This window comes from Cupriavidus sp. SK-4, from assembly GCF_000611125.1.
Lineage (GTDB): Bacteria > Pseudomonadota > Gammaproteobacteria > Burkholderiales > Burkholderiaceae > Cupriavidus > Cupriavidus necator.
In genome coordinates, this window is the sequence record NZ_JFJW01000004.1 from 61,382 (window position 1) to 117,351 (window position 55,970).

Annotated in this window: 53 protein-coding genes and 1 pseudogene (1 of these 54 cut by a window edge); 41 read left to right on the plus strand and 13 right to left on the minus strand. The window is 64.2% G+C overall.

The features are described from left to right. The 3 genes and pseudogenes from CF68_RS01270 to map all read right to left on the minus strand — a co-directional run. A pseudogene (locus CF68_RS01270) lies at positions 1-516 on the minus strand (16S rRNA pseudouridylate synthase); the annotation flags it as partial. Positions 517-538: 22 nt separating this feature from the next. Beyond that, complete coding sequence (locus CF68_RS01275) at positions 539-3,121, minus strand: [protein-PII] uridylyltransferase (RefSeq protein WP_035815507.1); 2,583 nt, start codon at positions 3,119-3,121, stop codon at positions 539-541. 87 nt (positions 3,122-3,208) lie between these two features. Then, complete coding sequence (gene map / locus CF68_RS01280) at positions 3,209-4,027, minus strand: type I methionyl aminopeptidase (protein ID WP_013956962.1); 819 nt, start codon at positions 4,025-4,027, stop codon at positions 3,209-3,211. Positions 4,028-4,362: 335 nt separating this feature from the next. On the opposite strand from map, the gene rpsB reads away from it, so the two are divergent. From rpsB to CF68_RS01360, 16 genes are all read left to right on the plus strand, one after another. Further along, on the plus strand, positions 4,363-5,109 hold the full coding sequence (gene rpsB / locus CF68_RS01285; RefSeq protein ID WP_013956961.1) for a 30S ribosomal protein S2: 747 nt from the start codon (positions 4,363-4,365) through the stop codon (positions 5,107-5,109). Positions 5,110-5,405: 296 nt separating this feature from the next. Next, positions 5,406-6,284, plus strand: a complete 879-nt coding sequence (gene tsf / locus CF68_RS01290; protein WP_035815508.1) for a translation elongation factor Ts — start codon at positions 5,406-5,408, stop codon at positions 6,282-6,284. A gap of 271 nt (positions 6,285-6,555) precedes the next feature. Further along, positions 6,556-7,266 (plus strand): UMP kinase, encoded by a 711-nt coding sequence (pyrH, locus tag CF68_RS01295; RefSeq protein ID WP_013956959.1) that lies wholly within the window; start codon positions 6,556-6,558, stop codon positions 7,264-7,266. Between the two features lie 114 nt (positions 7,267-7,380). Beyond that, positions 7,381-7,941, plus strand: a complete 561-nt coding sequence (gene frr, locus CF68_RS01300; protein ID WP_035815509.1) for a ribosome recycling factor — start codon at positions 7,381-7,383, stop codon at positions 7,939-7,941. A gap of 44 nt (positions 7,942-7,985) precedes the next feature. Further along, positions 7,986-8,756: a polyprenyl diphosphate synthase gene (uppS, locus tag CF68_RS01305; RefSeq protein ID WP_035815510.1), complete on the plus strand. Its 771-nt coding sequence runs from the start codon at positions 7,986-7,988 to the stop codon at positions 8,754-8,756. 36 nt (positions 8,757-8,792) lie between these two features. Then, positions 8,793-9,614 (plus strand): phosphatidate cytidylyltransferase, encoded by an 822-nt coding sequence (locus CF68_RS01310; RefSeq protein WP_035815511.1) that lies wholly within the window; start codon positions 8,793-8,795, stop codon positions 9,612-9,614. A gap of 11 nt (positions 9,615-9,625) precedes the next feature. Then, positions 9,626-10,807 carry a 1-deoxy-D-xylulose-5-phosphate reductoisomerase gene (gene ispC / locus CF68_RS01315; protein ID WP_035815513.1) on the plus strand — a complete coding sequence of 394 codons (1,182 nt, stop codon included), beginning with the start codon at positions 9,626-9,628 and terminating at the stop codon, positions 10,805-10,807. Positions 10,808-10,914: 107 nt separating this feature from the next. Then, positions 10,915-12,318, plus strand: a complete 1,404-nt coding sequence (rseP, locus tag CF68_RS01320; protein ID WP_035815515.1) for an RIP metalloprotease RseP — start codon at positions 10,915-10,917, stop codon at positions 12,316-12,318. A gap of 100 nt (positions 12,319-12,418) precedes the next feature. Beyond that, on the plus strand, positions 12,419-14,752 hold the full coding sequence (gene bamA / locus CF68_RS01325; RefSeq protein ID WP_235205634.1) for an outer membrane protein assembly factor BamA: 2,334 nt from the start codon (positions 12,419-12,421) through the stop codon (positions 14,750-14,752). A gap of 23 nt (positions 14,753-14,775) precedes the next feature. Then, positions 14,776-15,303 carry an OmpH family outer membrane protein gene (locus CF68_RS01330; RefSeq protein WP_035815519.1) on the plus strand — a complete coding sequence of 176 codons (528 nt, stop codon included), beginning with the start codon at positions 14,776-14,778 and terminating at the stop codon, positions 15,301-15,303. 53 nt (positions 15,304-15,356) lie between these two features. Further along, a complete protein-coding gene (lpxD, locus tag CF68_RS01335) occupies positions 15,357-16,448 on the plus strand; it encodes a UDP-3-O-(3-hydroxymyristoyl)glucosamine N-acyltransferase (protein WP_035815521.1) in 1,092 nt (363 codons plus the stop codon). 11 nt (positions 16,449-16,459) lie between these two features. Continuing rightward, entirely contained in the window at positions 16,460-16,909 is a 450-nt protein-coding gene (gene fabZ / locus CF68_RS01340) for a 3-hydroxyacyl-ACP dehydratase FabZ (protein WP_013956950.1), read from the plus strand. Between the two features lie 132 nt (positions 16,910-17,041). Beyond that, complete coding sequence (gene lpxA / locus CF68_RS01345; protein WP_013956949.1) at positions 17,042-17,845, plus strand: acyl-ACP--UDP-N-acetylglucosamine O-acyltransferase; 804 nt, start codon at positions 17,042-17,044, stop codon at positions 17,843-17,845. Between the two features lie 12 nt (positions 17,846-17,857). Beyond that, complete coding sequence (lpxB, locus tag CF68_RS01350; protein ID WP_035815522.1) at positions 17,858-19,066, plus strand: lipid-A-disaccharide synthase; 1,209 nt, start codon at positions 17,858-17,860, stop codon at positions 19,064-19,066. Then, positions 19,066-19,782, plus strand: coding sequence for a ribonuclease HII (rnhB, locus tag CF68_RS01355; protein WP_035815523.1), 717 nt, complete (start codon positions 19,066-19,068; stop codon positions 19,780-19,782). Before lpxB ends, rnhB begins: the two co-directional genes overlap by 1 nt. A gap of 25 nt (positions 19,783-19,807) precedes the next feature. After that, entirely contained in the window at positions 19,808-20,590 is a 783-nt protein-coding gene (locus CF68_RS01360) for an RNA methyltransferase (protein WP_035815524.1), read from the plus strand. A gap of 50 nt (positions 20,591-20,640) precedes the next feature. Here the strand turns inward: CF68_RS01360 and CF68_RS01365 are convergent, their stop codons facing one another. Continuing rightward, positions 20,641-21,444: a pyruvate, water dikinase regulatory protein gene (locus CF68_RS01365; RefSeq protein ID WP_010809585.1), complete on the minus strand. Its 804-nt coding sequence runs from the start codon at positions 21,442-21,444 to the stop codon at positions 20,641-20,643. Positions 21,445-21,841: 397 nt separating this feature from the next. Between CF68_RS01365 and ppsA the strand changes: the two genes are divergently transcribed. From ppsA to CF68_RS01380, 3 genes are all read left to right on the plus strand, one after another. Next, positions 21,842-24,226: a phosphoenolpyruvate synthase gene (gene ppsA / locus CF68_RS01370; RefSeq protein WP_035815527.1), complete on the plus strand. Its 2,385-nt coding sequence runs from the start codon at positions 21,842-21,844 to the stop codon at positions 24,224-24,226. A 152-nt stretch (positions 24,227-24,378) separates the two neighbouring features. Then, positions 24,379-24,801, plus strand: a complete 423-nt coding sequence (locus tag CF68_RS01375; protein ID WP_035815529.1) for an NfeD family protein — start codon at positions 24,379-24,381, stop codon at positions 24,799-24,801. Positions 24,802-24,901: 100 nt separating this feature from the next. Beyond that, positions 24,902-25,834: an SPFH domain-containing protein gene (locus CF68_RS01380; RefSeq protein ID WP_035815531.1), complete on the plus strand. Its 933-nt coding sequence runs from the start codon at positions 24,902-24,904 to the stop codon at positions 25,832-25,834. Between the two features lie 40 nt (positions 25,835-25,874). Here the strand turns inward: CF68_RS01380 and smpB are convergent, their stop codons facing one another. Beyond that, complete coding sequence (gene smpB, locus CF68_RS01385) at positions 25,875-26,327, minus strand: SsrA-binding protein SmpB (protein WP_013956942.1); 453 nt, start codon at positions 26,325-26,327, stop codon at positions 25,875-25,877. Between the two features lie 177 nt (positions 26,328-26,504). Between smpB and CF68_RS01390 the strand changes: the two genes are divergently transcribed. Continuing rightward, positions 26,505-26,942: a type II toxin-antitoxin system RatA family toxin gene (locus CF68_RS01390; protein ID WP_035815566.1), complete on the plus strand. Its 438-nt coding sequence runs from the start codon at positions 26,505-26,507 to the stop codon at positions 26,940-26,942. After that, positions 26,929-27,276 carry an RnfH family protein gene (locus CF68_RS01395; RefSeq protein WP_035815533.1) on the plus strand — a complete coding sequence of 116 codons (348 nt, stop codon included), beginning with the start codon at positions 26,929-26,931 and terminating at the stop codon, positions 27,274-27,276. The genes CF68_RS01390 and CF68_RS01395 overlap by 14 nt, the downstream gene beginning before the upstream one ends. A 54-nt stretch (positions 27,277-27,330) precedes the next feature. Here CF68_RS01395 and CF68_RS01400 read toward each other — a convergent pair whose 3' ends face one another. After that, a complete protein-coding gene (locus tag CF68_RS01400) occupies positions 27,331-27,852 on the minus strand; it encodes a DUF4124 domain-containing protein (RefSeq protein WP_035815534.1) in 522 nt (173 codons plus the stop codon). Between the two features lie 203 nt (positions 27,853-28,055). Beyond that, on the minus strand, positions 28,056-29,015 hold the full coding sequence (locus CF68_RS01405; RefSeq protein WP_035815535.1) for a DMT family transporter: 960 nt from the start codon (positions 29,013-29,015) through the stop codon (positions 28,056-28,058). Between the two features lie 135 nt (positions 29,016-29,150). Between CF68_RS01405 and guaB the strand changes: the two genes are divergently transcribed. From guaB to CF68_RS01435, 6 genes are all read left to right on the plus strand, one after another. Continuing rightward, positions 29,151-30,614 (plus strand): IMP dehydrogenase, encoded by a 1,464-nt coding sequence (guaB, locus tag CF68_RS01410; protein ID WP_035815536.1) that lies wholly within the window; start codon positions 29,151-29,153, stop codon positions 30,612-30,614. Between the two features lie 196 nt (positions 30,615-30,810). After that, positions 30,811-31,434 (plus strand): membrane protein, encoded by a 624-nt coding sequence (locus tag CF68_RS01415; protein WP_035815537.1) that lies wholly within the window; start codon positions 30,811-30,813, stop codon positions 31,432-31,434. Beyond that, positions 31,409-33,028: a glutamine-hydrolyzing GMP synthase gene (gene guaA / locus CF68_RS01420; RefSeq protein WP_035815538.1), complete on the plus strand. Its 1,620-nt coding sequence runs from the start codon at positions 31,409-31,411 to the stop codon at positions 33,026-33,028. The genes CF68_RS01415 and guaA overlap by 26 nt, the downstream gene beginning before the upstream one ends. Positions 33,029-33,329: 301 nt before the next feature. Beyond that, a complete protein-coding gene (locus tag CF68_RS01425) occupies positions 33,330-34,586 on the plus strand; it encodes a site-specific integrase (RefSeq protein WP_035815539.1) in 1,257 nt (418 codons plus the stop codon). 154 nt (positions 34,587-34,740) lie between these two features. Beyond that, positions 34,741-35,562, plus strand: coding sequence for a type IV toxin-antitoxin system AbiEi family antitoxin domain-containing protein (locus tag CF68_RS01430; protein WP_035815540.1), 822 nt, complete (start codon positions 34,741-34,743; stop codon positions 35,560-35,562). Then, on the plus strand, positions 35,546-36,499 hold the full coding sequence (locus CF68_RS01435; RefSeq protein WP_035815541.1) for a nucleotidyl transferase AbiEii/AbiGii toxin family protein: 954 nt from the start codon (positions 35,546-35,548) through the stop codon (positions 36,497-36,499). The genes CF68_RS01430 and CF68_RS01435 overlap by 17 nt, the downstream gene beginning before the upstream one ends. A gap of 14 nt (positions 36,500-36,513) precedes the next feature. Here the strand turns inward: CF68_RS01435 and CF68_RS01440 are convergent, their stop codons facing one another. The 4 genes from CF68_RS01440 to CF68_RS36905 form a co-directional block, all read right to left on the minus strand. Continuing rightward, the gene (locus tag CF68_RS01440) at positions 36,514-36,885 is read right to left on the minus strand and encodes an AlpA family transcriptional regulator (protein ID WP_035815542.1); all 372 of its coding nucleotides are present in this window, start codon (positions 36,883-36,885) and stop codon (positions 36,514-36,516) included. Positions 36,886-37,246: 361 nt separating this feature from the next. Continuing rightward, positions 37,247-38,377: a beta family protein gene (locus CF68_RS01445; RefSeq protein WP_035815543.1), complete on the minus strand. Its 1,131-nt coding sequence runs from the start codon at positions 38,375-38,377 to the stop codon at positions 37,247-37,249. Positions 38,378-38,379: 2 nt separating this feature from the next. Then, positions 38,380-39,597, minus strand: coding sequence for an ImmA/IrrE family metallo-endopeptidase (locus tag CF68_RS01450; protein ID WP_035815544.1), 1,218 nt, complete (start codon positions 39,595-39,597; stop codon positions 38,380-38,382). Then, positions 39,594-40,097, minus strand: a complete 504-nt coding sequence (locus CF68_RS36905) for a hypothetical protein (protein ID WP_152548431.1) — start codon at positions 40,095-40,097, stop codon at positions 39,594-39,596. The genes CF68_RS01450 and CF68_RS36905 overlap by 4 nt, the downstream gene beginning before the upstream one ends. 283 nt (positions 40,098-40,380) lie before the next feature. Between CF68_RS36905 and CF68_RS01460 the strand changes: the two genes are divergently transcribed. The 4 genes from CF68_RS01460 to CF68_RS01475 are packed head-to-tail and all read left to right on the plus strand — an operon-like array spanning position 40,381 to position 43,486. After that, complete coding sequence (locus tag CF68_RS01460) at positions 40,381-41,427, plus strand: adenosine deaminase (RefSeq protein ID WP_084186971.1); 1,047 nt, start codon at positions 40,381-40,383, stop codon at positions 41,425-41,427. After that, positions 41,424-41,984, plus strand: a complete 561-nt coding sequence (locus CF68_RS01465; protein ID WP_035815546.1) for a non-canonical purine NTP pyrophosphatase — start codon at positions 41,424-41,426, stop codon at positions 41,982-41,984. The genes CF68_RS01460 and CF68_RS01465 overlap by 4 nt, the downstream gene beginning before the upstream one ends. Beyond that, complete coding sequence (locus CF68_RS01470) at positions 41,981-42,775, plus strand: SIR2 family protein (protein WP_035815547.1); 795 nt, start codon at positions 41,981-41,983, stop codon at positions 42,773-42,775. Before CF68_RS01465 ends, CF68_RS01470 begins: the two co-directional genes overlap by 4 nt. A gap of 60 nt (positions 42,776-42,835) precedes the next feature. Continuing rightward, entirely contained in the window at positions 42,836-43,486 is a 651-nt protein-coding gene (locus CF68_RS01475; protein WP_235205635.1) for a restriction endonuclease, read from the plus strand. Positions 43,487-43,865: 379 nt separating this feature from the next. Here the strand turns inward: CF68_RS01475 and CF68_RS01480 are convergent, their stop codons facing one another. Then, the gene (locus CF68_RS01480; protein WP_235205636.1) at positions 43,866-44,534 is read right to left on the minus strand and encodes a hypothetical protein; all 669 of its coding nucleotides are present in this window, start codon (positions 44,532-44,534) and stop codon (positions 43,866-43,868) included. A gap of 505 nt (positions 44,535-45,039) precedes the next feature. Between CF68_RS01480 and CF68_RS01485 the strand changes: the two genes are divergently transcribed. The 3 genes from CF68_RS01485 (at position 45,040) to CF68_RS01495 (ending at position 49,027) form a co-directional block, all read left to right on the plus strand. Further along, entirely contained in the window at positions 45,040-45,867 is an 828-nt protein-coding gene (locus CF68_RS01485) for a DUF932 domain-containing protein (RefSeq protein ID WP_035815548.1), read from the plus strand. 81 nt (positions 45,868-45,948) lie between these two features. Then, complete coding sequence (locus CF68_RS01490) at positions 45,949-47,994, plus strand: ParB/RepB/Spo0J family partition protein (RefSeq protein WP_035815549.1); 2,046 nt, start codon at positions 45,949-45,951, stop codon at positions 47,992-47,994. Between the two features lie 721 nt (positions 47,995-48,715). Further along, positions 48,716-49,027, plus strand: a complete 312-nt coding sequence (locus CF68_RS01495) for a DUF736 domain-containing protein (RefSeq protein WP_035815550.1) — start codon at positions 48,716-48,718, stop codon at positions 49,025-49,027. 563 nt (positions 49,028-49,590) lie between these two features. Here CF68_RS01495 and CF68_RS01500 read toward each other — a convergent pair. Then, entirely contained in the window at positions 49,591-49,833 is a 243-nt protein-coding gene (locus CF68_RS01500) for a helix-turn-helix domain-containing protein (RefSeq protein WP_035815551.1), read from the minus strand. Positions 49,834-50,092: 259 nt separating this feature from the next. Here CF68_RS01500 and CF68_RS01505 point away from each other — a divergent pair, with 259 nt between their 5' ends. The 7 genes from CF68_RS01505 to parA all read left to right on the plus strand — a co-directional run. Then, positions 50,093-50,443 carry a DUF2958 domain-containing protein gene (locus CF68_RS01505; RefSeq protein WP_035815570.1) on the plus strand — a complete coding sequence of 117 codons (351 nt, stop codon included), beginning with the start codon at positions 50,093-50,095 and terminating at the stop codon, positions 50,441-50,443. A 329-nt stretch (positions 50,444-50,772) separates the two neighbouring features. Then, on the plus strand, positions 50,773-52,122 hold the full coding sequence (locus CF68_RS01510) for an MFS transporter (RefSeq protein ID WP_084186972.1): 1,350 nt from the start codon (positions 50,773-50,775) through the stop codon (positions 52,120-52,122). Beyond that, positions 52,119-52,814: a helix-turn-helix domain-containing protein gene (locus CF68_RS01515; protein WP_035815552.1), complete on the plus strand. Its 696-nt coding sequence runs from the start codon at positions 52,119-52,121 to the stop codon at positions 52,812-52,814. Before CF68_RS01510 ends, CF68_RS01515 begins: the two co-directional genes overlap by 4 nt. Positions 52,815-53,269: 455 nt before the next feature. Further along, positions 53,270-54,025, plus strand: a complete 756-nt coding sequence (locus CF68_RS01520) for a DNA -binding domain-containing protein (RefSeq protein WP_035815553.1) — start codon at positions 53,270-53,272, stop codon at positions 54,023-54,025. Between the two features lie 125 nt (positions 54,026-54,150). Continuing rightward, positions 54,151-54,432 carry an AlpA family transcriptional regulator gene (locus tag CF68_RS01525; protein ID WP_035815554.1) on the plus strand — a complete coding sequence of 94 codons (282 nt, stop codon included), beginning with the start codon at positions 54,151-54,153 and terminating at the stop codon, positions 54,430-54,432. 26 nt (positions 54,433-54,458) lie between these two features. Beyond that, entirely contained in the window at positions 54,459-55,292 is an 834-nt protein-coding gene (locus tag CF68_RS01530; RefSeq protein ID WP_035815572.1) for a replication initiator protein A, read from the plus strand. A gap of 265 nt (positions 55,293-55,557) precedes the next feature. After that, on the plus strand, positions 55,558-55,970 hold the 5' portion of the coding sequence (parA, locus tag CF68_RS01535; RefSeq protein WP_035815573.1) for a ParA family partition ATPase. It continues 226 nt past the right edge of the window; 413 of the gene's 639 nt are visible here — the first part of the coding sequence; the start codon lies at positions 55,558-55,560; its stop codon lies beyond the right edge, outside the window.

Consider the following 55,970-nt stretch of genomic DNA (forward strand, 5'->3'; position numbering starts at 1 on the left):
AAAGCGGCGCGGCGGACGCGAATCGCCGCCCTCGAAACGGCGCGGACGTGCCTCGCCCCGGTCATCGCCCGTGCGGCGCGGGCGGTTGTCGTCGTCGCCGAAGCGGCGCGGCGGGCGCGCCTCGCTGCCTTCGAAACGGCGCGGACGCGCCTCGCCCCGGTCGTCGCCATAACGGCGGGGACGGCTTTCGTCATCGCCGAAGCGGCGCGGACGCGCCTCGCCACCTTCCGGACGGCGCGGGCGTGCCTGGCGTTCGCCGTCAGCGGGACGTGGCGCTCGAGGCTTGCGCGGCTGGGCTGCGCCGGCCTGCGCTTCGCCCTGGGCCGGACGGTCGCCGGTCTTGCCGCCGGCGCGCTCCTGGGCGCGCTTGATGCCTTCGGAGACGGCTTGCACGCGCTTGCGGTTCAGGTCGGACACGCGCACGGGGCGGGTGCCGGTCTTGCGCGCGGCCGTGCCGGTGTCGCTGGCGGCCTTGATACCTAGCGTCTTGCGCTTCGGCGAATTGCTGTCGGTCATATGTTGATGCTGCCCGCCCGCCTCAGATGGCGAGGGCGGCGAGCAAGTCCTGTTCAAGCTGAATCTGCAATCGGTTGTCGGCAGCCAGGCGGCTGCCGTCGACCAGGAACACGTCTTCGACGCGTTCGCCCAGGGTGTTGATGCGTGCCGTGTGGACGGATACGCGATGCCGTGCCAGTACGCGGGCGATGGCGTACAGCAGGCCGGTGCGGTCGTTGGCGGACAGCGACAGCAGGTAATACTGGCCGCGCTCGTCCGGGCGCAGGTCCACGCGCGGCTTGATCGGGAAGCTGCGCGACTGGCGCGACAGCCGCCCCTGCGTGGGTTCGGGCAGTGCGCCCTGCTGATGCAGCCGGTCGCACAGTTCGTGCTCGACCAGCGCGATGATGTCGCGGTAGTTGCCACCGTCGCCGGCCATGCCGGGGTCGGTGACCTGGAACGTGTCCAGCGCGTAGCCATGGCGCGTGGTGTGGATCTTGGCGTCCTGGATCGAGAACGCCTTGCGCTCGAAGTAGCCGCAGATGCGCGCGAACAGGTCGGGCTGGTCCTTGACGTAGACCGCCACCTGCAGGCCTTCGCCGGCGGGGGAGACGCGTGCCTTGACCACCGGCGTGGGGCTGTCCACCTTGTTATACAGGTGGCGCGTGAGCCAGGCGATATCGTGCGAATCGTGGCGCAGGAAGAAGGCGACGTCGAGCTGCGCCCACAGGGACTTGCCCAGCGCCGGGTCGAAGGCCTTCAGGCGCAGCTCGGAGATAGTGTCCTCCTTGCGCTGCGACCACAGCGAATGCGAATCCACGCGCGCGCCGCCCAGCACGCGCAGCGTGATGTGGTACAGGTCTTCCAGCAGCTTGCCCTTCCACGCATTCCATACCTTGGGGCTGGTGCCGCGGATGTCGGCCACGGTCAGCAGGTAGAGCGCGGTCAGGTAGCGTTCGCTGCCGACCACGCGGGCAAAGGCGTGGATCACGTCGGGATCGGTCAGGTCCTGCTTCTGCGCCACGTGGCTCATGGTCAGGTGGTGCTCGACCAGCCAGCAGACCAGGTCGGCGTCTTCGCGCGCAATGCCATGCTGCTTGCAGAAGCGGCGCGCATCCACGGTGCCAAGCCTTGAGTGGTCGCCGCCGCGGCCCTTGGCGATGTCGTGGAACAGCGCTGCCACGCACAGCACCCACGGCTTGTCGAAGCTGGCCATCAGCTGGCTGCAGAACGGAAACTCGTGGGTGTGCTCGACGATGGCGAAGCGGCGCATGTTGCGCACCACCATCAGGATGTGCTGGTCCACGGTGTAGACGTGGAACAGGTCGTGCTGCATCTGGCCGACGATGCGCCGGAAGTTGATCAGGTAGCGGCCCAGCACGCTGGTCTGGTTCATCAGGCGCAGCGCATGGGTGATGCCCTGCGGCTCCTGCATGATGGCCAGGAACAGGCGGCGGTTTTCCGGATCGTTGCGCCAGCCCGCGTTCATCACGGTGCGCGCGTTGTACAGCCCGCGCAGCGTGCGCGGCGACAGGCCCTTCACGCCGGGCGTGCGCTGGTACAGCAGGAAAGTCTCCAGGATCGCGTGCGGGTCCCGTTCATAGACGTCGTCGCTGGTGATCTCCAGCATGCCCTGGCGCTCGACAAAGCGCTCGTTGAGCACGCGCGTCACCTGAGACTCGCTCGGGAACAGCATCGCCTCGATGTTCAGCAGCAGCACGCTGTTGAGCTGCGTGACCGCCTTGGCCGCCCAGTAGTAGCGGCGCATCAGCTGTTCGCTGGCGCGCTTGTTGGTGGTCTGGCGATAGCCGAAGGACTCCGCCAGCGCGGTCTGCAGGTCGAATACCAGCACGTCCTGGCGCCGGCCGGCCACCAGGTGCAGGCGCGCGCGGATGGTCTTGAGCAGGCGCTCGTTGCGCGCCAGCTCTTGCGCTTCGCGCTGCGTCAGCAGGCCGCGCTCGAACAGTTCTTTCCAGCTGTCGCCCAGGCCCGCCGCCTTGGTCATCCACAGGATCACCTGCAGGTCGCGCAGGCCGCCCGGGCTTTCCTTGCAGTTGGGCTCGAGCGAGTAGGGCGTGTCCTGGTACTTGGCGTGGCGCTGGCGCATTTCCAGCAGCTTGGCCTGGAAGAACGCGGCCGGGTCCAGGTCGGCGAGGTAGCGCGTGCGCATCGACTCGAACAGCTTGCGGCTGCCGGTCAGCAGCCGCGCTTCCAGTAGCGAGGTCTGGATGGTGACGTCCTGGCGCGATTCGCGGATGCAATCGTCCACGGTGCGCACCGAAGAGCCGATCTCCAGCCCAAGGTCCCAGCACAGGCCGATAAAACGCTCCAGGCGCCCGGTGGTGTCGTGGTCGGGCTCGGCGGGCAGCAACAGCAGCACGTCGACGTCGGAGTACGGCAGCAGCTCGCCGCGGCCATAGCCGCCCACCGCCACCAGCGCTGCGCCCGCGGGCATCTCCAGGCCGCGCCAGGCTTCCACCAGCGCGGCGTCGACAGCGCGGCGCAGCCGCGTGATCAGCGTGCCGACGTTGGCGCTGAGGTTGAAGTCGGCAAACAGCGCCTGCTTGTCGGCTTTGAGCTGGTCGCGCACGCGCGCGGCAAGCAGCAGTTCCGGCGTGGTGTCCATGGAGATGGCGGGCTCGGGGAGCGGGTTGGTGGGCACGGCTGGAAAAAGAAAGGCGCCTGGTCAGGCGCCCCTGGCTTCGGTGCGGCCTCAGGCCGCGACGGAATCGGTGATAAAGGCCGGCGGTGCCGGGCTCCCGGCCGATACCGTGAGGACCTCGTAGCCGGTTTCCGTGACCAGCACGGTGTGCTCCCACTGCGCCGACAGGCTGCGGTCGCGGGTCTTGACCGTCCACTGGTCGGGCATGGTGCGGATGTCGCGCTTGCCCGCGTTGATCATCGGCTCAATGGTGAAGATCATGCCGGCCTTGATCTCGGCGCCGGTGCCCGGGCGGCCGTAGTGCAGGATCTGCGGGTCTTCGTGGAAGTTCTTGCCGATGCCGTGGCCGCAGTACTCGCGCACCACGCTGTAGCCGGCGGCTTCGGCGTGTACCTGGATGGCGTGGCCGATGTCGCCCAGGCGGGCGCCGTGGCGAACCTGCGCGATACCCTTCCACATGCATTCATAGGTCACCTGCGACAGGCGCTTGGCCAGGATCGAGCCCTCGCCGACGATGAACATGCGGCTGTTGTCGCCGTAGTAGCCTTCCTTGGTGATGACCGTGATGTCCAGGTTGATCGCGTCACCGTTCTTCAGCACCCGGTCGCCCGGAATGCCATGGCAGATCACGTCGTTGACCGAGGTGCAGATCGCGCCGGGGAAGGGCGGATAGCCGGGGGGCGCATAGTTCAGGCACGCCGACACGGTGCCTTGCACTTCACGCATGTAGGCGTGGCACAGGCGGTCGATTTCGCCGGTGGTGATACCTGGCTGGACGAAGGGCGTGATGTAGTCGAGGACCTCGGAGCCAAGGCGGCAAGCCACGCGCATCTGGGCGATGTCTTCGGCGGTGTTCAGGTGAATGCTCATGCTGCGTCGCCAAAAAGTGATGGCGAGGCCACTGGCCACGCCGAAATCGAAAGATCAATGTAGGATTATCGCACCATCGGGACCGGATCGCAGCCTGTGTGCGGCTGCCCTCGGCTGAGTCCGCAGGGCGCCAGGGTGCCGGGCGGCTTGAGCGGGCCGCACTTTTGTTGCTACAATAGCGGGCTGACTTGGTTGCGCCGCAGCATTGCGCGCGCCAGGCCGGAATTTTGCAGGATATTTCCTGCTGTTGCTTGAAATCGCTGGCCCGCCTATCCGGGGTGTTCCTTTTCAGGAATGTCGGGGCGGGCTTCAGACCTAACCCTTTGGAGTTTTACATGTCCGTTACCATGCGCGAAATGCTGGAAGCCGGTTGCCACTTCGGCCACCAGACCCGCTTCTGGAACCCGAAGATGGCCCCCTTCATCTTCGGCCATCGCAACAAGATCCACATCATCAACCTCGAAAAGACGTTGCCGATGTTCCAGGACGCAATGAAGTACGTGCGTCAGCTGGCAGCCAATCGCGGCACCATCCTTTTCGTGGGCACCAAGCGCCAGTCGCGCGAAATCCTGGCTGAAGAAGCTGGCCGTGCCGGCATGCCCTACGTCGACGCCCGCTGGCTCGGCGGCATGCTGACCAACTTCAAGACGGTCAAGATCTCGATCAAGCGCCTGAAGGACATGGAAGCCGCCAAGGAAGCCGGCGCGCTGGACACCATGAGCAAGAAAGAAGCGCTGATGTTCGAGCGCGAGATGCTGAAGCTGGAAAAGTCGATCGGCGGCATCAAGGACATGGGCGGCGTGCCGGACGCGATCTTCGTGGTCGACGTCGGCTACCACAAGATTGCCGTGACCGAAGCCAACAAGCTGGGCGTGCCGGTGATCGGCGTGGTTGATACCAACCACTCGCCGGAAGGCATCGACTACGTGATCCCGGGCAACGACGACTCGAGCAAGGCCGTGGCCCTGTACGTGCGCGGCGTGGCCGACGCGATCCTGGAAGGCCGTGCCAACGCGGTGCAGGAAGTGGTTGAAGCCGCTCGCGGCGGCGACGACGAATTCGTCGAAGTGCAGGAAGGCTGATTGCCCGCCGCCTGATTGCCGGAAAGGAACCCGCGAGCGCGCATCGTCACCGCACGACAGACAAGCAACGCTTGCCGCCCGTCACCAAGGGCTGCGCGCAAGGCGAAAGCCGGGGTACGCCGGCAACCGGGCAAGAAGGGCAATAAAAAGGGGGCACATCTGGCGCCCCCTTTTTTTGAATTTGAATTGTTGTCATCCGCCGCAGGCAGTATTTGCCGCGGGTGTGCTGTAGACCCACCGACCGGGTGCCGCAGGCGACTGCCGGCAGCCGGCGTGAACCATTCAAGGAGTGACAAATGGCGGCAATTACCGCAAGCATGGTTGCAGAACTGCGCGCGAAGACCGACGCGCCGATGATGGAATGCAAGAAGGCCCTGACCGAGGCCGACGGCGACCTGGACAAGGCCGAAGAGCTGCTGCGCGTCAAGCTGGGCAACAAGGCCAGCAAGGCCGCCTCGCGCGTGACCGCTGAAGGCGTGGTCGCATCGTTCATCGACGGCACCACCGGCGTGCTGGTCGAACTGAACTGCGAGACCGATTTCGTCTCCAAGAATGACGACTTCCTGGCGTTCTCGGCCAAGGTTGCCGAACTGATCGCCAAGCAGAACCCGGCCGACGTGGCCGCCCTGTCGGCGCTGGAAATCGACGGCGTGAGCGTTGAAGCCACCCGCACGGCCCTGATCGGCAAGATCGGCGAGAACCTGACGGTCCGCCGCTTTGCCCGCTACGCCAACGGCGGCAAGCTGGTTTCGTACCTGCACGGCACCCGCATCGGCGTGATGGTCGAGTTCGACGGCGACGAAGCCGCCGCCAAGGACGTGGCCATGCACGTGGCCGCCATGAAGCCGGTGTCGCTGTCCGCCGAGCAGGTCCCCGCCGACCTGATCGCCAAGGAGCGCAGCATTGCCGAGCAGAAGGCTGCCGAGTCGGGCAAGCCGGCCGAAATCGTCGCCAAGATGGTCGAGGGTTCGGTGCAGAAGTACCTGAAGGAAGTCTCGCTGTTCAACCAGCCGTTCGTGAAGAACGACAAGCAGACGGTTGAGCAGATGCTGAAGGCCGCCAACACGACCGTGAAGGGCTTCACCCTGTTCGTGGTGGGCGAAGGCATCGAGAAGAAGCAGGACGACTTCGCCGCTGAAGTGGCCGCCCAGGTGGCCGCTGCCCAGAAGGGCTGATGTCCGGGGCGCCGCGGACTGCCCGTTCGGGCTGGTCCGGGCGCCTATAATGCCGCAGGGGCGCCGTAAGGTGCCCCTCTGCATAAGTAGTGCGACGCTGCGCATGCCGCGTTGCACTGCAGCAGCCAGTTTCCGTGGTGGTCCGGCAGTCCGGGGCACCCCGAAAACCGGCTTTCTTCCGCCGGCGGCACGAGGATCCGTGCCGCCGGTGCCAAAACATACGTCTCAAGATCGTCTCAACCGAGCGATTTGCTCCTGTCCGAGGGTGAACATGCCAGCCTACAAGCGCGTCCTTCTGAAACTGTCCGGTGAAGCCCTGATGGGCGAGGATGCCTTCGGCATCAACCGCTCCACCATCGAGGCGATGGTGAACGACATTGCCGAGATCGTGAAGCTCGGCGTGCAGGTCGCGGTGGTCATCGGCGGCGGCAATATCTTCCGCGGCGTCGCCGGCGGCGCCGCCGGCATGGACCGCGCCACCGCTGACTACATGGGCATGCTGGCCACCATGATGAACGCACTGGCGCTGCAGGACGCGATGCGCCACGCCAATATCGAAGGCCGCGTGCAGTCCGCGCTGCGCATGGACCAGGTGGTCGAGCCCTATATCCGCCCGCGCGCGATCCGCCAGCTGGAAGAGGGCAAGGTGGTGATCTTCGCCGCCGGCACAGGCAACCCGTTCTTCACCACCGACACCGCCGCCGCGCTGCGCGGCTCCGAGATCGGGGCGGAGATCGTGCTCAAGGCCACCAAGGTGGACGGCGTGTACACCGCCGACCCGAAGAAGGATCCCAGCGCCACGCGCTACACCACCATCACCTTCGACGAGGCCATCTCCCGTAACCTGCAGGTGATGGACGCCACCGCCTTCGCGCTGTGCCGTGACCAGAAGCTGCCGATCAAGGTGTTCTCGATCGTCAAGCCGGGCGCGCTCAAGCGGGTGATCCTGGGCGAGGACGAGGGCACCCTGGTGCACGTGTGAGTCCGGCGCCGGGCGCCGCGCTGCAACGCTGGTATCCGGCCGGGCAAAGAGTAGAATGATTCATTTTCGATCCCCGGCAGGGGGATCTTGGTTGGCTGATTTCCGGAGGTAAAAATGAGCGTCGCCGACACAAAGAAGAGCGTCGAGCAGAAAATGCAGAAGTCGATCGAAGCCTTCAAGGCCGATCTGGCGAAGATCCGCACCGGCCGTGCCCACACCGGCCTGCTCGACCACGTTCAGGTGGACTACTACGGCTCGATGGTCCCCATCAGCCAGGTCGCGGCAATCGGCCTGGCCGATGCGCGTACCATCACGGTCCAGCCCTGGGAAAAGAAGATGGTGGGCGCGGTCGAGAAGGCCATCCGCGACTGCGACCTGGGTCTGAACCCCGCCACCATGGGTGAAGTGATCCGCGTGCCGATGCCCGCACTGACCGAAGAGCGCCGCAAGGAGCTGACCAAGGTCGTCAAGGGCGAGGCCGAGGGCGCCAAGATTGCCGTGCGCAACCTGCGCCGCGATGCCAACGAGCAGTTCAAGAAGCTGGTCAAGGACAAGACCATCTCCGAGGACGACGAGCGCCGCGGCCAGGACGAAGTGCAGAAGCTGACCGACAAGTACGTGGCCGAGATCGACAAGATGGTCGCCGAGAAAGAGAAGGAGATCATGACGGTCTGACCCCGTCCCGGCATGGCCGGGGCAGTCAACGACCGTCTGCCATCATGCAGCACATCAGTTCAACGCTCGACGTACCCGATACCTCCTACGTCCCCCGCCACGTTGCCATCATCATGGACGGCAACGGCCGCTGGGCGACCCAGCGGCACCTGCCGCGCGTTGCCGGGCACACCCGGGGGCTGGACGCGGTGCGCGCGGTGGTGGAAGCCAGCGCCGCCCGCGGCGTGCAGTTCCTGACGCTGTTCGCCTTCAGTTCCGAGAACTGGCGGCGCCCGGCGGACGAGGTCTCGTTCCTGATGCGGCTGTTCATGATGGCCCTGCGGCGCGAAGTGGTGAAGATGCACGCCAACAACATCCGGCTGCGGGTGGTGGGCGACCTGGACCGCTTCAGCCCCCGCATCCAGCAGCTGATCCGCGATGCCGAGGCGCGCACGGCCGGCAACACCGGCCTGACCGTGACCATCGCCGCCAACTACGGCGGCCGCTGGGACCTGCTGCAGGCCATGCGCAAGATGCTGGCGCGCTCGCCCATGCTCGACCCGGCCTCGATCGACGAATCGGTGCTGGCGCCGCACCTGGCGATGGCCTATGCGCCGGAGCCGGATCTCTTCATCCGCACCGGCGGCGAACAGCGCATCAGCAACTTCCTGCTGTGGCAGCTGGCGTATTCCGAGCTGTATTTCACCGACGTTTTCTGGCCGGATTTCGACGCCGCGGAACTGGACAAGGCCTTCGCCTCGTACCGCCAGCGCGAACGCCGTTTCGGCCGCACCAGCGCACAGCTGGTCGCCCCGGGACTATCGGGTACGGCCTGAGCCTGGCTACTCCAACCTCTCACGGGACTGCAGCGCATGCTCCTCACCCGCGTCATCACCGCCCTGTGCCTGTTGCTGCTGATCCTGCCAATCCTGTTCCTGGCGCCGCCCGCGGCTCTGGCCGGGCTGGTGGCCTTGATCGTGCTGCTGGCCGGCTGGGAATTCGGCCGCCTGATCGGGCTGCGCGGGCCGTGGCCCTACGTCTATGCGCTGGCGTGCCTGATCACGGCGATTGCCTGGCATGACCTGCCGCTGCGCCACGCCACCACCTGGCTGCTCGAAGCCGCGGTGGTCTGCTGGGGCATCGCGGTGGTGCTGCTGGCGCGCGGCGTGCGTACCGCGACCCCATCGTTTACCGCCCTGGGCGCGGTGCTGGGGCTGGTGATGCTGCCCGCGTTCGCCCATGCCACCATGATCCTGCGCGGCGCCGGCATCGGCGTGCTGCTGACCGCGGCCGTGCTGGTGTGGGCGGCCGATATCGGCGCATATTTCACCGGCAAGGCCATCGGCCGGCGCAAGCTGGCGCCTGGCATCAGCCCGGGCAAGTCCTGGGAAGGCGCCATCGGCGGCTGGCTGCTGGCGCTGGTGATCGGCCTGGCGCTCGCCGCCACCCATGCCTTTGCACCGACGTGGTTCTCCGCAATGGGTGATCGCGGCGGCCTGGCCTACGTGGCCGTGCTGACCACGCTGCTGGTCGCCGCGAGCGTGGTCGGCGACCTGTTCGAATCGCTGCTCAAGCGCCAGGTCGGCAAGAAGGACAGCAGCCGGCTGCTGCCCGGCCATGGCGGCGTGCTGGACCGCATCGACGCCTTGCTGCCGGTGTTCCCGCTGGCGGCCCTGATGCTGATTTTTCTCTGAAGCCGTCTGCTATGCATCGCATTACCATCCTGGGCGCCACCGGCTCCATTGGCGAAAGCACGCTCGACGTCGTCAGGCGCCATGCCGACCGCTATGCGGTGCATGCGCTGACCGCCCACCGGCAGGTGCGCAAGCTGGCTGACCAGTGCATCGAATTCCGCCCGGCCCGCGCCGTGGTGGGGACCGCCGAGGCAGCGGGCGAACTGGAAACACTGCTGCGCGATGCGGGCGTGAAGACCGAGGTCAGCCACGGCGAGGCAGCGCTGGAATCCGTGGCCGCCGATGCGCAGACCGATGCGGTGATGGCCGCCATCGTCGGCGCCGCAGGCCTGCGCCCGACGCTGGCGGCAGCACGTGCCGGCAAGCGCGTGCTGCTGGCCAACAAGGAAGCGCTGGTGATGTCGGGCCGCATCTTCATGGATGCGGTGCGCGAGCACGGCGCCACCTTGCTGCCGATCGACAGCGAGCACAACGCCATCTTCCAGTGCCTGCCGGCCGACGATCCGCGCTACGGCCGGGGCGTCGCCAAGGTGTTGCTGACCGCGTCGGGCGGGCCGTTCCGCACGCGCGACCCGGCCACGCTGCACGATATCTCCCCCGACCAGGCCTGCGCCCATCCCAACTGGGTCATGGGCCGCAAGATCTCGGTCGACTCGGCCACCATGATGAACAAAGGCCTCGAGGTCATCGAGGCGCACTGGCTGTTCGGCGCCCCCGCCGAGCGCATCGAGGTACTGATCCATCCGCAGAGCATCGTGCATTCGATGGTGGCCTACACCGATGGCTCGGTGCTGGCGCAGCTGGGCAACCCGGACATGCGCACGCCGATCGCCTATGGCCTGGCGTACCCGGAACGGATCGATGCGGGCGTGACGCCGCTGGACCTGACAGTGGCCGGAGGCTTGCACTTCGAGAAGCCGGACCTGGTGCGCTTCCCGTGCCTGGGCCTGGCCTTCGATGCACTGCGCGCTGGCGGTGTGGCGCCGGCGGCCCTCAATGCGGCCAACGAGGTGGCGGTCGAGGCATTCCTGGGCGGTAAAGTGCGCTTCACGGACATTGCCGGCATCGTCCGGCAGGTGCTTGATGCGGCACCTCAGGGGCCTGCCAATACACTCGAAGCGGTGCTGTCAGCCGACGCGCTGGCGCGCGAGGCGGCACGCGCGGGCGTGGCCACCCTGGCTGCAAACCGCTGATCCGGCGGAGCGGCTTGCCGCATCTGCGACAATAGTGGCTGCGGCGGCCCCGGATCCCCTGGGTTCCGGCGCGCCAGTCCAGCCATCGTTACCGACGTCCCGACTCCATGCAAACCGTACTCGCTTTCATCGTTGCCCTGTGCGTGCTGATCTATGTGCACGAAATGGGGCACTACCTCGCCGCGCGTGCCTGCGGCGTGAAGGTGCTGCGTTTCTCGATCGGCTTCGGGCGGCCCTTGCTGCGCTGGATTTCAAAAAGCCGCGACCGCACTGAATGGACGGTGGCGGCGATCCCGCTGGGCGGCTACGTCAAGATGCTGGACGAGCGCGAGATCGACTCCGAGCGCGACACGCCGATCGACCCGGCCGACCTGCCGCGGGCTTTCAACCGCCAGCCGGTCGGCAAGCGCTTCGTGATCGTGGCGGCCGGCCCGCTGGCCAATTTTGCGCTGGCAATCGTGCTGTATTTCGCGCTCTTTGCCGGCGGCATGCGCGAGCCCGTGCCGGTGGTGGCCGCGCCCGCGGCCGGCACCATGGCGGCGCAGGCCGGCGTGCGCGAAGGCGACCGGGTGCTGTCGCTGACCGCCAATGGCCATACCGAAGCGGTGCGCTCCTGGAATGACCTGCGCATGGCCGTATTCGCCGAGGGCTTTGGCGATGCGCGCGCCGTGCTGCGCGTGCGCGGCGCCGACGGGACCGAGCGCGACGTAACGCTGCCGCGCCTGCCCAATACCGGCGGCAATCCCGAACAGGATCCGCTGGCCACGCTGGGCCTGAACCTCAAAGGCGGCCCGGTGACGATTACCGAGGTGCTGCCGGACTCGGCCGCCGAGCGCGCCGGACTAAAAAAGGACGACCGCATCGTTGCCTGGCAGGGCAGCCCGCTCACGCAGGCCAGCGCACTGATCAAGGCCGTGCGCAACCAGCCCGGCCAGACCGTGACACTGGGCATCGAGCGCGACGGCAAGCGCCTGGACGTGCCGGTGACGCTCGACACCGCCGTGGCGCGTGATGGCGCCAAGGACGCGAGCGGCGCCACCCCGGCGCCGGCGGGCAAGCTCGGCGCGGCGCTCAGCCAGGCGGTGCAGATGGAAACCGTGCGCTACCGGCCGGACCAGGCGCTGGCGCGCGCGGTCGGCCAGGTCTGGGACACCAGCGCACTCTCGCTCAAGCTGCTGGGCAAGATGCTGGTGGGGCAGGCTTCGCTGCAGAACCTGAGCGGTCCGCTGACCGTGGCGGACTATGCGGGGCGTGCCGCAAACCTTGGCCTGCAGGCCTTTGTCAGCTTCCTGGCACTGGTCAGCGTGAGCCTTGGCGTACTCAATTTGTTACCCATTCCGGTTCTGGATGGGGGGCATTTGCTGTATTATTGCGTGGAATTTTTGACTGGCCGGCCCGTCCCAGACCACTGGCAGGCAATGCTGCAGAAGGTTGGCATCGCCTGCATCTTGCTCCTGACTTCGCTCGCTTTGTTCAATGACGTCAGCCGAATGTTTCTGGCGAACGGCTAGAAACGTGTGTCGGCAAGGGGGCGGTGGTGTCGTCGGGCACCGTCGCCAGGGACGTCATTTGCCAGGCGCAGTCCAATAAGGCATCGGAGCGCAATCCTGGATGGAATCAAAGAGGGGATCAACATTGATCAGACATAAGCGCATTTCGCTGGGCTTGCTGGCGAGTGCCGTTATTGCAGCCTGGAGCCCGGCGGGCTGGGCTGCCGATCCGTTCGTCGTCAGGGACATCCGCGTTGAGGGACTGCAACGCGTCGAGCCGGGTACCGTGTTTGGCTACCTGCCGGTGCGCGTCGGTGAAACCTTCACCGATGACAAGGGCGCCGACGCCATCCGTGCCCTCTACAATACCGGCTTCTTCAAGGACGTGCAGATCCGCGCCGAGGAAGGCGTGCTGGTGGTCCAGGTCGAAGAGCGGCCGGCGATCTCGCAGCTCGAATTCGTCGGCATCAAGGAATTCGACAAGGACACGCTGCGCCGTTCGCTGCGTGCCGTTGGCGTGGCCGAAGCCCGTTACTACGACAAGGCACTGATCGACAAGGCCGAGCAGGAGCTCAAGCGCCAGTACGTCGCGCGCGGCTACTATGCCGCCGACGTGCAGACCACGATCACGCCGGTGGACCGCAACCGCGTCTCGGTCGTGTTCAACGTCGATGAAGGCCCGGTCGCCAAGATCCGCCAGATCAATATCGTCGGCAACAAGGCTTTCAAGGAAGGCACGCTGCGCGACGAGATGCAGCTGTCCACGCCGAACTGGCTGTCCTGGTACACCAAGAACGACCTGTATTCCAAGCAGAAGCTGACCGCCGACCTGGAAGCGCTGCGCTCGTTCTACCTGAACCGCGGCTACCTGGAGTTCGCGATCGAGTCGACCCAGGTGTCGATCACGCCGGACAAGAAGGACATCTTCCTGACGCTGAACATCAAGGAAGGCGACCAGTACAAGGTGTCCGACGTGCGCCTGGCGGGCGAGCTGCTCGGCAAGCAGGAGGAAATGGAAAAACTGCTGCAGTTGAAGAAGGGCGATATTTTCTCGTCCGAGAAGCTGACGCAGAGCACCAAGGCCATCACCGACCTGCTGGGCACCTACGGCTACGCGTTCACCACCATCAACCCGCAACCACAGATCGACAAGGAAAAGCGTGAAGTCGCGCTGACCCTGATGGTCGACCCGGGCCGCCGCGTCTACGTGCGCCGCGTCAACGTGGTGGGCAACAGCAAGACCCGCGACGAAGTGGTGCGCCGCGAGATGCGCCAGATGGAAAGCTCGTGGTTCGACAGCGAGAAGCTCACGCAGTCGCAAGCCCGTATCAACCGTACCGGCTACTTCACCGACACCAACATCACCACCGAAGACGTGCCGGGCGCGCCCGACCAGGTCGATGTGAACGTCAACGTGACTGAAAAGCCGACCGGCCAGATCAGCCTGGGTGTGGGCTTCTCGTCCACCGACAAGCTGGTGCTGCAGGCCGGCCTGCGCCAGGACAACGTGTTCGGCTCCGGCACCAGCCTGGGCCTGGACGTGAACACGGCCAAGTCGTTCCGTACCATCGCGCTGACGCAGTATGACCCGTATTTCACGGTGGACGGCATCAGCCGCTCGACCGACATCTACTACCGTACTTCGCGCCCGCTGTACTACACCGGCGACCAGGACTACAAGATCGTGTCCGCCGGCGGTGGCTTCAAGTTCGGCGTGCCGTTCTCGGAAGTCGATACGGTGTTCTTCGGCATCGGCTATGAACGGACCCAGGTGTACACCTCGGTCAACACGCCGGCCCAGTACACCGACTGGCTGAACAAGATCGGCAAGAGCTCCGGCGACGGCATCAACAACTTCCCGTTCACCATCGGCTGGGCACGTGACCGCCGCGACAGCGCGCTGGTGCCGACCAAGGGCCCGTACACCCAGGCCAACCTGGAAGTCGGGCTGCCGGGCGGCGATACGCAGTACTACCGCGCCAGCGTGCAGCAGCAGTACTTCTATCCGATCTCGAAGTCCTTCACGCTGGCACTGAACGGCGAAGTCGCTTACGGCCACGGCTACGGCAACACGCCGTTCCCGGTGTTCAAGTACTTCTACGCCGGTGGTATCGGCTCGGTGCGCGGCTACCAGACCAGCACGCTCGGCCCGAAGGACCAGAATGGCAACCCGGTGGGCGGTGCCTCGAAGATGATCGGCAACGTCGAGTTCATCTTCCCGCTGCCGGGCTCGGGCGTGGACCGCACGCTGCGCCTGTTCACGTTCTTTGACTTCGGTAATGTCTACCAGGAAGGTCAGCCGCTGAGCTTCAGCGAGCTGAAGTACTCGACCGGCTTCGGCATGTCGTGGTTGTCGCCGATTGGCCCGCTGAAGATCAGCATGGGCTTCCCGCTCAATCGTGACACCAACGACAAGGTCCAGCGCTTCCAGTTCCAGATCGGCACGGCATTCTGATTCTGATAAAGGATCTGCTTCAAATGATTACAACATCCAAACTGGTCAAATCCCTGGGCGCCGCCGCGCTCGCCACGGCTGCCATCTTCGCCGCGGTGCCGGCCTCGGCCCAGGAGGCGCGCATTGCCGCCGTGAACTCCGAACGCATCCTGCGCGACTCGCAGCCGGCCAAGGCTGCCCAGGTCAAGCTGGAGCAGGAATTCTCCAAGCGCGACCGCGAACTGCAGGACATGGCCCAGAAGATCAAGGGCATGGCCGACAAGCTCGACAAGGACACGGCCGTACTGGCCGACTCCGACCGGCAGCGCCGCCAGCGCGAAGTGGCTGACATGGACCGCGAGTTCCAGCGCAAGCAGCGCGAGTTCCGCGAGGACCTGAACCAGCGCCGCAATGAAGAACTGGCACAGGTGCTGGAGCGCGCCAACCGCGTGATCCGCCAGCTGGCCGAACAGCGCAAGTACGACCTGATCGTGCAGGAAGCGGTGTACGTGAACCCGCGCATTGACATCACCGACGACGTGATGAAGGCACTGAACGCCGGCGCCCGCTAAGCCGCACCGGTTCTCACGTTCTTTCGTCTTTCGTTTTTTTAGGAAGTACCGCCATGCAGACACCCACACTGGGTCAGCTCGCCACCGAGAACGGCGCGCAGGTTGTGGGTGACCCCGACCTGGCGATCGTCGGCCTGGCTCCCCTGGACCAGGCCGGACCGGGCGAGCTCTCGTTCCTGTCCAATCCGCTCTACCTGCAGCAGGCGCTGGATTCGCAGGCCGGCGCCGTGATTGTCTCGGCTGCCGACCTCGAGCGCGTTCGCGCCGAGGGCAGGGCCGACGGCCGCAACTGGCTGGTGGCGCGCAATCCCTACGTATGCTTTGCCCGCGTGGCGCAGCGTTTCGACCGCGCGGCCAACACCGATACCCGCACCGGCATCGATCCACGCGCGACCGTGGCGCCTGACGCGGTGGTGCCGGCTTCGTGCTACATCGGCCCCAACGTGGTCATCGAGCGCGGCGCGCGCCTGGGCGAGCGGGTGCGCATCCTGGCCAACGGCTATGTCGGCGCGCAGGCGGAGATCGGCGACGATTCGCTCCTCTATGCCAATGTTTCTGTCTACCACGATTGCGTGGTCGGCGCCCGCGCCATCCTGCACAGCGGCGTGGTGATCGGCGCGGACGGCTTTGGCTTTGCTCCGGACATCAGCGCAACCGGCGTGGAATACGTAAAGATCCCGCAAACGGGACGCGCGGTGCTGGGCAATGACGTTGAGGTCGGCGCCAATACGGCAATCGACCGCGGCGCCATGGCCGACACCGTGATCGAAGACGGCTGCAAGATCGACAACCAGGTCCAGATCGCGCATAACGTGCGTGTCGGGTCCCATACGGTCATTGCAGGCTGCGCCGCGGTATCGGGCAGCACGCGCATCGGGCGCTTCTGCGTGATTGGCGGGGCGGCCAATTTTTCCGGCCACCTGAATATTGCCGACCGCACCACCGTGTCGGGCGGCACCTCGATCACCAAATCCATTACCAAGCCCGGGGGGCATTTCACCAGCGTCTTCCCGTTCCTGCCGCACGGCGAGTGGGAACGCAATGCAGCCATCGTGCGCGGCCTGACCAGGCTGCGCGAACGGGTGGTGGCGCTGGAACGCCGCCTGCGCGGCCAGGCCGCCGGGTCCCAACCCTCACAAGACTAAGAGAAATCATCATGACCGCAGCCGACATCGACATTCGCAAGATCCTCAAGCTGCTGCCGCATCGATATCCGATGCTGCTGGTCGACCGCGTGCTGGAGTTCGATCCGCAGAAGCGCATCAAGACGCTGAAGAACGTCACCATGAACGAGCCGTTCTTCCAGGGCCATTTCCCGGGCCATCCGGTGATGCCTGGCGTGATGATCCTGGAAGCGCTGGCGCAGTCGGCCGGCCTGCTGACCTTCGGCGCCGACATGGAGCGCAAGGAAGACGCGCTGTACTACTTTGTCGGCATCGACGGGGCCCGCTTCAAGCAGGTGGTGTACCCGGGCGACCAGCTGCACATGAACGTAACAGTCGAACGCTATATCCGCGGCATCTGGAAGTTCAAGGCGTTCGCCACGGTGGACGACAAGGTGGCCTGCGAGGCGGAGCTGATGTGCACCGTGAAGCAGGCCGAGTGAGGCCGAGCACGGCCGGCGGCAACGCCGCAGGCGGTCCGCCACGCCCCGTTTGACGGGCGCGAGCGGCCCGGACGGGAACCTTTGCCCCGCGCATGGGCCCATCCTTCACCAGACACACCAGAGGACAGACGTATGACGCAAATCCACCCCACCGCACTGGTTGACCCGAAGGCAGAGCTGGCATCCGACGTGACCGTCGGCCCGTTCTCCATCGTTGGCGCCAATGTGCGGATCGGCAGCGGTACCCGGATCGGCTCGCATACGACGGTCGAGGGTTACACCACGATCGGCGAGGGCAACACCATCGGCCCCTACGCATCGGTCGGCGGCGTGCCGCAGGACATGAAGTACCGCAACGAGCCGACCCGGCTCGAGATCGGCGACCGCAACACCATCCGCGAATTCACCACGATCCACACCGGCACGGTGCAGGACCGCGGCCTGACCAGCCTCGGCAACGACAACTGGATCATGGCCTACGTGCATATCGCGCATGACTGCACGGTCGGCAACCACACCGTGTTTTCCAGCAACGCGCAGATCGCCGGCCACGTTGAAGTGGGCGACTGGGCGATCCTGGGCGGCATGAGCGGCGTGCACCAGTACGTGCGCATCGGCGCCCATGCGATGCTGGGCGGCGCCTCGGCGCTGGTGCAGGACGTGCCGCCGTTCGTGATCGCCGCCAGCGACAAGAGCGGCAACAAGGCCACGCCGCACGGCGTCAATGTCGAGGGGCTGCGCCGCCGCGGCTTCGACGCGGGCCAGATCGCTGCGCTGCGCCAGGCCTACAAGCTGCTTTACAAGTCCGACCTCAGCTTCGACGAGGCGCGCAACGAGATCGTGGCCTTGCTGGGCCAGGCCGATGCCGGCACCGCAGCGCCGCTGCAAGCGTTTGTCGACTTCCTTGCCGCCACCCAGCGCGGCATCGTACGCTGAGACCGGACCGCAATGGTCGACGCCGCAATTCGGGGTGGCTTGCCCACAGGCAACGGTAGCGCCGCGGACCAGCGCGGCACCATCGCCATGGTGGCCGGCGAGGCCTCGGGCGACCTGCTGGCATCGTTAATGATGGGCGGGCTGCAGTCCCGCCTGGGCGATACGGTCGAGTACGCCGGCATCGGCGGCAAGCGCATGATGGCGCAGGGCTTCACCTCGCGCTGGCCGATGGAAACACTGTCGGTCAACGGCTATGTCGAGGTCCTGGGCTCGCTGCGCGAGATCCTGGCCACGCGGCGCGCGGTGCGCGACTGGCTGCTGGCCAATCCGCCGCAATGCTTTATCGGGGTTGACGCCCCGGACTTCAATTTCGGCCTGGAAGTGCCGCTGCGCCGTGCCGGCATTCCGGTGGTACATTTTGTCAGCCCGTCGATCTGGGCCTGGCGCGGCGGGCGCATCCGCACCATCGCGCGCGCGGTGGACCACATCCTGTGCCTGTTCCCGTTCGAGCCGGAGATCTACGCCAAGGCCGGCATTCCCGCGACCTACGTGGGCCATCCGCTGGCCGATGTGATCCCGATGGTGCCTGACGTCGCCGGTGCGCGCGCCGAGCTCGGCCTGCCCGCCGGGCATCGGGTGGTGGCGGTGCTGCCGGGCAGCCGCCAGTCCGAGGTGCGCAACCTTGGCGCCACCTTCTTTGCGGCGATGGCGCAAATGCAGCGCATGGACCCGAACCTGGCGTTCGTGCTGCCGGCGGCGAGCGCGCCGCTGCGCGCCATTATCGAAGAGTTGCACGCGCAGTATCCCGAACTGCGCCTGACCATCGTCGACGGCAAGTCGCACCAGGCGATGGAAGCGGCCGACGTGGTGCTGCTGGCCAGCGGCACCGCCACGCTGGAAGCGGCGCTGTACAAGAAGCCCATGGTGATCTCGTACAAGGTGCCCTGGCTGACCGCGCAGATCATGAAGCGGCAGGGTTACCTGCCGTACGTGGGATTGCCTAATATCCTTTCAGGGCGCTTCGTCGTGCCGGAACTGCTGCAGGACGATGCCACGCCCGAGGCGCTGGCCCGCGAAACGCTGCTGCAGCTCAACGACGAGGGCAACACCGCCTTCCTCTACGAGCATTTCACCCGCATGCACGAGACGCTGAAGTGCAATACCGCGCAACTGGCCGCCGATGTGGTGGTCGACCTGATGCACAGCCGGGGGACCGTCTGATGGCGCGCCGCAACGCCGCCTCTCCCCAAATGGGCCTCGACCTCGCCCCGGCCGCTGCCGCAGTGCAGCGCCTGTGCGGCGTTGACGAAGCGGGCCGCGGCCCGCTGGCCGGGCCGGTCTATGCCGCCGCGGTGATACTGGACCCGAAGCGTCCGATTCGCGGGTTGGCCGACTCCAAGATCCTGACTGCCGCCAAGCGCGAGCAGCTCTACGAAAAGATCTGCGAACGCGCGCTGGGCTGGCATATCGCCTTTGCCACGGTCGAGGAGATCGATACGCTCAACATCCTGCACGCCAGCATGCTGGCAATGCAGCGTGCCGTGCAGGGGCTGGCCGCCAGTGGCATCGTGCCGGACCTGGTGCAGGTCGATGGCAATCGTTGCCCGCAGGTGCCGTTCCCGGTCGAAGCCATTGTCCAGGGCGATGCGCTGGTCAAGGCGATCTCGGCGGCGTCGATCCTCGCCAAGGTGGCGCGCGACCGCGAGCTGAGGGTGCTGCACGAGCGCTATCCGCAGTATGGCTTCGATTCGCACGTCGGCTATGGCACGCCGCAGCATCTGGCTGCGCTGGCTGAGTTCGGCGCCTCGCCGCACCACCGCCGCTCGTTTGCGCCGGTGCGCGAGGCGCTGGCCCGGCTGCCCATGTTCACCGCCATGCCCGCCACCGCGGAAGTCACCGAGCCTGTCGCGACGGTATCCGTCACGCCCGCGCAGTGAAGGGCACCCAGACCATCTCCGCATCGTGAAGCACGTCACCTCGCGCGACAACGCGCTGTTCAAGCATCTGAAGGCGCTCGCCGGCTCTACCCACCAGCGCCGCAAGGCCGGCCAGTCGCTGCTGGACGGCGTGCACCTGGCGCAAGCCTACGTCGCGGCACGCGGCCAGCCCGTCACCTGCCTGGTGTCAGAGCGCCACTATGACCACGCCGAGGTGGCGCCGGTGCTGGCGCTGATCGAAGCCGAGCGCGTGGTGGTGCTGGCCGATGCACTGTTCACGCAGATCAGTGGTGTGGCCAATGGCATCGACCTGATGCTGGTGATCGAGACGCCGGTCGGCCACCTGCCGGCGCGCATCGAACAAGACTGCATCATCCTGGACGGGGTGCAGGATGCCGGCAATGTCGGGTCGATCCTGCGCAGCGCCGCCGCCGCCGGCATCCAGCATGCCTTCCTTGCCACCGGCTGTGCCTTTGCCTGGTCGGTCAAGACGCTGCGTGCTGGCATGGGTGCCAACTTTCACCTGAATATCGTCGAGCACTGCACGCTTGAGTCGCTGGCGCCGCGCCTCGCGGTGCCGCTGCTGGCGACTTCGTCGCACGCCGATGCCGCGGTATTCGATACCGATCTGCGCGGGCCGGTGGCCTGGGTGGTCGGCAACGAGGGGGCAGGGGTCAGCGACGGCTGGATGGCGCACGTCACGCGCAAGGTGGGCATCCCGCAACCGGGCGGGCTGGAATCGCTGAATGTGGCGGCGGCGACCGCCATCTGCCTGTTCGAGGCAGTGCGCCAGCGGCGCGCCGCCTGAGGCTGCGCCGGCAGCGCAAGCAAAAAGCGGCCTGAACGGCCGCTTTTTGCTTAGTAGTTGTCGCGATCGACCTTGATCTCCTGCAGGATCGTGGTCGCGATCTCTTCAATCGATTTGTGCGTGGAAGAGAGCCATTTGATCCCTTCGCGCCGCATCATCGCCTCGGCCTCGTTGACCTCATAGCGGCAGTTTTCCAGTGCTGCATACTTGCTGCCCGGGCGGCGCTCGTTGCGGATCTCCGTCAGGCGCTGCGGATCGATCGACAGGCCAAAGATCTTCGGCTTGAACGCATACAGCGCCGACGGCAGCCGGCCGCGCTCGAAATCGTCGGGGATCAGCGGGTAATTGGCCGCCTTCAGCCCGTATTGCATGGCCAGGTAGAGGCTGGTCGGGGTTTTGCCGCTGCGCGACACGCCCACCAGGATCACATCGGCTTCTTCCAGGTTCTTGTGTGACTGGCCGTCATCATGCGCCAGCGAGAAGTTGATCGCCTCGATCCGGTTTTTGTAAGCCTCTGTGTCAGCGTTCTGGTGGAAGCGGCCGATGGCGTGAGTCGACTTCAGCCCCAGTTCTTTCTCAAGCGGCTCGATGAAGGTCTGGAACATGTCCAGGATCATCGCCTTGGCGCGGCGCAGTGCCTTGTTCGCTTCCTGGTTGACCAGCGTGGTGAAGACAATGGGCGGCACGCCTTCGTTGTGGAATGCCTCATTGATCTTGCCGACGGCGATATGTGCCTTTTCCGGGGTATCGACGAAAGGCATGCGCACCTTGCGGAAGCGCATCTCGAACTGGGCCAGGATGGAGTGGCTGAACGTCTCCGCCGTGATGCCGGTGCCATCCGAGACGATGAACACGGTGCGGACCGCAGGGCGCTCGCTGGCCTGGGGCGCGGGAGCGGAGGGGGATTCAGGCTGCGTTCCAGGCTGGGACCCGGGTGTCGCCGTTCCGGGCGCTTCTGGCAGGGACATGGGGATGGCGCAATTAATAAATAGATTCAATCTTCCGCAGAAAAGTGCGGCGCAGCACGGTAGAATAGCGGCGATCTTTTCGCTAAGCAATTCCGCAGGGTGCCCGCCCATGGAACAATCCGGGCCCGGAATTGTCGACAATCTGCGCTACGCGATGAGAGCCGTAGCGCCAGGTCTGCAGCGCCAGTTCGGGGTTGCTTAGCCAAGCGATCAGTCCGGGAACAGAACTCCAAGAACATACCGGACATGCGCGACAAGTTTTCTACTTTGTTTTGAGGCTCTCATGACTAACCAGGCAGATAACGGCGCCTATGTGCTGCCGTTCGAGCAGTTGCGCATGGCTGACGTGGAAATCGTCGGCGGCAAGAATTCGTCGCTGGGCGAGATGATCTCCCAGCTGGCGCAAGCCGGCGTGCGGGTTCCCGGCGGCTTTGCCACCACCGCGCTCGCCTTCCGCGACTTCCTTGCCCACAACAACCTGACCGAGCGCATTTCCCAGCGCCTGAAGACCCTGAACGTCGACGACGTCAAGGCCCTGGCCGAGGCCGGTGCCGAGATCCGCGGCTGGGTCGCCGCCGCGCCGTTCCAGCCGCGCCTGGAGCAGGAAATCCGTGAATTCTACGCCCGCGTGGCCGAGCGCGAAGGCGCCGAGGCCTCGTTCGCGGTGCGCTCGTCGGCCACCGCCGAAGACCTGCCCGACGCCTCGTTCGCCGGCCAGCAAGAGTCCTACCTGAACGTCAGCGGCATCGACGACGTGCTCGACAAGATCAGGCACGTGTTCGCCTCGCTGTACAACGACCGCGCCATTTCCTACCGCGTGCACAAGGGCTTTGCCCATGACGTGGTGGCGCTGTCCGCTGGCATCCAGCGCATGGTCCGTTCGGACCTGGCTGCTTCGGGCGTGATGTTCACCATCGACACCGAATCCGGCTTCCCCGACGTGGTCTTCATCACCTCCAGCTACGGTCTGGGCGAAACGGTGGTGCAGGGCGCGGTCAACCCGGACGAGTTCTACGTCTTCAAGCCGACGCTGCAGGCTGGCAAGTACCCGATCATCCGCCGCTCGATCGGCTCCAAGCTGATCAAGATGGAGTTCACCAAGCCGGGCGAAGCCGGCCGCGTGAAGACCGTCGACGTGCCGGGCGAACTGCGCAACCGCTACTCGATCACCGATGAGGACGTGACCGAGCTGTCCCGCTACGCGATGATCATCGAGAAGCACTATGGCCGCCCGATGGACATCGAGTGGGGCAAGGACGGCAAGGACGGCAAGATCTACATCCTGCAGGCGCGCCCGGAAACGGTGAAGAGCCAGTCCGCCGGCAAGGCCGAGCTGCGCTTCAAGCTCAAGGGCACCGCTCCCGTGCTGACCAGCGGCCGCGCCATCGGCCAGAAGATCGGCACCGGCCCGGTCCGCGTGATCAACGACCCGTCCGAGATGGAACGGGTGCAGCCCGGCGACGTGCTGGTGGCCGACATGACCGACCCGAACTGGGAACCGGTGATGAAGCGCGCCTCGGCCATCGTCACCAACCGTGGCGGCCGTACCTGCCACGCGGCCATTATCGCGCGTGAACTGGGTGTGCCGGCCGTGGTCGGCTGCGCCGATGCCACCGACGTGCTGAAGGACGGCACGCTGGTGACGGTGTCGTGCGCCGAGGGCGACGAAGGCCGCATCTACGACGGCCTGCTGGAAACCGAAGTGACCGAAGTCCAGCGTGGCGATATGCCGGAAATCGACGTCAAGCTGATGATGAACGTGGGCAACCCGCAGCTGGCGTTCGACTTCGCGCAGATCCCGAACTGCGGCGTCGGCCTGGCCCGCCTGGAATTCATCATCAACAACAACATCGGCGTTCACCCGAAGGCCATCCTCGACTACCCGCAAGTCGATGCCGACCTGAAGAAGGCCGTGGAAAGCGTGGCCCGCGGCCATGCCAGCCCGCGCGCGTTCTACGTCGACAAGCTGGCCGAGGGCATCGCCACCATCGGCGCGGCCTTCTACCCGAAGCCCGTGATCGTGCGCCTGTCGGACTTCAAGTCCAACGAGTACAAGAAGCTGATCGGCGGTTCGCGCTACGAGCCGGACGAGGAAAACCCGATGCTGGGCTTCCGCGGCGCCTCGCGCTATATCGCCGACGACTTCGCCGAAGCCTTCGAGATGGAATGCAAGGCCATGAAGCGCGTGCGCGATGAAATGGGCCTGACCAACGTCGAGATCATGGTGCCGTTCGTGCGTACGCTCGGCCAGGCCGAGAAGGTCATCGAACTGCTGGCCAAGCATGGCCTGAAGCGCGGCGAGAACGGCCTGCGCATCATCATGATGTGCGAAGTGCCGTCCAACGCGATCCTGGCCGAAGAGTTCCTGCAGTACTTCGACGGCTTCTCGATCGGCTCGAACGACCTGACCCAGCTGACGCTGGGCCTGGACCGCGACTCCGGCATGGAGCTGCTGGCCAAGGACTTCGACGAACGCGATCCGGCAGTGCGGTTCATGCTGTCGCGCGCCATCGAGGCGTGCATCCGCCTGGACAAGTATGTCGGCATCTGCGGCCAGGGCCCTTCGGACCATCCGGACTTTGCCGAGTGGCTGACCAAGGAAGGCATCAAGTCGATCTCGCTGAATCCGGACTCGGTGGTCGAAACCTGGCAAAAGCTGGCTTCCTGAAGCATTTGACGTCACAATAACGATATTGCCGGCGCCTTCTGGCAGCCGGCAGGCACCGGCCCTGCGTCAGGTGTTGCTACTGCCCCGCAGACGCTGAAAGGCGCTGCGGGGTTTTTACTTTTCGGGATGTATCTGGACGAACGGGAGCTTGGATGGCGTACTACATCTGGTTCGTGGCAGCGGTCGCGCTGGTGATCATCGAGCTGAACACCGGCACCTTTTATCTGCTGATGGTGGCTGTGGGGCTGGCCGCGGGCGGAGTGGGGGCCCTGCTGGGGTTGTCGCCGGCCGCGCAGACGCTGGTGGCAGCGCTGGTCGCGGCGGTGCTGATCGCCGGCCTGCGCCGCACCCGCTTTGGCAAGCTGCGGCGCGGCAACGCCGCTGCCGATCCCAACGTCAATATCGATATCGGCCAGGAGCTCGACGTGCCCGGCTGGGACGCCAACGGGCGCGCCCGCGTGCCATACCGCGGCGCCGACTGGACCGTGGAGCTGGCGCCCGATTGTGCCGCTGCACCAGGCCGCCACCGCATCGTCGCGGTGCGCGGCAGCACCCTGGTCGTGTCTCCCCGCTGAAGCCCTGTCTTATTGCGCAGCGCGGCAATTGTTGCGCTGCGATCCGCCTGCCGCCGCCTGGCGGCTCCGTACTGCTGTCTTCTGTCTGGAGGGTCGTTACATGCTCGCATTTCAGCTTGGTTTGTTGCCGCTGATCATCCTCATTGCCGTTATCGTGCTGATTGCCAAGGGCATCAAGATCGTGCCGCAGCAGCATGCCTGGGTGCTTGAGCGCCTGGGCCGCTACCATGCGACGCTGACGCCGGGGCTGTCGATCGTGGTGCCGTTCGTCGACCGCGTCGCCTACAAGCACGTGCTCAAGGAAATCCCGCTGGACGTGCCCAGCCAGGTCTGCATCACCAAGGACAACACCCAGCTGCAGGTCGATGGCGTGCTGTACTTCCAGGTCACGGACCCGATGAAGGCATCGTATGGATCGAGCAATTTCGTGGTGGCGATCACGCAGCTGTCGCAGACCACGCTGCGCTCGGTGATCGGCAAGCTGGAGCTCGACAAGACCTTCGAGGAGCGCGAGTTCATCAACCACAGCGTGGTCAACGCGCTGGATGAGGCTGCCGCCAACTGGGGCGTCAAGGTGCTGCGCTACGAGATCAAGGACCTGACCCCGCCCAAGGAGATCCTGCACGCGATGCAGGCGCAGATCACCGCCGAGCGTGAAAAGCGCGCGCTGATCGCCGCGTCGGAGGGCAAGCGCCAGGAGCAGATCAACTTGGCCACGGGCGCGCGCGAGGCGGCGATCCAGAAGTCAGAGGGCGAGCGGCAGGCCGCCATCAACACGGCGCAGGGCGAGGCGAGCGCGATCCTGGCGGTGGCCGAGGCCAACGCGCAGGCGATCCAGAAGATCGGCAATGCGATCCGCACCGAAGGTGGCATGGATGCGGTCAACCTGAAGGTGGCCGAGGAATACGTGGCCGCGTTCGGCAACCTGGCCAAGCAGGGCAATACGCTGATCGTGCCGGGCAATATGGGCGAGATGAGCAGCATGATCGCGGCCGCCCTGCAGATCGTGAAGGGGCAGCAGAAGGCTGCCTGAAGGGGCTGGCGGACACGCCGCGGCAGCGCGGCGCCGGGGCTCAGTCCTTGGCGTCACCCTTCATGATGCGGGCCTTCTCGCGCTGCCAGTCGCGCTGTTTCTCGGTCTCGCGCTTGTCGAACTGCTTCTTGCCCTTGGCCAGGCCGATCTCGCATTTGACGCGGCCGCGCGTGTAGTGCAGGTTCAGCGGGACCAGCGTGTAGCCGCGCTGCTCGACCTTGCCGATCAGCTTCTTGATCTCGTCGGCCTTGAGCAGCAGCTTGCGGGTGCGCACCGGGTCGGGATTGACGTGGGTGGAGGCGCTTTGCAGCGGGCTGATATGGGCGCCGATCAGGAACATCTCGGCGTCGCGCACCACCACGTAGCCTTCCTTGATCTGCACGCGGTTGGCGCGGATCGCCTTGACTTCCCAGCCTTCCAGCACGATCCCGGCCTCATATCGCTCTTCGATGAAGTAGTCGAAAAAGGCCTTTTTGTTGTCTGCGATGGTCATGCGTGCGGGTGGGGGAACAATGAGTGAAATCCGGTCGGATCGCTGCAGTGCCGCATGGCGAGGTGCCGCCATGCGCCAGCGTCGGCTAAAATTGGCATTTTAGCAAACCAGCCCCGGTACCGGCTCATGCTGCCGCACGTTGCGCACGGCATGGCCGCAAGCCAGATTGCCCACTACATGGCAGACGTCCATAAATCCGTACTGCTCGGCTACTCCGCCGCGCAGATGTACGACCTGGTCACGCGCGTGGAGGACTATCCCAAGTTCCTTCCATGGTGCGGTGGCGTGGAGGTGTTCGAGCAGACCGATACCATGCTCGACGCCAAGATCCATATCCACTTCAAAGGGATCCAGCAGTACTTCCACACCCGCAATACGCAGGAACGCCCCACCCGCATCGACATGACCTTTGCCGACGGGCCGTTCAAGACTTTCAACGGCGCGTGGCGCTTTACGCCACTGCGCGAAGACGCCTGCAAAATCGAATTCCATCTGCACTATGAGTTTTCCAGCCTGCTGCTGGAAAAAATCATCGGCCCGGTCTTCAGCATGATTGCCAATACCTTTGTCGACGCCTTCGTCAAGCGGGCCGAGGTGGTCTATGTCGCCAACTGACGCCGGCGCGGGGACGGTGCATATCGCGGTCTGCTATGCGCGGCCCGACACCGTCTTCCTGAAGGAGATAGACGTGCCTGCCGGCACCACGATTGCCGCGGCCATCGTCGGCTCCGGGCTGCAGCAGGCCTGTCCTGAGGTGGACCCGTCGACCATGCGGGTGGGCATCTTCGGCAAGCTCAAGACACCGGAGACAGTGGTGCGCGAAGGCGACCGCGTGGAGGTTTACCGGCCCTTGACCGCCGATCCCAAGCAGGCACGCCGCAAGCGGGTGCAGAAGCAGCGCGCAGGCGGCACGCGCGAAGGCCAGAAGTGGTTGCGCGGCAGCAGTTAAGCCGGGCTTGCCAGGCATGCAAACGGGGCCGATGCGCCCCGTTTTTCTTTGGCTTCAGCTGCAGTTCTTCTCGAGGCTGGCGTTGGTCTTGAGCATCTCGGCCTGGCGCTGGTCGCTGTTCAGGTGCTGCAGCGAGCCGTCCGGACCCGCCACCGCAGCGCGCATGCCTTGCTGCAGGCCGTTGGCGTAGCTGCGCAGCTGGGCGCAGCGGGCCTCGCGCTCGGCCGCCTCGCTTTCCTTGCGGGCCTCTTCGGTGGCGGCTTTCAGGCTGGCCTCGCGGCGCTTCTGGAAGGCTTCTTCGGGCGTTGGTGCCGGGGCCGCGGCGGGCTTGGCCGAGGCCTTGGCCGGAGCCGGGGCAGCAGGGGCGGGCGCCGTGGCATTGGCGGCCTCCACCGGCTGGAACTCGCCGGCAAAGCGGCCCGGGGCGCGCAGCACCTTGGCCGCCGCCGCCGACGGCGGCACGTCGCTGTAGACCATGCGGCCGTTGGCGTCGCGCCATTGCCAGTAGGCAAGGGCCTGGACGGGAACGGCGAGAGTGGCGGCGGCAAGCAGGCACAGCGCGGACGATCGTTTCATGGCGAGGCGTCTTAAAGTGACTCGGAGGTAACTGGTGCGGCTTGAATCGTGCTGGGCCGCCGGCTGCGCGCATGGCGATGCCGCGGCAGGACAGCCGCGGCGATGGCTTGGCGCCCGCCTGGTATCAGGTGCGTAGCGCCGGTTTGACCCTGGTAAAGCTGTTGTTCGTGGCGCGTGTGACCCCCGCGCCATCGTTCGCTAGTCTACGCAGACTTGTCGGTGGCGTGCAAGCGCACCGACCATGCCACGCCGACCATCAGCAACACAATGGCGGCGATTTCCAGCGGCCGCGGCCAGCGGTGGTCGAAGACAAAGCCGTAGGCCAGCGCGAACAGCGTCTCGAACACGATCATCTGGCCTGACAGTGTCAGCGGCAGGCGCCGGCTGGCGATATTCCACAGGTTGTTGCCGATCAGCGACGCACCCAGCGCCACCGCGGCATTGACCATCCAGAACCACTGCCAGTCACGGCCGCTGTCGCCCGCGGTCAGCGTGTCGCCCGCCAGCAGCCAGCCGATCACGGCCAGCACCGCCGACACCGCACCGGTCGACAACCCGTACAGCGCCGACCATTCATTGCCGCTGTATTGCGGGTTGCGCTGCAGGTAGCGTGCGTTATCGACCGCGTAGAGCGTCCAGCAGACCAGCGCGCCGGCCGCGCAGCAAACGCCGGCAAGTTTCTGCCAGACCGGCCGGGCTGCCGCGCCGGCTGCCGCCGCGTGGGCGCTCTGGCCGCCGCCGAACAGGTCGATGTTGATGCAGGCGATGCCGGCCACCACCACCAGCAGCGGCCACACCAGCCGCGACAGCGGCACGGCGCCGTGGTCGCGCCGGCCCATGATGGTGACCGAGATCGGCAGGATGCCGATGATCAGGGAGGTGGGACCCACCCCGGAGAGCTGCACGCCGAAGGCCAGCAGCACGTAGTAGAGCAGGTTGCCGGTGAAGGCCTGGCGCAGCAGCGCCACGCAGTCCGCCCGGGTCAGCTTGCGCGCGATGCGCTTCATCAGCGGCAGCGCGGCCACGAAGGCGACCAGGCCGTAGGCCAGGTAGCGGCCGATGGCCAGCTCCCACGGCGAGAACACGGGCAGCAGCTTGGGGGCGATAAAGACCATGCCCCAGAAGGCGCCTGCCAGCAGCCCGCACAATACGCCGATTCCCATGCTTCGCTTCGCCCGAATAAAAGGACGACGAGCATAGCAGACCGCTTGCAGGAAAGCCCGCAGGAAAGCCCGTTGCAGTGCATCAGCAAAGCGCGCATTCCTGTATAATTCGGTTTTGCGCCTAGAGGATTTGCTATGCGTCTTGTCCAGAAAGCACTCACATTCGATGACGTGCTGCTTGTCCCGGCCTATTCGGCCGTCCTTCCCCGGGATGTCTCCCTCCGCACCAGCCTGACACGCTCCATTGAACTGAACATCCCGCTGGTATCCGCGGCGATGGACACAGTGACGGAAGCCCGCCTGGCGATTTCCATGGCGCAGGCCGGCGGTATCGGCATCGTCCACAAGAACCTGAAGCCCGCCGACCAGGCCCGCGAAGTTGCGCGCGTGAAGCGCTATGAGTCGGGCGTGCTGCGTGATCCGATCACCATTTCGCCGGACATGAAGGTCCGCGATGTGATCGCGCTGTCGCAGCAACACGGCATTTCCGGCTTCCCGGTGCTGGAAGGCAAGGCCGTGGTCGGCATCATCACCAACCGCGACCTGCGTTTCGAGGAAGAGCTCGACGCCCCGGTGCGCGCCAAGATGACGCCCCGCGAAAAGCTGGTGACCGTGGCCGAAGGCGCGACGCTGGAAGAAGCCAAGCGCCTGATGAACCGCCACCGCCTTGAGCGCGTGCTGGTGGTCAACCAGGCTTTCGAGCTGCGCGGCCTGATCACGGTGAAGGACATCCAGAAGGCAGTGGACAATCCGCTGGCCAGCAAGGACGACCACGGCCAGCTGCGCGTAGGCGCCGCGGTCGGCGTGGGCCCGGACAACGACGAGCGCGTCGAACTGCTGGTCAAGGCCGGCGTCGATGTGATTGTGGTGGACACGGCACACGGCCATAGCCAGGGCGTGCTGGACCGCGTCCGCTGGGTCAAGCAGAACTTCCCGCAGGTGCAGGTGGTTGGCGGCAATATCGCCACCGGCGATGCCGCGCGTGCGCTAGTCGAGCATGGCGCCGACGGCGTCAAGGTCGGCATCGGTCCGGGCTCAATCTGCACCACGCGTATCGTTGCCGGCGTGGGCGTGCCCCAGATCACGGCGGTTTCCAACGTGGCCGAGGCCCTCAAGGGCACCGGCGTGCCGCTGATCGCTGACGGCGGCGTGCGCTACTCCGGCGATGTGGCCAAGGCCCTGGCGGCCGGCGCCCACACCGTGATGATGGGCGGCATGTTCTCGGGTACCGAGGAAGCGCCGGGCGAAACCTTCCTGTTCCAGGGCCGTTCGTTCAAGAGCTACCGCGGCATGGGTTCGGTGGGTGCGATGAAGGATGGCGCGGCAGACCGCTACTTCCAGGAAGACAACACCGCCAACGTCGACAAGCTGGTCCCCGAAGGCATTGAAGGCCGCGTGCCTTACAAGGGCTCGGTGATGGCGATCATCCACCAGCTGACCGGCGGCGTGCGTGCTTCGATGGGCTATTGCGGCAGCAAGTCGATTGCCGACTGGCACGAGAGCGCCCAGTTCGTCCAGATCACGGCAGCCGGCATGCGTGAATCGCACGTGCACGACGTGCAGATCACCAAGGAAGCGCCGAACTACCATATCGACTGACGCGCACCGGCTGCGCCCGTCGCCTCGCGGCGGTGCACGGCCGCAAGATCGTCGGGGCGAGGGCGCATTGCCGCGGGCGGCGCCTTCGCCTGACCGGAATGCCATCCGGCCCGGCCGCTCGCCACGCCGGTGTTGCCTGAACCTGGGCCACACCGGCCGGCCGCACCATCGGCCGGGCCCATGACGAGGAGCGCCAATGAAGGTATTGCTGCGAGCCGTGCTGTTTTTCGATGCCCTGGTGGATTTTCTGCTGGGCATCCTGCTGTTGATGTCCCCGTTCACCACGCTGTATGCGGCGTTGCAGTTGCCGCAGCCGCAACCCGCCCTATTCGGGCAGCTGCTGGGCGTGGCGCTGGTCGGCCTGGCCGCGCTGCTGTGGCAGGCAACATTCAACGGCCAGCTGACAGTGCCAGTGGCGCGCACGGCCGGCTATGTGAACCTGGCCAGCGCAGTGCTGATCATTGCCTGGATGGTGTTCATGGAACTGCCGCTGGTCGGCGCGGGCAAGAACTGGCTGCCGGTGATGGCAGTGGTGCTGGCGTTTTTTGCGCTGGTGCAAATTCCCGCTTCCAGGCGCGTGCGCAACCGCGAAAGGCAACTGAAGGCCGAGCGCGCACTGCAGGAACAGGAACAAAAGAAGGAAGTCCGCAAGGAACCCGGCGTCGCCCCCGCGGCGCGCCCAACGAATACCCCAGAATACCGGCGCGAGCCGGTCATCACGCCGCCGCCGGGATATGGCCCCGGCACGGAAGTCGTGACCGAGCCCATCCCGGAAGACACGCCATCGGCCCATCATGCACGACAAAATCCTCATTCTTGATTTCGGCTCGCAGGTCACGCAGCTGATCGCCCGCCGCGTCCGCGAGGCGCACGTCTATTGCGAGATCCACCCGAACGACGTCTCCGACGACTTCGTCCGCGAGTTCGCCCCCAAGGCCATCATCCTGTCGGGCAGCCATGCCAGCACCTATGAAGACCACCAGCTGCGCGCGCCGCAGGCCGTGTGGGACCTGGGCGTGCCCGTGCTGGGCATCTGCTATGGCATGCAGACCATGGCCGTGCAGCTGGGCGGCAAGGTCGAATGGAGCGACCACCGCGAATTCGGCTATGCCGAGGTGCGCGCCCATGGCCACACCAACCTGCTCAAGGACATCGAGGATTTCCGCACGCCGGAAGGCCATGGCATGCTCAAGGTCTGGATGAGCCACGGCGACAAGGTTGCTGGCCTGCCGCCGGGCTTCAAGCTGATGGCCTCTACCCCCAGCTGCCCGATCGCCGGCATGGCCGACGAGGCGCGCGGCTACTACGCGGTGCAGTTCCACCCCGAGGTCACCCATACCGCCAAAGGCCGCCAGATGCTGGAGCGCTTCGTGCTCGGCATCGCCGGCTGCAAGCCTGACTGGGTCATGCACGACCATATCGCGGAAGCCGTTGCCAAGATCCGCGAACAGGTCGGCGATGAAGAAGTCATCCTGGGCCTGTCCGGCGGAGTCGACTCGTCGGTGGCCGCGGCGCTGATCCACCGCGCCATCGGCGATCAGCTCACCTGCGTGTTCGTCGACCACGGCCTGCTGCGCCTGGACGAAGGCAAGATGGTGATGGACATGTTCGCCGGCCGCCTGCACGCCAAGGTCGTGCATATCGACGCCTCCGAACAGTTCCTCGGCCACCTGGCCGGCGTGACCGATCCCGAGCAGAAGCGCAAGATCATCGGCCGCGAGTTCGTCGAAGTGTTCCAGGCCGAGGCCAAGAAGCTGAGCAACGCCAAATGGCTGGCGCAGGGCACGATCTATCCGGACGTGGTGGAGTCGGGCGGCACCAAGACCAAGAAGGCCACCACCATCAAGAGCCACCACAACGTCGGCGGCCTGCCGGAGACGCTGGGCCTGAAGCTGCTGGAGCCGCTGCGCGACCTGTTCAAGGACGAAGTGCGCGAGCTGGGCGTGGCCCTGGGCCTGCCGCCGGAAATGGTCTACCGCCACCCGTTCCCGGGCCCGGGCCTGGGCGTGCGCATCCTGGGCGAGGTCAAGCGCGACTACGCCGACCTGCTGCGCCGCGCCGATGCCATCTTCATCGAAGAACTGCGCAAGACCATCGCCACCGAACAGGACGCCGCCGCGGGCCTGTGCGAGCCGGACCAGGTCGGCAAGAGCTGGTACGACCTGACCAGCCAGGCCTTCGCCGTGTTCCTGCCGGTCAAGTCCGTGGGCGTGATGGGCGACGGCCGCACCTACGACTACGTCGTCGCGCTGCGCGCGGTGCAGACCACCGACTTCATGACCGCGCACTGGGCACACCTGCCGTATGCGCTGCTGGGCCGCTGCTCGAACCGGATCATTAACGAAGTACGTGGCCTGAACCGGGTTGTGTATGACGTGTCGGGGAAACCGCCGGCGACGATCGAGTGGGAGTAAAAAGACGTCTTTCGGGGGCTATCGCCAGCTATCGAAAAATCGTTGTAACGTGTTGATTTTTAACGAAATACGTTGCGGCACCTATCGGTGACTATCGCCGGCCAGCGGAACAAGTTGGCGGTAGAAATGGCGGTAGAACTTGGAGGCCGGATTTAGATCCTCCCGTTTACTATCTGGACCAAATCGGTCTTTGACGGTAAAAGTCTCCTGAGGAAAGCTTGTTTTATGCGGCTTTCCGGGCATCAGCAGGTCTCCTGACCCCTGACGGTAAGAGCCGTCATGAACAGGAGGAAAAACCTCGATGCTTACCGACACCGCACTGCGGAATCTCAAGCCTAAGTCCAAGACTTATAAGGCTTTTGACCGCGACGGCATGTACGTGACGGTATCGCCCACCGGTACCGTCACCTTCCGCTACGATTACCGTCTCAACGGGCGGCGGGAAACGCTGACCATCGGCCGCTATGGGCCGGCCGGTATCTCGCTGGCCCTTGCCCGCGAAAGGCTGCTCGACGCCAAGAAGGCCGTCACCCAGGGCAAGTCCCCGGCGCAGGAGAAGCAGCGCGAGAAACGCCGGTTGACGGCTGCCAAGAGCTTCGGCGACATGACCGCCCGGTGGCTCGCCGACGCCCGGATGGCCGACAGCACACGGGCGATGCGCAAGAGCATCGTCGATCGGGACATCCTCGCGGCCTTCCAGAACCGGCTGCTCAATGAAATCACCGCTGATGACCTGCGTGCCTTGTGCAACAAGGTGAAGGCGCGCGGTGCGCCCGCCACCGCGGTGCATGTCCGCGACATCGTGAAACAGGTCTATGCCTTCGCTATCCTGCACGGCGAGAAGGTGGACAACCCGGCTGACGACGTGGGTGCAGCCTCGATCGCGACGTTCGTGCCGAAGGATCGTGCCTTGTCGCCGCTGGAGATCCGGTTGAGGGCGCGGCAGGTGGAGTCGGTCGCCACCTATCCGACCATCCGGCTGGCGCTGCGCCTGGTCCTGCTGACGTTGGTGCGCAAGAGTGAGCTGATCGAGGCGACCTGGAACGAAGTCGATTTCGAGAATGCGATTTGGACGATTCCGAAGCAGCGGATGAAGGGGCGCAACTCGCACGTCGTCTACCTCTCACGCCAGGCGCTCGACATCTTCGTGGCGCTGCATACCTGCGCAGCCGGTTCCAAATTCGTCTTGCCGTCGCGCTACGACGCCGACCGCTGCATGTCGAAGGCAACCTTGAATCGGGTTACACAAATCGTGGCCGAGCGGGCCAAGGCCGCCGGATTGCCGCTGGAGCCGTTCACCGTCCACGACTTGCGCCGTACCGGCTCGACGCTGTTGAATGAGGTCGGCTTCAACCGCGACTGGATCGAGAAGTGCCTGGCGCATGAGGAGGGACGTTCCTCGCGCTCCGTCTACAACAAGGCCGAGTACGCAGACCAGCGGCGTCACATGCTGCAGGAGTGGGCCGACATGGTCGATGCCTGGATCGATGGCCGGACGCACGTGCCGACGCTGATGCCCGAAAACGTGTCGGTGCTGGTGCTGAGCGCGACGTTGTGAAGGTGTCCCTATGGCTCTGATACTCGGGCGTGCCGCAGATCGCTTGCCAGCGGTTCATGATCGTGGAAAAAACAGCACTTTGAGTGAACGAATTTTCGATTTTTTAAACCAAAGTAGGTTGGCCGAGGTTTATAAATGGTGTATTTTGAGCACCATGAGTGATCAAAATACTGGAAAGCTAAACCGCCTCCTGACCCAACTGGGCGACACCACCCTGGTTTCCAGCCGGTGGCTGCGGGCACAGGGCTATTCCAACAGCCTCGTCGCACGCTACGTGGACAGTGGCTGGCTGGTGTCGCCGACGCGTGGCGTGTATTTGAGGGCGGGCGGACGCTTGCAATGGGAGGGCGCGGTCCGCAGCCTCCAGGTCGGCGAGGCATTGTCGCTGCATGTCGGGGGGCGTTTCGCGCTCACCTTACAGGGGCACGAGCACTACCTGCGCCTGGGCGAAGCCGGGACGGTCACGCTCTATGGGCCAGACCGGCTTCCAGGGTGGGTGAGCAAGCTGCCGTTGAGCGAGCGCTTCGAATTGCGAGGCAAGGGGCCATTCGACCTGCCTGCATTGCGCTTCACGCCCGAAATGCCGGAGAACGTGTTGCTCGATCAGGGATTGGCATGGCATGAGACCAACGCCGGGACGGATGCGCTGGCTTGCTCCACCCCGGAACGGGCCATGCTGGAGTTGTGTGATGGCGTGACGGATGCGGCGTTGGTCTATGAGGTCGATGCCTTGATGCAGGCAATGACCACGCTGCGACCGCAACGGGTCGGCATGCTGCTGCGCCATTGCCGCAGCATCAAGGCCAAGCGTCTGTTCCTGGCCCTGGCCGAACGGCATCGGCATGCGTGGCTGTCGCATGTGCCGCTCCAAGGTGTCGATCTGGGCAGGGGCAAGCGCGCGCTGGTGCCCGGCGGCCGGTTGCACCCGACCTATCAGATCACCTTGCCTGGAGACCTGGATGAACACCTGGCTTGATCAATGGGACAGGCGCTACACCGACCGGGTGCAATTGCTGGTCGACATCCTGCCGGTGCTGGCACAGGAGCCGCGCTTCGCGCTCAAGGGCGGCACGGCGATCAATCTGTTCGAGCATGATCTGCCGCGGTTGTCCGTGGATATCGACTTGGCCTGGTTGCCGATGCAGGACTATGCCGTCGATGCGGCCCAGATCGAGGCGGCAATGGCGCAATTGGCCGGCGTGCTACGCGCGCGGCCGTGGCAACTGCAGGTGCAGTTGTCAGCGGGCGAGGGCGGCCGCGTGGCGACGCGGCTGGTGGTCAGCCGTGACCGGGCGCGCGTGCAGATCGAGACCACCCCGGTGATGCGTGGCACCGTCCATCCGGTACGGGAGATGGTAGTCAGGCCCAAAGTGGAGGAGGCGTTCGGATTCGCTTCCGTGCAGGTGCTCGATTTTGCCGACCTCTATGCAGGCAAGCTGGCTGCTGCGTTGTCACGCCAGCATCCTCGCGACCTGTTCGATGTCAGCCTGCTGCTCGAAGACGAGCGGGCCGACGGGACGCTCTGGCGGACCTTCCTCGTCTATCTGACCTGCAGTCCCAAGCCGGCGTGGGAGATGCTGGCGCCCAGAGAGCCTGCAGACTTCGAGGCGACGTTCAACGCGCACTTCCGCGGCATGACGTCCGAGCCGGTGAGCGTGGAGCAGTTGCTGCAGAGCCGCGCGCGATTGCTGGAGCAGGTCGCGGCTTGGCTGGACGAACCTTCCCAGGCGTTCCTGCTTTCGGTAGAGGCCGAGCAGCCGGATTTCGGGTTGATCGACCTGCATCATGCGCTGGACCTCCCGGGTGTACGACGCAAGCTGTACAACCTGGCTCAGCGCTCGGAGGTGAAGCGGCAGGCCGATCGCTTGCAGTTGGAGCAGGCGCTAGCGCGGATCGCGGGGCGCGCAGGCTGAGGGAGAGATGAAGGTCAGCGTGCGGCGCTGGCGGCTTGGACCGGACGGCTTTTCCGCTGCCGGACGTCCGGGCCGGAAGCCTTATTCTCGCGATTGGCGCGCGAGGCCTGTTTGCGTGCCTCGACCCAGGCTTCGACCTCCTCTAGATCCCAGACGACGCAGCGGGCGGTAAGCCGGAAGCGTCGCGGGAATTCGCCGCGCTGTTCCATCTCATAAATCGTGGTCTCGGCTAGGGGAACGATCCGGTGCAACTCATAGCGACGGATGGTGCGTCGAAAGGGGAGGGGAGTCTTCGTCAGAAATTGGGGCACATCGGCATAGCCCTCGGTCTTGGGCAGAGGCAGGCGAAGCAAGGCGGGCGAAGCATGTTCCGAGTTATTGCGCATCGTCAGATGTCCATGGCGAGAGTTGTTGCTTGCCATGGTGGCTATCGTGGGCGATCGGCACAACTTGCTGCAGCGAATCCAGGCGTAAGATCGCTTTGATTCCTGTACGCTTCCACAGCGGTGCCCGTCCAGGCCAACGGTTCCTCGCCCCTGAACGGACATTGGTGTGCCCCATGCATTCAATTGCATCAGTTCGAACGGCCGTTTGGTTGAAAATCGCTCCCTTCCGCCTATTGGGGGCGACGGCCGCTCGCGACCCAAAGCGGCCCGCCGGAGCGCCGAAAGATCGACGACTCTTGGCGAGGTGGAGCGGCCATTCGTGCGGCGGGATCTGCACGGGTGCTCTTGCCTCGCGTCCCTGTTAAACCGGCTGGTTCAATGCGCTAATGCCGCCCGTCGTCCGAGCATATTCGTAAGTCTCGGCAACAATCGCTGCCAGATGGTGGCTGGTGTCGAAGGCGATCCATTGGGTGGAGTTGCCTTTGATCTTGTGCTCGCTGCACCTTTTAATCATCTCGTCGCCCCAGCTAAACCCTTCCTTAGCGTATTGCGGCGATTTCACGACGTAATCTGCCAATCCCCACATCTGTCCGCCCTTGGGGCCGATCCGCATTGAGTGGCCCCGAACGATCAGGAACTCATTTCCAACCGTATATCGGATCTTCCCGTTGGTGTCAGGCGACATGGCGTCACTCGATCTCGGGCTACGCACACCGTAGTCGCCGAACACAACCCGCACGCCCGGAGTGGAAGCGAGCAACGTCTTCCACAGGATCATCTCGCCCCGCTGTAAGAAAGCTGCGGAATTATGCTTTTTTACAGCCTCGTTGATACTCGTCGGCATCGATGAGCCCGCGATGACGACCTGGATAAAACCTCGCGCGCGAAGGAACTCGAGCGCGGCCGACACATCCGGCAGCAAGTCCGCGATGGGACGGTTCCGGATATCGCCCAGATCAATCAGCACAGGAAGATTTCGCGCGATCAATCCACACTGGTCGAGCACGTCGCCGAGCATGTCGTCAAACATCGTAGGATCGGACATGTCCTCAAGGTCTTCGGTTTCGAGGCGCAACAGAGCCTTACCGCCGTTCATGGCCAGCACGTGGCCGATCGCAGCCCGGTACTCTATGTTCGACCAGCGGTCCACCCCCACAACGGCGTGAAAGTTCATGCCATGAGCATGCAATTCCCCGCAGAAGTAGGTGTACACATGCTCCCCGCTCTCGACTTTGTCGGCTGGGCCGAAATTGAACATGTCGACGAACAGCGGACGGTCATTCTGCGCATCGGCGAGCTTGCTCGCCACGTCGCTCAAATAATCCTGAAGCGACTTTGGGGTTTTGGAAGACTTCGGGGCTTTGGACGTTTGCGTCGGCTGCTTCTGGACATCGAGCAGCGGCATTACCGATCGGGCAACGCGATCGTGCATATGGCGCAGGGCATCGAACTCGCCGTCTTTAGCACGGAGGATAGGCACGTAAGTAAGCAATTTTATACTCCTTGACCCAATCGATTCGCGAATAGCCGTTTAACCTGGTCGTATCCGACCACGTCATTGAAGAGCTGGAAGTTATTGAGCTCACGCCGCAGCCGGCCCGCGATCACTGCCGGACTGATCTTCAATTCCCGAGCGAGTGAGTCAATGTTTTCCTTGCTCGGCGCCATGAAGGCATCACTTCTTTTCCACGTCACGCGCGGAATGAAGGCTTCACGGGCCAATCTATTAGCCTCAACTTCTCGCCGATCCTCGCTCGAAGCGTCCAAGTCATCGAGGAACGTTTCGTCCTGGCCAACGTGCTTCCACAGGTGAACAACCTCGTGCAGAAGCGTGAACCAGAAGTTGTCCAAGCGATCCTGGCGGAGCGTCAATGCAACGATCGGCGTTCCGTCACAATCTTTCAGCGCGGCACCATCGAGCGCGGTGCCTTTCAGTTGCGGCTCCATCACCACGACGATTCCGTGTTTCTCCAGAAACTCCACGGCCAGTAATGGCCCCTGCTCGAACCAGCTCAACTGCGCGAGTTCGCGAAGAAACTCTGTCGAAAATACCTCGGGCTGAAAGGAGCGCTCCGGATTCTTCGCGGCTCGCGCTTTCTGGATGACGCGTGCCAGCCATGCGTGCAATGCATACTTGGTCGTCGGAGAATACGCATGTCCACCTATTGTTCTGCGGAAAGCGGTCGCGCCAATCTGAAGGCCGACGTCCGCAATGAAGTTCTTGACCAGTTCATCCGCGCTCTTCGTTGCCTTCGAGGACAACTTTGCCAGCCAGCCGCGAGCGACCATTTCCGTTACAGGAAATTTCGACCAATCCACAGAATCCTCAGATTTCTCTTCGTTGGCCGACGCGAGGCCGATCAATGTGTCGGCGGAAATGCCGAGCCCGATAGACAGCGCGCGAATCATCGGCACTGTGAGCGGCCGCTTCCTCCCAAGAACTTCGGAAACACGGCTTCGCGTTCCAAAATACGGCACCAGGTCGGACTGCTTCAGCCCACGCTCTTGCATCCGAAACAAAATCGCGTCAACCGGATCCGGCGCTTCCACCGGGTAGCGGTGCGATTCGTAGTCATCAATCAACACCGCTAGCAGCTCCAGCCGCTCCGCATCGGCACTTCCACGCTCCGGATGCTGCCTCATCAGCAAATGCAACTGCTCCAGATAGTCTCGATACTGTTCGTCAGATTTAATAACCTTTACTTCGCTCATGATGCTGCCTGTTCCATGCTTACCACCAGGGCGATCTCCTGCGGGAAATGCACTGCAAGTTCGATGTTCCACACGGCTGCCCCCACGCGAAAAATGAATGTGTCCGGCCCTGTCGCCATTGCAAGCGGAAACTGAGCGAGCAAATCCGCCGCATCCTTCCAATGCGCTGCCACCAACTCCGAAATCCAGCTCCGCAGCCAGAGTTGGGCGTCTTTATCCAAAGCAACCTGAAGCTTGTCTTTTCCGAGTAGCCGCATGTTTGTTCCCATTTTGGGATCAAATATACAGGCGTCAACGGCGGTTGTAAAGTTCCCAAATTGGGATTTTTCGTGGCCTAAGTTTCGCCCCTGCTCAGCGGTGAAGTTTCGGGTGTGGACGGGAAAATGTCGAATGCGGCACATTTCGTCGGCCTCAATCAAGAATCGTGAAGATCGCGTCGGGGCTATCCGGCATATCAAGTGCCGGGAATCGCCTGCGGGGTGGTGAAGCGACTTGTTCATGATCGGGAGTTGTCCGCGTGCCGCTGCTAATACATCGGGTGCCCTGTTCATCAACGCAAGCTGGTCGGCTTCCGCTGGGTTTGCGCTGGTATTCCCCCCCGATGAAAATCCGGAGGGGAGGGAAGCGCAGAGATACGCCCCCTAGATCTGTATCGCGAGCTGATATAGAGCGAACAGCAATGACCTTATGCCTCCCCGGGTTGCGAACCCGCTAAAATCTGAAGCCGCGCCAGGACCCTCAAAAGCGCGCTGGACGCTCGATCAGTAAATACGGGGAAAACGATTGGATCAGCGGCAACTTGATCTGCCAGGGATGCTGGGCGATGCCGGCGTCGCCGAGGAGGAAGACGACAACGGGAAGACCCCGGGTGTGCCTGATCGGGGTGAACTTCATGTGCACATGAACGGCGCGATTCCGGTGTCGAAGATTCGAGAGATTTTGTCCGATGAAGCGGTCGTATTGCCGCCTGGATTCGAAATCGAGCGAGACCTAGTTCGGTCAACACCTCGCCGGTCGCTCGCCGAATACCTCAGGCCTTGGCAAGTCCTGCGACTTTTTCCAAGGAAGCGCCAGAACCTCGATCGCATCACCCTCGCGGTCGCGGCGGGCCTGGCGGGAAACAACGTGCGCTTCGTCGAACTCAGAAGCAGTGTTTTGTACCTGGCAGCACTTCAGAAGTGTTCGCCAGCAAAAGCGCTCGAGAACCTGATTGAATCGACCGGGGAAGCAGCGCAGCGCCACGGTATCCGTCGCGGCCTGATTCTCACGGTAACGCGCGGCGACTACAGCGCGGTCAGCTTATCCGCGCTCTTACAGGCCTATGAAGACCTTGGTGAGCCGAAGGACGTGATTGGGCTTGACCTGGCGGGGGACGAAGAAATGGCGTACCCGACAGAACTGCCGTCGCTCTTTCGGAAAGCCAAGGACAGGTTTGGGCTTGGGATTACGATCCATGCCGGTGAAACGGGTCGCGTGGAGAACGTCCGATCTGCCGTGGAACTATTCGGCGCAGATCGCATTGGCCACGGGACAGCGGCTGGCCAGGACCCGGAACTGCTGGAGCTTCTTTCGTCCTTGGGTATATGCGTGGAGGTGTGCCCGATTAGCAATCGGCTCACCGGCGCAGTTCCTGCGAACGAGGCCCACCCACTTCAACAGTTCCGGCGATATGGGGTGCCGTTTGTCATTTGCTCGGATAACCCCGGAATCCACCAGCGCGGGCTTGCCGACGACCAAGCTGCCGCAATGGCCGAAGGCCTGTCGATTAATGACATGCGACAGCAGTACGAGGTAGCGAAACGCTACTCATTCATGAAGGATCTAATTTGAAAATCCGATTCATGTCAGGCAACACGCACAAGATCACCGAGGTGCAGCGTATCCTTACACCCGTAGGCGTAGAGGTCGTGCCGGTGTCGAGGAAAATCGAGGAACTCCAGACAGAAGATGTCGATAGTTTGGTGCGGGACAAGCTGGCCAAGGCTTTCCAGGCCATTGGTCGCCCGTTATTCGTCGAGCACACTGGCCTCTACTTAAGTGGCCTCAATGGACTTCCCGCTGGGTTAACGCAGATATTCTGGGACAGGCTGCAGGCGAATCGCTTCGCCGATCTAGTTGCAGGACTTGGCGACGCCAAGGTCACTGCCAAGACGATCCTCGGGTACTGCGACGGGCGAGAAATCCATATATTTGAGGGTGCGATCGACGGGACTGTACCTCGCAAACCTGCCGGTCCCCCTGACTTCCAATGGGACTGCGTCTTCGTCCCGGATGGCAGCACTCGGACCTTCGCTGAGATGGGGGCGGCCAAGGACGACATCTCCATGCGTCGCAAAGCACTGGACCTGTTTGCCGCCCACCTCAAATCTGCGAAGGGTACGAAATGAAAGACGAACTCCTTGATGCCCATCGCGCTGGCAAGCTGATGCTGTTTGCGGGCGCCGGGGTGTCAGCCAACCTTGGTCTGCCGAATTGGGACGCACTAATCGCGCACATCGCGAAAGAGCTTGGCTATGACCCGGAGATCTTCTCTACCTATGGCACTCACTTGGCTCTTGCGGAGTTCTACAAGAAGAAGAAAGGCGGGCTCGGGGCCCTACGCAGTTGGATGGACCGTGAATGGCATAAGTCAACAACGGACATCTCCAAGTCCGACATTCACCGGCTGATCACGCAGGGCAATTTCTCCCGAATCTACACCACCAACTACGACCGATGGCTGGAGTACGCCCACGATGCGTTTGGTGTGGAGTACGACAAGATCGCCAGTGTGGCTGATCTTGTTTCCGTCACCAATGGCCGCCGGCAGATCGTCAAGTTGCATGGCGACTTCGACGCAGACGACTCGATCGTCCTTGACGAGACCAGCTACTTTCAGCGGTTGGACTTCGATACACCGCTGGACATCAAACTACGCAATGACGTCTTGGGCAGCTCGGTTCTCTTCATCGGCTACAGCCTAAACGATCTCAACATCCGCCTCCTGTTCTTTCGTCTGACCGAGATGTGGGGGCGTTCTACGCTTGCGTCAGCAAGGCCAAAGTCCTACGTTTTCACAAATCGTCCGAACCCGGTGGCTCAGGAAGTCTTAAGCCATTGGGGGATCGAGATGATCGTGTCGGAGGAAGACGATCCCAAGAAAGCGCTTTCGGATTTCCTTCAGGACTTGGTGGCCTGACTTTGAGTAACACTGGATGAGCGAAAGCAACTCGATGACGATACCATCGGCCGCGCCCGGTTGCTCGCCCTGAAGCAGGACCTCGTGGCGCTGTCCGGGCAGCCTGCGCTGGTGCGTGGCTATGCCTTTGGGGGCTGGTTGCGCGCCCTGTTTAACGCCTATGGCCTGGAGGCGAGGGAGCCCTTTCGACTACGTGGCGAACAGATCGACGACAGCTTTCTGCTGCAAGGCGAGACCTTTCTAGTCGAAGCCAAGTGGCAGGCGGCGCCGACGGGGGCCGGCGACCTCCCCCATGCCTTTCACGGCAAGCTCGATCAGAAGGCGGCGTGGGCGCGCGGCCTGTTTGTCAGCAACAGTGGCTTTACGGAGGAGGGGCTCGCCGCCTTTGGTCGCGGCAAGCGGATGATCTGCATGGACGGTCTCGATCTGTTCGAGACCCTGGTCCGGGAGCTGTCTTTGGACCATGTACTCGAGCGCAAGGTGCGGCGGGCCGCCGAGACGGGGCTGCCCTTTGCGCGGGGGNGCGCGGGTGCGGGACCTCTTTGGCCGCTTACGGGACCGCGCTGCGCAAGGCGCGGCCTGCCTACGTGTCTCAGGGTTCGGTGCGGACAATGCGAGGCTTGGGGGGCTCTGCCCGAGTCGGTCAGCACGATCAGGTGGCCCGGTACTCGTACGGTGACACCGGATGGCGCGCGGTGCAGGGTGGGCTAAGGCGTCGTCTATTGTGAGCCGGAACGGCCTTTTGCAGCAGTGCCCTTGCGCGTGGGATAGCGGTGAATATGACGTCCTCCGCTGAAGTCGGGCTTTTTGGCTTGGGATAGCAAACTAACTAACTCCGGCTCAGACGTCTTGCAAGGCCGGCCGGATGCACGATCCAGATCGACCATTACCATGCCTTCGGTCTGTTTGATCCGGGGTTGGGGCAGCTTGACCGGACTGATGACCGTTCGCGTTTCAATTGAGTCTGCCGATTTAGCGGGGCTTGAACTTCCGAGCCGAAATGCGCTTGCGCGTCTATGCACCCGGTGCACGGTCCGCCGGCCGCATCGCCATCTGATCCACCCCGGGGGGCGGCGCGCACCGCTTTCGATCATTTCAGCAGATCCGGCAGGCAATCGGCAAATTCCGACTGAACTTTGCTCATCGGCTTGGTAATGGCCTCGTCGCCGGTGAGGATCGCGAGGGTCATGCCGGTCATCGTGGTCAACCCGTTCGAGTTGCGCAGAACCTGTAGCACCAGTTGGAACGGAAAACCATCGGCGGTGCGACGCAAAGGATGAATGCCGCCATGCACGAACGAATTCATGGCGTTCCAGGACACGTCCTTGAAGTGGGACAGCATTTGGTGTGCTGCTGTTGGCGCCCCTTGTCCGGCCCGCATTCCGATCTGTTTGATCATCTCGCTGACGCCGGGCAAGTTCTTGGCCGCCTGCTCGCTCTCCAAGGTTAACGGGGCCTGCAGCTTGTCAATCGCCATGTCGCTGGCCGCATAGAGCAGCCACATCGCCCGGGTCAGGGCTTCGAACTGCAGTCGCATCAGGCTCACGGCCGAGGTGGGCAAGCCCACGGTAATCAAGGCGCGTAGGGCAGTGGCGTGTTCTATCGCGACTAAGCACATGCTCAGTGTCGTTTCGCCTCGAGGCGAGCCGTCGAACTCTGCGTCGTCAAGCAGCGCGTTCAGTCGCTCGTGCAGTGCGTCGGACCGTTGGAGCATGCGCTCTAAGGGGTTGTCGGCGCCGGTTTTGTTCATCTCTTGCATGCTGACATGGTAGCTCGATCTCGAGGGGAGCGCGTCGCCGGCCGCGAAGAGCGGCCGGTCGCGCTGTCGTGCTGCGCATCGAGCCTCGCTGGGCGAGTCTCGCCCCATTCGGGCCTCCATTGCTGACGCCTTCGGCCCGGTTCCGCGAACCGGGCCTGCGCGCTTCGCTTGCGTGGGGTCTGCGCCAACTGTTGCCGGTTGCCTGTCCAGCCGTCTTCCTTCGCTCATCACCTTGTCCGCGACTGTAGCCCGCGGCCGTGTGCCATCAAGGCGCGCCAGGCCGTGTCCTCGGCTACGCCTGCGGGCCGCACCCACCCGGCGCTTTTCTCCTTGACGGCACACAGCCGCGCGCTCCTGACCGTCGCGGGCGATGAACTCAGGAAAGACGGTGGCAACGAGGCCGGCCCAGGTCTCCGCGCCGACCCCACCGGAAAAGCCGAAAGGCGGGCTTCGAATCTAGGAATTCGGTGGTTTTCGACAGCTAACCCTTGTCAGGAGAAAGACCATGCATCTCGCATCCCGCTTCGCTTCCGGTTCCCCGGTGCTGCGCTCGGAATACCCCTTGTCCGACGACCAAATCCGCAGCGTAGCCCCGTCCATCTTCGCGGAAGCCCCGCACGGCAGTCGTTCGGCGCGGTACAGCTATATCCCCACCGTCACGGTATTGGACAAACTGCGCGGCGAAGGTTTTCAGCCCTTCATGGTGTGCCAGACACGCGTGCGGCAGGACGACCGCCGCGAGTACACCAAGCACATGATCCGGCTGCGTCACGCGAGTCAGATCAACGGGAGCGAGGCCAACGAAATCATCCTGCTGAACTCGCACGATGGCACGAGCAGCTACCAGATGCTGGCCGGCATGTTCCGCTTCGTATGCCAGAACGGCCTAGTTTGCGGCGATACCGTGGCCGATGTGCGGGTGCCCCACAAGGGCGACGTGGCCGGACAGATCATCGAAGGGGCCTACGAGGTTCTGCGCGGATTCGACCGCGTGCAGGAATCCCGCGAAGCCATGCAGGCGATCACGGTGGACGCCGGGGAATCGACGGTGTTCGCCCGCGCCGCGCTGGCCCTCAAATACGACGACCCGGAAACGCCCGCGCCGATTACAGAATCGCAAGTCCTGATGCCGCGTCGCGTAGATGACCGCCGCGCCGACCTATGGAGCGTGTTCAACTGCACGCAGGAAAACCTCATCAAAGGCGGTCTGTCCGCTCGCGCCGCGAACGGCCGCCGCCAGACCACCCGCGCAGTGCAGGGTATCGACAATGGCATCCGCCTGAACCGCGCCCTGTGGCTGCTGGCCGAGGGCATGCGCCAGTTGAAAGCCTGAACCTCGCGCCGGAGGGGCTTTCACCATTTTGGCCCCTCCATGCCTCCCGCTGCTGTTCCTGTCATGCATGGAGATACCACGATGAACGCCGTTACCAAAGCCGAAGATCGCGCCATCGCCACCACGCTGGAAGTGGCCGATCCGACCAAGAATCTGATCCTGGTTCCGCTCTCGCAGTTGCTGGCGCGCCGTTCCAAGCGCAACACGCGCACGACCGCGCGTTTGTCCATCCCCGAACTCGCCGCCAGCATTGCCCGCGTCGGCTTGCTGCAAAACCTTGTCGTCATCCTTGCCGCCGATGGCAAGTATTATGAAGTGGTGGCCGGTGATCGTCGCCTCACCGCGTTGAAGCTGCTGGCGAAGAAGAAACACCTCACCGCAGAGCACGAGGTGCCGTGCCTGCTGGTGCCCGACGCGTCAGCCCGCACCGTGAGCCTGGCCGAAAACCTGCTGCGCGAGCAGATGCACCCCGCCGACCAGTTCGAGGCGTTTGCCGCGCTGGTCAAGGAAGGACGTCCCATCGAGGACATTGCAGCCGACTTCGGCGTGTCTCCTTTGGTGGTGCAGCGCCGCTTGAGGCTGGCGAACGTGTCGCCGCGCTTGATGGCCGACTACCGCACAGGTGGTGTCACGCTGGAGCAGTTGATGGCCCTGACCCTCACCGACGATCACGTCGCGCAGGAAGCTGCATTCTACGGTGCGCCGGAATGGCAGCGAAGCGCAACCGCGCTGCGCGAGCGCCTGACAGAACGCGAGATCGACGCCACGCACCCGCTGGTGCGTTTCGTCGGGCTGGACGCCTACACGGCGGCGGGTGGCGGCATCCGCCGCGACCTGTTCGCCGACGACGATAGCGGCAAATACTTGACCGATGCGGCGCTGCTGGAAGCGCTGGTGCGTGGCAAGCTCGACACGCTGGCCGAAGGTGTCCGCACCGAGGGCTGGGCGTGGGTGGAAGCCGTGCCGCACCTGAGCTACGCGGAGCGGCAGGCGTTCCAGGACGCCGCGCGCCAGCGTCGCGAACCGACCGCGCGCGAGGCCCGCCGCGTCGCGTCGCTGCAGTCCCGTCTTGACAAGATCGACGCTGAACTGGAGGAAGCCTACGACGCCGTGGACGAGCACAAGATCGAGGCGCTGGAACAGCGACACGGGCAGGTGGCCGGTGAACTGCAAGCCGTCGAGGATGCCTTGCAGGGCTACGCCCCGGACGTGCGTGCTGTTGCCGGTGCAATTGTCACCGTCGACCGCCGCGGCGACGCGGTGATGCATCGCGGACTGTTGCGCGAGGCCGAGGCCAATGCGCTGCGCACGCTGCAGCGACTGCGTCAGGGTGTTGCCGGAGGCGAGGGCGCGGATGACACGGAGGGCGAAACTGCCGTGCCGGTGAGGGTTGCCGCCAGCCTGTCTGACCGGTTGGCGCAGCGGTTGAGCGCGCACCGTACCGCTGCGCTGCAGATCGAAGTGGCTCGGCATCCGAAAGTGGCGCTGGCAGCACTAGTGCATGGCATGGTGCAGACGGTTGTGCAGACTGACGCCCATGACGACAGCCTGCCGCTCGGCGTGCGCCTGAACGTGCAAGACCGGCTGGAAGGTCCGGCCCCGGACTGGCCGGAGTCACCCGCTGCCGTGGCGCTACGCGAATTGCAGCAAGCATGGCAGGAGAAGCTGCCACAGGATAGCGCCGAACTGTTCGCCGCGCTGCTGGCGATGGAGCAGGGCGAGCTGGTGCGGCTGCTGGCCGTATGCGTCGCGGCAACGGCGGACGTGGTGACGCCCCGTGCGACGCAGAGTCAGCCTGGCGCGGAACTGGCGCAGGCGGTCGGGCTGGACATGGCCGCATGGTGGAAGCCGACCGCAGACGGCTACTTCCGCCATGTCTCCAAGGCCGTGATTCTGGAAGCCGTAGCGCAATTCGCGCCGTCGCACGCTGCCAGGCTGGCGAAGCTCAAGAAGGACGACATGGCCAGCGAAGCTGAACGGCTGGCCGAAGGCACCGGTTGGATGCCTGCACTGTTCAAGAACGGGCTCGACACGGACCCGAAGGAGAGCGCGCAGGCAGCGGCAGGTGCGGGGGATGCGCCGGACGATGCCGTCGGCGAAGTGACAGCCAACGCCCTGGCCGCGTGACGTCGCTGTATGACCCCGACGCGTTGCGCCGGGGCATCCGCTCAAAACCGGGCGCGGCAGATCTGCCGCGCCCGGTCTCAACGTCCACAGCAATAAGCGTGCAAGTGCCTTGCGCGCGGTACGGCGATCAGTGCCCCGCTGAGGCGGGCAGGGTTTCAATGGCACCCCGCCGCAACGGGTGGGCGCCTGGGGGCTACGCTCTGGCTTGCTGCACCAGGTTGTGCGAAAGCGTGCCGTCCTCGATGCTGGCCAATCGTCGCCCACCACGTCATGAAGCGCCGTTCACGGATACGCCGCCCGGCCGCTATGGCGCTTTCGCGCCCACCTCTCAATGACATCGCCGGCAAGCTGCGGCCGGGGTCTTCTCGCTCGTCGTTGAGGAAAGAGTACTGACCGGCGTTGAGGTGCAATCCGGTGTAGCTGTCACGCGGGGATGCCGACTCGGCCACGGTTCCTTTCGGGGAGGTCAGCCCATGCGTCCTTTAGCTGTTGTGCATCCTGGCGGGGGCGCGGCTGCGCCTCGGCCTTTATGGCCGCAACCTTCCGGCCCAAACAATTTCCCCGCCGCTGCGCGGCTTCCTCGCCCGGCAAATTGTTCGCGCCTCCAGGTCCTCCACTGCATGTCGGCCGCACTCGGTGCAGCCAGTCCGGCCCCCGCGGATCGGATCACAACAAGGACGCGATGGGCGCGACCTTGGGTAACCCGAAAGGAGAATGCATCATGGCTAACATCGGCACTTTCACCGCTCAGAACAACGGCTTCACCGGCACGGTTCGCACCCTGACGCTCAACGTCAAGGTCAAGTTCATCCCCAACGACAAGACCAGCGAGAACGCTCCCGACTTCCGTATCCAGGCGGCCGGCGGCTACGACATCGGCGCGGCGTGGAAGAAAGTCAGCCAATCCGAGCGGCCTTACCTGTCCGTGACCCTCGATGATCCTTCGTTCCCGGCGACGATCTACGCCCGGCTGATCGAGGAAGATGATGGTACGCACAACCTGATCTGGTCGCGCAGCAAGCCGGCGGCCTGACGGCCACCCAAAACGCCCCGCCCATTGCTGCGGGGCGCAGTTGCTGCTAGCCGCAGCATCGCGCGCACGCCTACGGCGCGTCGCGCTCTTTCAAGATTGCCTCCAGCTTCTGGCGCCTTGGCGCCAGAAGCTGGTCGCCCTTTCGGTTGATTGAGCTGCTTACGGCTTCTGTTGGAATCCGCATTTGCGGATCCCAACAGATCAGGGTGACCGCATCCGTGCCTTGGCCTGGCTACCGCAATTCCGCTTCCGTGCTTCTGTGGCTGCACGATTCCGAGTGTTTCTGGATCCCTGCTTGTGTAGGAACCCGCAAATCTGGTATCGCGTTTTCGCGCTTTGGCGGACACAGTGTCGTGCGTGGTCGGGTCTCCAGGTTTCTACAATGGCCCAAAGCACGGGAGGCGCCGCTAGTCAAAGCCGCTGCGCTCCATTGTGACTATGTCAGTCTGATTCAAGACAGTCTAGATCGACATAGCTCGGCGCGGTATGGAAGCAGTCTGTCAGCCCCAGAGTCCCTACTATTCCGTGACTCTTGCCGGGCGACGATCCAGATGAAGAGGTCCTCATAATCGGGATTCGGCCATCAGCCTAGCCATCGTCACGTCAAGCGCTTCGGCGATGCGCTGGAGCCTAAGAATTGCGACGTTGTTGTCGCCGCGTTCCACCCGTCCCAGGTAACTCACGTCGATTTCGGCGGACAGGGCCAATTGTTCCTGTGACAAGCCTCGTTCTTTCCGGATGCGTCGAATCGCATCGCCGAGGGCGACAAGGGTTGGGTTCTGGCGTTGACTGCTGAGGTTTGGCACTCCCGCATCATTCAGATATGATGCGGATTGTTCTAGGGTACATGTACCCTATTGACGGTGCGGGAGGCAGTGGCTATCAGTGTGGAAGTGAGACGCGGCATCACGTCGTCCCAGAAAGGTGCTCAATTTTTGTGCGCGCCACCTTCGCTAGCTTGCCTCCGCACCAGACCGTGCTGGGGATGCGATGACCCGAGATAGGCGCGTGCACCCAATATTTGCCTTGCTCCGCGTGGAGCGGACTTTCCCGGAGGCTCCAATCATGAATCCAAACCTCATCACCGCTGAACAACGCGCGCAATTGCTCGCAAACGGCCACGCGTATGTAAACGGAAAGGCTAGAGATCCGCTGCCCGTAGTGCGGCTGTTCGCGCCGGATGCGCACGCAACCTGGCTCTTGGTCTCGCTGGATCCGGTCGATGGTGACACCGCCTATGGTCTGTGCGACGCGGGTATCGGCATGCCCGAACTGGGCCATGTGAAGCTGTCCGACCTGTCATCCATCGTTGGGCCGCTCAAACAGCCGATTCTTCGCGATTTGTACTTCCGGCCAACGCGGCCGCTATCGGGGTACACCCGGCTGGCGCAGCTCGACGGATCGATCCCCGACTGACCGAACCAGCTGGCCCACTCTGCTTGGCCGGCCCGAGAGGCGCTGCGGCGCCTCATCGGTTGCGCCATAGGCTGTCCCTGAGGCGAGCTCTAACCCCGAAGATTAAAGCTCGGCGCTGAAAGAGGGAGATCTCCTTGAAGAGCTTGTAACGCAACTGTGCGCAGCGCCTCGTCGTTACCATGCAGGCGTGGCGCATCGGGCGATGCCGAGGTAGCGTGGCTCCCGAGCAACGGTCCGGGGTCTTGTCCCAAAAGGAGAGGGCCCTAACCGAAGTCCATTTGATCACTACCCGATGAGGACTGAACGTGAATCCACAACAGGAACCGTATGTGAATCCCCTGAACGCATCAGGCAACGTCGCTGCCGTACCGGTACGCAGGCTGGGCACGCGCGACTACAAGACCTTAGGCTTGGCCGCCCTCGGCGGTACGCTCGAGTTCTACGACTTTGTCATCTACGTCTTCTTCGCCACCGTGCTGGGTGCGCTGTTCTTCCCGGCCAGCATGCCAGAGTGGCTGCGGCAACTGCAGACGTTCGGCATCTTTGCCGCCGGTTACCTGGCGCGGCCGCTCGGGGGCATCGTGATCGCGCACTTTGGTGACCGACTTGGCCGCAAGCGCATGTTCACGCTTTCGATCCTGCTAATGGCCGCCCCCACACTGGTGATCGGCCTGCTGCCCACCTACGCCAGCATTGGCGTGGCCGCGCCGCTACTGCTGCTGGCGATGCGCGTGTTGCAGGGCGCGGCCATCGGTGGCGAGATGCCCGGTGCCTGGGTGTTTGTCGGCGAACACGTGCCAAGCCGGCATTACGGTTTCGGCATTGGCACGCTGACCTCTGGCATCACCGGCGGCATCCTGCTGGGTTCGCTCGTTGCCGTTGCCATTAATCGCCATTACTCACCCGAGCAGGTGAGCGATTTCGCCTGGCGCATCCCCTTCATCCTGGGCGGCGTGTTCGGACTGGTATCGGTGTACCTGCGCCGGTTTCTGCACGAGACCCCCGTCTTCCGCGAGTTGGCTAGCCGCAGTCATCTGGCGCGCGAACTGCCGATCCGCACCGTGCTGCGCGAGCACCGCTTGGCCAGCCTGTTCGTCGCTCTGCTGACCTGGGTGCTGTCTACCTCCATCGTCGTGGTGGTGCTGTACACGCCGGCCTACCTGCAGAAGGTGCACCACATTCCCGCCGCGCTCGCGCTCGAGACCAATGCGTTCGCCACCCTCACGCTGACCATCGGCTGCGTGATCGTCGGCTGGGCTTGCGACCGCATCGGCACCCGCGCCGTCATGCTGCTCGGCTGGGGCGGACTGTTCCTGACCGCCTACCTCTTCTATGGCAGCCTGCCCGGCACGCCGGCCACGCTATTCTGGCATTACGGGTTGCTGGGCCTGTTCGTCGGCACCATCGCCACCGTGCCGATTGTCGCAGTGCGCGCCTTTCCGGCACCGGTGCGCTTCACTGGTCTCTCGTTTGCCTACAACATGTCTTACGCAGTCTTTGGCGGGCTCACGCCGATTGTCCTCACACTCTGGCTGCAGCACGACCCCTTGGCGCCGGCCCACTACGTGGCAGGACTGGCCGCTGTTGGGTTCGCGCTTGCGCTCTGGCCACTGGCCAAGCGCGGCCATGCCATGCGCAATGGCGCGGCCAGCGCGGGGCACGATGGAGCGCTGAAATGAACGCCACTGAAAACACGCCACCAGGCCGCCTGCTGACGCCCGCCGAGCTGGCAGTGTGCATCACAGTGTTCCGCGATGCGCGGCGCTGGACACAGGAGCAGTTGGCCGTCATCGCCGGGCTCAACGTGCGAACGATTCAGCGCGTCGAGCACGGTTGGCCAGCCGGCCCCGACACCTGCCGCGCCCTTGCCAGCGCCTTTGACTTCGCGGACACCGAAGCGTTCAACAAGCCATTCGCCATTCCATCCGAAGACGCACTCAAGGCGGTGCAGGATCAGTTCAACCAGGAGCACGTCACCTTCACGGCGATCCCGCTGAGCACCGGTGAGCAGTTAGCAAGGTTGGCGCAGACCTCCACCATGGACGTGTCGGAGCTGGCTATCGACATGGGCCGCGAAGCGGATAGACGCTTCGCCGCGCTGATGGAGGATTTCCGCAACTACCGGGATTGCGCCGATGTCTACACCGAGACGCAGAAGCGCAAGGTGTATAACACGATGCAAGCCTGCATCGACGTGCTCAAGACGCTTGGTGTCTCGCTACGCTACGCCGAGCACAAGGTGCTGCTGAAGTGGGGGTCCGACCCGGACAGCAACCCGATGTCAGCCAACGTCCTGTATGTGATCGGCTTTCCAGTCGGCAAGGAACCCGTGCTGTTCGCCACACCGAAGTCCGGCGGCTTCCGCCTGTAGGAAGCAATATCAAGCTCATGCTTGCCGGGGCCGCTCTCAGCCGCCCCTGCCGAATCGCCGTAGGCATGGCTCATGATGCAGAAAGGGGACGCGCACTGCGCACCTGGCTGGTTCCCCCCACGGCTGATCTTGCCTCGTAGCCCCAATTCATGGTCGATACGGCGGCCCTTCCAGACGGAAGTCATGCGGCGCATTGTAATTTATCTCAGTCTGAATCAAGACGACGGCGGTCTAGATCGACATTCTTGCGCCAAGACGGTGCGGCCTTGATCCAAAGAGACATGATGCCCTGCGCGGCTCGCGGCAGGGTGTTCTGTGCCGCGCGCGATTCCCGCACTGCGTGGCGGTCGCATTCGGACGATCTGGGCAAGACTTCGCAGTCAATGATGCTGTGATGCATTAGTTCTTGCGCTCGATGTCAATGGCGACACTCCTGTTCGACCGAAGGTTGTGTCATGGCCGATCGAAGCACTGATTCTTGGTATCCGACCGCAGCGTATCTCTATGTTCTGGACTTGGACGGACCCGCGTTGGCTTGGGAGTACCTGCGCCGCCATCCCGAATACTGGCGCGACTGGCTGTGCCGTCGCCGCCGGCCGGAGGCGGCGCACCGCTGGGGCCTTCGCCTGTTGGAAGACCCGTCTCTGGATGCGCGCGACGCGCATCCGGCCTGGTTCCCTGACCATGATGCAGTGCTCCAACTCTACCCGGATGCCGACCCACCGCCCAATGCCAGTGCCTTCGAGTTTTGGCGCATTCCCGGCCAGAAACACCTGGTTCACGACGGCAAACGCCTGATACTGAAAGCTCGCTGGCCCGGCAAATGCGTGCGGTTGGCGTTGGCGCCCGGGCTGGAGGATGGCATGGCCTATGTCTATGCCGTCCGAGCCAGCGCCGCGCTCAGCGCGCGCTACCGCACGCTCGCGGCCGAGTGGGACAAGCTGGCGGTGGTTGCCGAAGCTTCGCCTACGGTCGCGGTTCGGTCCCGGCCGGCACCCGCCGCATTGCTGGAACTGCGCACCTTGCAAGCGCTCGACGCGACCCAGGCAGGTGCGTCCCTGCGTGAGGTCGGGGAGGGGCTGTTCGGTGCCGATGCTGTGGCAAGTGGCTGGCATGCCGACGGCGGCCTGCGCTCGCGCGTGCGCCGCCTGGTACGCCGCGGCCGATCGCTGATGCACGGCGGCTATCGGCGCCTGGCGCAGCTCGAGTGACCTCGGGAGGGTCGTTTTGCCTTCGCTGCAAGACGACCCTCTGCGCTGCGCATCCCTTTCTTCAGACTGGCCTCCATCCGGTCGCGTTGTGCGGCCGGCGATCTTGATCGATGGAGAACCATCCCATGCGTCCCGATCCCTTGCGGCCTGCCGCCGCTGCCGTCGCTACGACGCCGCAACCCCAACGCTACCTGACCAACGACGAAGCCGCCGACTACCTGCGGCTGTCGCCGCGCACGCTCGAGAAGCAGCGCGTGATTGGCGGCGGGCCGAAGTTCCGCAAGTTCGGCCGGCGCGTCATGTACGCCGTCGCCGACCTCGACACCTGGGCCGACCAGCGCAGCTACGAGGCCACCTCCGATCCCGAATACGCCGAGCATCACGCGGCGGACAGCCGTGCGCGCTGATCGCTGGCTCGCCGGTGGCCATTGCCATGTCAAGTCGATCGTCGGAGAGGGAGCAGCTCGACCTCTTCCATGCCTTGCCAGGCGAGATGGTGCCGCGCGATGCCCAAGATTTGATGGCGTACCCGTTCTTTTCGCTGGCGAAGTCGCGGCGCACTGCGCCGATCGACTTCCGCAGCGGGAACATCATCATCCGCGTGGAAGGGACACAAGAGCATGGCATCGCCACGATCTGGGATGCCGACGTACTGATCTGGGCGGCCAGCCAGATCGTCGAAGCAAGGGACGCGGGCATCCGCCAATCCCGCCTGATGCGCGCCACGCCCTACGAGATCCTGCGCTTTATCGGGCGTGGGGTGTCGCTGCGCGACTACCAACGCCTCAAGGCCGCGCTCGACCGCCTGCAATCGACCACGGTGGCGACTTCCATCCGCGAGATGACCGGGCGGCGACTGCATCGATTCTCGTGGATCAACGAGTGGAAGGAGCTGGCCGACGCCCGCGGCACGCCGCTCGGCATCGAGCTGATCTTGCCGGACTGGTTCTATGCCGGCGTGGTCGACGCTGCTCTGGTACTGACGATCGATCCGGCGTACTTCCGGCTTACTGGCGGCATCGAGCGATGGCTGTACCGCCTAGTGCGCAAGCACGGCGGCAGACAGCCAGATGGCTGGCAATTCGACTTTCGCCAGCTATACCGGAAGTCGGGCAGCGCCACGCGTTTCTCAGATTTTGCCTACGACCTGCGCGCACTGGTGGCGCGGCAACCTTTGCCCGGCTACGTCCTTGGCATCGAGCGCTTTTCAGGAGATACCACCGAATTGCTGACCTTCCGGCCCGTGCCGTCCACAGCACGGGGATAACTTGGGGGCAACCTGTGAACAGCCTCGTGCTATCAGGAGTAAGGGGTATCGTGCTATCAGGAGTACGCCTATCGTGCTATCAGGAGTACGGAATGCCCGCAAAGCCAATACTGGCGCGGGTTTGCGGCTCCGTTAACTTATCTAACTTAAAAAGACTAACTAGTAGGAGGAGCGCGCCGGGCCGAGGGACAACCACCGAACGGCACGGGGAGCACCGCTTCGCAAAGGCGGCGAAGGCAAGTTTTTCGGTATGGGGGACGAGGTCATGATCGTCGCCTTTCTCAATCAGAAGGGCGGCGTGGGCAAGACCACGCTCGCCACGCACATCGCTGGCGAGCTGGCGCTACGCGGCCAGCACGTCGTCCTGCTTGATGCCGATCCACAAGGCTCTGCGCTGGACTGGACGCAACGGCGGAGCCAGCAGGGCTTGCCGCGCCTGTTTGGCGCCGTGGGCCTCGCCCGCGAAACGCTGCACCAGGAAGCACCGGACTTGGCCCGACACTGCGACCACGTCGTCATCGACGGCCCGCCACGCATCGCCGCCCTGGCGCGCTCGGCACTATTGGCCGCCGAGCGTGTGCTGATTCCGGTGCAGCCCAGCCCCTACGACCTGTGGGCCTCTGCCGAGATGGTCGCGCTAATCCGTGAGGCGCAAGTCTTCCGGCCGGCGCTACGCGT

Bases quoted from the DNA above. Each gene is read 5' to 3' on its own strand.
- CF68_RS01275 (WP_035815507.1), bottom strand. From the start codon at position 3,121: ATGGACACCACGCCGGAACTGCTGCTTGCCGCGCGCGTGCGCGACCAG.
- map (WP_013956962.1), bottom strand. From the start codon at position 4,027: ATGAGCATTCACCTGAACACCGCCGAAGACATCGCCCAGATGCGCGTG.
- rpsB (WP_013956961.1), top strand. From the start codon at position 4,363: ATGTCCGTTACCATGCGCGAAATGCTGGAAGCCGGTTGCCACTTCGGC.
- tsf (WP_035815508.1), top strand. From the start codon at position 5,406: ATGGCGGCAATTACCGCAAGCATGGTTGCAGAACTGCGCGCGAAGACC.
- pyrH (WP_013956959.1), top strand. From the start codon at position 6,556: ATGCCAGCCTACAAGCGCGTCCTTCTGAAACTGTCCGGTGAAGCCCTG.
- frr (WP_035815509.1), top strand. From the start codon at position 7,381: ATGAGCGTCGCCGACACAAAGAAGAGCGTCGAGCAGAAAATGCAGAAG.
- uppS (WP_035815510.1), top strand. From the start codon at position 7,986: ATGCAGCACATCAGTTCAACGCTCGACGTACCCGATACCTCCTACGTC.
- CF68_RS01310 (WP_035815511.1), top strand. From the start codon at position 8,793: ATGCTCCTCACCCGCGTCATCACCGCCCTGTGCCTGTTGCTGCTGATC.
- ispC (WP_035815513.1), top strand. From the start codon at position 9,626: ATGCATCGCATTACCATCCTGGGCGCCACCGGCTCCATTGGCGAAAGC.
- rseP (WP_035815515.1), top strand. From the start codon at position 10,915: ATGCAAACCGTACTCGCTTTCATCGTTGCCCTGTGCGTGCTGATCTAT.
- bamA (WP_235205634.1), top strand. From the start codon at position 12,419: ATGGAATCAAAGAGGGGATCAACATTGATCAGACATAAGCGCATTTCG.
- CF68_RS01330 (WP_035815519.1), top strand. From the start codon at position 14,776: ATGATTACAACATCCAAACTGGTCAAATCCCTGGGCGCCGCCGCGCTC.
- lpxD (WP_035815521.1), top strand. From the start codon at position 15,357: ATGCAGACACCCACACTGGGTCAGCTCGCCACCGAGAACGGCGCGCAG.
- fabZ (WP_013956950.1), top strand. From the start codon at position 16,460: ATGACCGCAGCCGACATCGACATTCGCAAGATCCTCAAGCTGCTGCCG.
- lpxA (WP_013956949.1), top strand. From the start codon at position 17,042: ATGACGCAAATCCACCCCACCGCACTGGTTGACCCGAAGGCAGAGCTG.
- lpxB (WP_035815522.1), top strand. From the start codon at position 17,858: ATGGTCGACGCCGCAATTCGGGGTGGCTTGCCCACAGGCAACGGTAGC.
- rnhB (WP_035815523.1), top strand. From the start codon at position 19,066: ATGGCGCGCCGCAACGCCGCCTCTCCCCAAATGGGCCTCGACCTCGCC.
- ppsA (WP_035815527.1), top strand. From the start codon at position 21,842: ATGACTAACCAGGCAGATAACGGCGCCTATGTGCTGCCGTTCGAGCAG.
- CF68_RS01375 (WP_035815529.1), top strand. From the start codon at position 24,379: ATGGCGTACTACATCTGGTTCGTGGCAGCGGTCGCGCTGGTGATCATC.
- CF68_RS01380 (WP_035815531.1), top strand. From the start codon at position 24,902: ATGCTCGCATTTCAGCTTGGTTTGTTGCCGCTGATCATCCTCATTGCC.
- smpB (WP_013956942.1), bottom strand. From the start codon at position 26,327: ATGACCATCGCAGACAACAAAAAGGCCTTTTTCGACTACTTCATCGAA.
- CF68_RS01390 (WP_035815566.1), top strand. From the start codon at position 26,505: ATGGCAGACGTCCATAAATCCGTACTGCTCGGCTACTCCGCCGCGCAG.
- CF68_RS01395 (WP_035815533.1), top strand. From the start codon at position 26,929: ATGTCGCCAACTGACGCCGGCGCGGGGACGGTGCATATCGCGGTCTGC.
- CF68_RS01400 (WP_035815534.1), bottom strand. From the start codon at position 27,852: ATGAAACGATCGTCCGCGCTGTGCCTGCTTGCCGCCGCCACTCTCGCC.
- CF68_RS01405 (WP_035815535.1), bottom strand. From the start codon at position 29,015: ATGGGAATCGGCGTATTGTGCGGGCTGCTGGCAGGCGCCTTCTGGGGC.
- guaB (WP_035815536.1), top strand. From the start codon at position 29,151: ATGCGTCTTGTCCAGAAAGCACTCACATTCGATGACGTGCTGCTTGTC.
- CF68_RS01415 (WP_035815537.1), top strand. From the start codon at position 30,811: ATGAAGGTATTGCTGCGAGCCGTGCTGTTTTTCGATGCCCTGGTGGAT.
- guaA (WP_035815538.1), top strand. From the start codon at position 31,409: ATGCACGACAAAATCCTCATTCTTGATTTCGGCTCGCAGGTCACGCAG.
- CF68_RS01425 (WP_035815539.1), top strand. From the start codon at position 33,330: ATGCTTACCGACACCGCACTGCGGAATCTCAAGCCTAAGTCCAAGACT.
- CF68_RS01430 (WP_035815540.1), top strand. From the start codon at position 34,741: ATGAGTGATCAAAATACTGGAAAGCTAAACCGCCTCCTGACCCAACTG.
- CF68_RS01435 (WP_035815541.1), top strand. From the start codon at position 35,546: ATGAACACCTGGCTTGATCAATGGGACAGGCGCTACACCGACCGGGTG.
- CF68_RS01440 (WP_035815542.1), bottom strand. From the start codon at position 36,885: ATGCGCAATAACTCGGAACATGCTTCGCCCGCCTTGCTTCGCCTGCCT.
- CF68_RS01450 (WP_035815544.1), bottom strand. From the start codon at position 39,597: ATGAGCGAAGTAAAGGTTATTAAATCTGACGAACAGTATCGAGACTAT.
- CF68_RS36905 (WP_152548431.1), bottom strand. From the start codon at position 40,097: ATGAACAAGTCGCTTCACCACCCCGCAGGCGATTCCCGGCACTTGATA.
- CF68_RS01470 (WP_035815547.1), top strand. From the start codon at position 41,981: ATGAAAGACGAACTCCTTGATGCCCATCGCGCTGGCAAGCTGATGCTG.
- CF68_RS01480 (WP_235205636.1), bottom strand. From the start codon at position 44,534: ATGCAAGAGATGAACAAAACCGGCGCCGACAACCCCTTAGAGCGCATG.
- CF68_RS01485 (WP_035815548.1), top strand. From the start codon at position 45,040: ATGCATCTCGCATCCCGCTTCGCTTCCGGTTCCCCGGTGCTGCGCTCG.
- CF68_RS01490 (WP_035815549.1), top strand. From the start codon at position 45,949: ATGAACGCCGTTACCAAAGCCGAAGATCGCGCCATCGCCACCACGCTG.
- CF68_RS01495 (WP_035815550.1), top strand. From the start codon at position 48,716: ATGGCTAACATCGGCACTTTCACCGCTCAGAACAACGGCTTCACCGGC.
- CF68_RS01505 (WP_035815570.1), top strand. From the start codon at position 50,093: ATGAATCCAAACCTCATCACCGCTGAACAACGCGCGCAATTGCTCGCA.
- CF68_RS01515 (WP_035815552.1), top strand. From the start codon at position 52,119: ATGAACGCCACTGAAAACACGCCACCAGGCCGCCTGCTGACGCCCGCC.
- CF68_RS01520 (WP_035815553.1), top strand. From the start codon at position 53,270: ATGGCCGATCGAAGCACTGATTCTTGGTATCCGACCGCAGCGTATCTC.
- CF68_RS01525 (WP_035815554.1), top strand. From the start codon at position 54,151: ATGCGTCCCGATCCCTTGCGGCCTGCCGCCGCTGCCGTCGCTACGACG.
- CF68_RS01530 (WP_035815572.1), top strand. From the start codon at position 54,459: ATGTCAAGTCGATCGTCGGAGAGGGAGCAGCTCGACCTCTTCCATGCC.